We start from the raw sequence: 55,119 nt of genomic DNA, 5'->3' as shown, positions 1-55,119 counted from the left end.
GCGCCGCGCGGCTCGCATCGGGCAGCGGCGCCGCGCCGAGGCGGTCGCCAAGGAACGCGCGCAGCGCATCGAGCGCGTGCTCGCGCTGCGCGGCCCGCGCGACGTCGAGCGCGACGATGTTGCTCGTGCCCTCCCAGATCGAGCCGAGATGCGCGTCGCGCACGACGCGCGCGTCGCTCCATTCCTCGATGTAGCCGGTGCCGCCGCGCACTTCCATCGCATCGCCCGTCACGCGCCGTGCATCGCGGCACGCGCGGAACTTGATCAGCGGCGTCAGGATCCGCACGCACCGCGCGGCCTGCTCGTCGCCCGCATCGGCCTGCGGCAGCAGCAGCGCGATCTGCATGAACATCGCGCGCGCGGCCTCGGCCGGCAACAGCATCTTCAGCAACTGGCGCTGCATCAGCGGCATCTCGATCAGCTTGCGGCCGAAGGCCTCGCGGTGCGCGGCGACGTGCAGCGCTTCGTTCAGCGCGCGCCGCATCAGCCCCGCCGCGCGCACGCCGTTCGACAGCCGCGACATGTTGATCATGTCGGCCATCTGGTGAAAACCGCGGCCGATCTCGCCGATCAGGTACGCCTGCGCGCCTTCGAGCGCGATCTCGCCGCTCGCCATCGAACGGCTGCCGAGCTTGTCCTTCAGGCGCACGATCCGGTAGCGGTTGCGCGTGCCGTCCGGCAGCGTCTTCGGCAGCAGGAACAGCGCGAGGCCCTTGATGCCGTCCGGCGCGCCGTCGGGCCGCGCGAGCACCATCGCGAGATCGGCGTCCGCGTTCGAGCAGAACCACTTGTCGCCGGTCAGGCGCCAGACGGTCTCGCCGTGCGCGTCCGTCTCGCGCGTCGCTCGCGTCGCGATCCGGCCGACGTCGGAACCGGCCGCCTGCTCGGTCATGAACATCGCGCCCTGGTACAGCGTGTCGAAGTCGCGCGATGCAAGCATCGGCAGGTAGCGCGCGACGAGCGCCGGATCGCCGAAGCGGCGCAGCGTACGCGTCAGCGAATCGGTCATGCTGACCGGGCAGCACAGCCCGAATTCCGCCTGCACGAACAGGAACGTCAACGCGTACTTGACGAGCGGCGGAACCGATTCGGACCCGTGGCTCAGCGATGCGAGCCCGAGCTCGGAATACGCGACGCGTTCGAGCGCGACATACGCGGGATCCTTGTCGATCCGCTGCACGGCCTCGCCGCGCCGGTTGCGGTGCTCGAGCACGGGCGGGTGCTTGTCCGCGCGCGACGCCCATTCGTCGAGCTCGCCCGACACGCGTGCGCCGAGCGCGCGCAGCCGCGGCTCGAGTTCGGCATAGTGCGCATCGCCGAGATGCAGCTTCAGCAATGCGCCGAGGTCGGGATCGGCTGTGAAGAAATCGATGCCCCGGCTGTCGGGGATGTTGGATGCGCCGGCGTCCGGCGTGCGAGCGGTGTCGTTCATGCGTGCGTCTCCTGGGTTGCCTGCACGTCGGCTGGAGGGGGCGCCGCGGCGCCCGGCCAATCCCGTGCAAAGCCTTCCGCAGAGCGTAGGCGCGCGATCGATAAGCGTCCAATACAGGATTTATCCGGTACGATAGATATCGCTTATCGATACCGACGCCGCGAGGAGACACCATGGAACTGAGGCAGTTGCGCTACTTCGTGGCGGTCGCCGAGGAGCTGCATTTCGGGCGCGCGGCGAAGCGCCTGTTCATCTCGCAGCCGGCGCTGAGTTTCGACATCCGCAAGTTCGAGGACGCGCTCGGCGTCCAGCTGTTCTCGCGCACCAACAAGAGCGTCGCACTGACCAACGCGGGCGAGGTGCTGCTCGGTGAAGCGCGCCGGCTGCTGCTGCAGGCGGCCGAGGCCGAACGCCTGACGGTGCGCTCCGCGTCCGGTCTCGCGGGCAGGCTGCGGATCGGCTTCGTTCATTCGATGCTGTATCGCGGGCTGCCGGATGCCGTGCGGCGCTTCGAGGCCGACTATCCGGGCGTCGAGGTCGTGCTGAGCGAAATGAACACGCAGGCGCAGGTGCAGGCGATCCAGCGCGGCCAGATCGATCTCGGCTACGCGCACTGGGGCCACTTCCCGCCCGAGGTCGAATCGACGCCCGTTTATGCGGAACCGTTCGTGTGCTGCCTGCCGGCCGCGCATCCGCTCGCGAAGCGCAAGCAGGTCGCGCTCGCCGCGCTGGCCGCGGAACCGTTCATCCTGTTCCCGCGCGAAGCGGCGCCCCACTATCACGACCTGATCATCGCGCAGTGCGTGAATGCCGGTTTCAGCCCGCTGATCCGCCACGAGGCACGGCTGTGGCAGACCATCCTGTCGATGGTCGACTTCGGAATGGGTATCGCGCTCGTGCCGCGCGTGCTGCAGCAGGTGAAGAGTGACCGGCTCGCGTTCCGGCCGCTGAAGGATGCGTCGCTCGAATCGCGCACGCTCGCGCTGAAGCGCAGCGGCACCGCCGAACCGGTTGCGCTGCGCTTCGCCGATTACGTGCGCGCGTCGATCGACGCACTGCCCGCGCTCGCGGGCTGAGCGCACGGCCCCACCGCTACATCACGACTTCGCGTCGGGCTGGAGTACCGGCTGCGCGCGCCGATACCACACCGCGTACACGACCGACAGCGCAACCAGGAACGGAATGCCGAAGATCAGCGTCATGTGGAATTCGGCCGTGAAGTAAGTCGTCACCATCACCGCGAGCATCAGGCCCGCGCCGAGCAGCGTCAGCAGCGGAAAACCGCGCATCCGGAACGCGGGCGCCGGCAGGCCGAGCGCCGCCCGGCGACGCCGGAAACAGTAGTGCGTGACGAAAATCATCATCCACGTGAACAGCGCGCCGAACATCGACACCGCCATCATGATCGTGAACGACGCGTCCGGATACAGCACGCTCAGCACGGTCGCCAGCGCGATGCCGAGCGTCGACAGCATCAGCGCGCCGAACGGCACGCCGCGTGCGTTCACTTCCCCGAGCGCCTTCGGCGCATGGCCCGCACGCGACAGGCTGAACATCATCCGCGTCGTGATGTAGAGCTGGCTGTTCATCGCGGACAGCGCGGCGATCAGCACGACGAAGTTGATCAGCCCGGCCGCGCCCGGCAGGTGAATCGCCTCCATCACCTTCACGAACGGGCTTTCGTCGCGCCCCGCCGCCGTCCACGGCACGATCGCGAGCATCAGCGCGAGCGTGACGAGGTAGAACAGCACGAGCCGCACGATCGTCGAGCGGAACGCACGCGTGACCGCGCGCTCGGGATCCTCGGCTTCACCGGCCGCGACCGCGATCATCTCGATGCTCAGGTAGCTGAAGATCGATACGATCACCGCGACCCACGTGCCCCACGCCCCCTTCGGAAAGAAGCCGCCGTGATCCGTGTAATGGTGGAATCCCCCGCGTGCGGCACCGTCGCCGACCAGCCCCGGATTGCCGAACACGACATAGGCGCCGAGCACGATGAAGCCGACGATCGCCGCGATCTTCACGACCGAGAAGCCGTACTCGACCGCGCCGAACACGTCGACGCTGCGCGCGTTGACGAACACCAGCAGCGCGGAGAACCCGACGATCCACAGCCAGCCCGGCACGCCCGGAAACCAGTACTTCATGTACAGCGCGATCGCGGTGACCTCGGTGCCGACCGCGAGCACGATGCACGCCCAGTACGCGTAGCGCACGAGGAATCCGGCCCATGGGCTCACGTAATGTTCGGCATACGCGCCGAACGAACCGGAGGTCGGGTGCGCGACCGTCATCTCCGCGAGACAGCCCATCAGCAGCAGCGAGATGAACGCGCCGATCGCGTAGCTGACGAGCACGCTCGGGCCCGCGAAGCCGATCGCGAAGCCGCTGCCGAGAAAAAGACCGGTGCCGATGGCGCCGCCGATCGCGATCATCGCCATCTGCCGTGCGGAAAGCGTGCGGCGCAGGCCTTGCTCGCGCGCCGCGATATGCTGGAATTGTCCTTCTGGTTGCATCGAGTGACCTCGTTCGAAAGCGATTGTCCGGTCGAAACGTCGACGGCGCGCGGGCCGGCGCCGGACCTGCCGGCCGCCGCGCGCCGCGTGCTCAGAACAGGTGGCGCAGGCCGGCCGCGACGCCGGTCTGGTTGCCGCGTCCGGGCATTTCCGTGAACGCGCCGCCCGTCACGCGGTTGTAGTCGACCGTCGCGTAGACCTGCGTTGCCTTCGACAAAGCGTACTCGGCCTCGAGCACGCCCGTATAGCGCTTGCCGCCGTTGCCGGCGACGCCGTTGACGTTGCGGATGTCGTCGTAATACACGACGCCCGTCACCGACACGGCCGGCGTAACCTTGACGCTCGCGCCCGTATAGAAGATCGCATCGCGACGCGGGTTGTCCGCGAACGCACCGTAGGTCACGTCGCGGCCCGGCGCGTTCAGCAGCTGCTGGTCGAGCATGCCCGTGCGGTCGATGCCGCCGAGATAGCCCGCGTACAGCGTCGCCGCGCCGAACGCGTAGCGTGCGCCCGCGCCCCACGCCTGCTGCGCGCGGCTGTTCAGGTCGCGCACCTGCTGGTACGTCGCGCCGACCATCAGCCCGCCCTGCGTGTACGACACGTGCGTGCCCCAGTACGCATTCGCGCCGAGGCTGCCCGCGACACCGCCGAAGCCGTAGCTCGCGCCGACGTTCAGCCCGCCGAACGTGCCGTCGTAGCTGACGACGTTGCTCGCACGCCCTTGCGTGAGGAAATACGGCCACATGTTGGCCGTGTAGTTGCCGACCGTCAGCGGATCGAGATCGCCGAACAGGTTGAACGCCTCGGTCGCCTGGCGGCCGAGCTTCACGGTACCCCAGTCGCTCGCGAGGCCCACATACGCGTAGCGGCCGAACAGCGCGCCGTCGAGCTGCCCGTTCTGCGGCTCGAAGCCGCTCTCCAGCTGGAAGATCGCCTTCAGCCCGCCGCCGAGCGCCTCGCTGCCCTTCAGTCCCCAGCGGCTGTTCGTGATCGCGCCGTTGGTCATCTGCACGCTCGCATCGTTCGACGCGTCGGCATGCGTCGTATAGCGAATGCTCTGGTCGACGATCCCGTACAGCGTCACGCTGCTCTGCGCCATCGCGCCGCTCGCGGCAAGCGCACCCGCCATCATTGGCAGTACGAATCGATTGATTGTCCTCATGTTCTCCTCCAGTCCTGTTCTCGTTTGTCGATGATTGCGTGACTGCACACCGCGCAATGCGGTGTTCCTGCTAGGTGCGTGCCGCGGGCAACGCGACGTACGCGACGAGTTCGACGCGCATCGCCGGATGTGCGAAACCCTGCACACCGACGCACGTCCGGTTCGGATACGGTTCACGGAAGTGGCGTCGGTATTCGGTATCGAATTCGGGCATCGCCTTCACGTCGGACAGGTAGACGAGCACCTGCGCGACGTCGTCCATCGTCGCGCCGGCCGCCGCGACGGCCTTCGCGAGATTCGCTAGCGTGATGCGCGCCTGTTCGGCCATCGTGTCGCCGGCAATCGCCCCGGACGCGTCGACCGGCCCGTGCCCCGTAAACATCAACCCGCCCGCGCGGGTCGCCCACGAGAACGGTTGTGCGAGCTGCGGCAGGTCGACCGGGATCGTTTCAGCCATCGTGTCCTCCTTTGGATCAGGGTCGGGAATTCAGGCGGCCTGTCGCGACACGCCGCCGAGCACATCGGCGATCGCGTTCGCGACATGGTCGACGTTCGCATCGTTCAGGCCCGCGATGCACATGCGCCCCGAGCGCAGCAGATAGACGCCGTGCGATGCACGCAACCGGTCGACGTCGGTCGCGGCCATGCCCGTGTAGCTGAACATCCCGCGCTGCGTGACGAGTGCGTCGAACGCGCGATCCGGCAGCCGCGCATCGAGCCTGGCCTTCAGTTCGCCGCGCATCCGTTTGATGCGCGTGCGCACCTGCGCAACCTCGCCTTCCCAGCGCACGCGCAGCGCATCGTCGTTCAGCACGGTCGACACGAGTTGCGCGCCGAACAGCGGCGGGCTCGAATAGGTGCGGCGCACGCCGGCCTGCAACTGGCTCAGCACCGTCGCGGCCTCGCCCGCGTTCGCGCAGACGATCGACAGCCCGCCGACGCGTTCGCCGTACAGCGAGAAGTTCTTCGAAAACGAATTGCCGACGATCGCGGGCAGCCCGGCATCGACGATCGCGCGCACGGCCCACGCGTCGTCGGCGAGACCGTCGCCGAACCCCTGGTACGCCATGTCGAGGAACGGAATCAGTCCGCGCCGCGCGAGCACGTCGATCACCGCGCGCCACGCGTCGCGGCCGAGGTCGAGCCCCGTCGGGTTGTGGCAGCACGGCTGCAGCAGCACGACGCTGCGCGCCGGCAACGCATCGAGCGTGGCGAGCATCGCGTCGACGCGGATGTCGTTGCGCATTGCGTCGTAGTACGGATACGTGTGCACGTCGAGGCCGGCGGCCGAGAAGATCACGCGGTGGTTGTCCCATGTCGGGTCGCTGATCCAGATCGCGCTGTCGGGGAAATAGCGCTTCACGAATTCCGCGCCGAGCCGGATCGCGCCCGATCCGCCGAGCGTCTGCAGCGTCGCGATGCGCCCTTCCGCGAACGCCGCGCAGTCGTCACCGAACACGAGGCGCTGCACGCCCTGCCGGTACGCGGCGAGCCCTTCCATCGGCAGATACGTGTGGGGCGTACCGGCATCGCGTAGCCGCGCGGCCGCGATGCGTGTGCTGTCGAGGACCGGAATCCGGCCCGCGTCGTCGTAGTAGAGGCCGATGCTCAGGTTGACCTTGTGCGGATGCGCATCCTGCTGGAATGACTGGAACAGCGACAGGATCGGATCGCCCGGGTAGGCGGGAACGTGTTCGTACATGGCGGAATGACGGTAAAGGTTGAAGACGGCGGTACAACCGGCAGCACCACGTTGCGTCGGGATGAGCGGCCGGGACATGGGGCGCATGTTATCGAGGACGAAATAGAATGAGCTTCACTTTTCGATGACGAACCAGCCCGATTGCAGTAGAGTCTGCGCATCTCATCTCAAAATTCACCGGATTCTGCGAAATGACCCTGGATCGAACCGACATGCGGATCCTCCGGCACCTCGAACGGGACGGACGCATCAGCAATCAGGACCTCGCGAACGCGGTCGCACTGTCGCCGTCGGCATGCCTGCGGCGCGTGAAGCTGCTGGAGGAACGCGGCGCCATTGCCGGGTATCGCTGCGCGATCGAGCCGAAGAAGGTCGGCGTCGCGTTCGAGGCGCTCGTGCATGTGTCGATGCGGCCGGACGTACCCGAGTGGCACGACCGGTTCGTGGAGGCGATCCAGCAATGGCCGGAGGTCATCGCGGCGCAGATCGTCACGGGCGGGTCGAACTACGTGCTGACGGTTCGCGCGCGCGATCTCGATCACTATTCGGATTTCGTGATCAACCGGCTGCACCGCGCCGCGGGCGTGATGTCGATCAACTCGAGCATCGTGCTCGCGACGCTCAAGCGCGACGGGTCGATCCTCGATCTCGTCGAGCCGTCGACGGCCGGCTGACCGGTCGTTGCGTGGACTCGAACAATATTTGCAGAAAGTGCTTTACAGACCCCAAAACTCCTGACATAATCTTTTCTTCTTTGGGCGGTTAGCTCAGCGGTAGAGCACTGCCTTCACACGGCAGGGGTCACTGGTTCGATCCCAGTACCGCCCACCAAAGAATTCGCCGCTTGTGGCGACGCGTTAAACGCTGGATCGAGCAGTTTTCTCCGGCGCCAGCGCGAAGCCACTAGGCAAAGAGAAAGCCCTGCACTCGCAGGGCTTTTTTTTTGCCTCTTTACCGAGGAGCGCAAGGCAGACTGTCGACGTTCGGCTATGACAAGCCCGCCGTGAGTCACCGTCCTCCCGTAGTGATGCGCACTTCTACCGGCTTCTCCGCGAGAGCATGGCCGGGAAGTCTGGGTGCGATCGCGGCAGCGCTTTCGACAGACACACCAATTGCTATCAGCAAGCGCGTGACCAAAAGCGCCTCGATGAACTTCGCCTTCTTTTCAATATCGTCCGGATCCGGCTCCACCGCATTCGCGTGCGTCAAGTCGTTCCGCAAGCGGCAGATTCCTTGGATATCGCTCGCGTCGTAAATCCACCGCTTGCGCAAGCCTGACGGCAGAGTCTTTAAGAATTTTATGACGCACGCCTCAGTATTAAGCTTTGAGTTGTTCCAGTCGGGCATTCTTTCGATAACCCGCCCAACATTTTTCTCATCGTCAAAATATTTAACGAGCAGTGGCTTGACGCGCTCCAGAAGTAAACCAAGCTTTTCCCCCGGAAGAAATGATTCTTTCTGGGAACAGAGTTTCTCAAGCAACCGAAAAAATCCCAAGAATCGCTCTTCTGGGTTTTCCAGACGCCTGTACCTGATGTACTTTGAAAAACGCAATCTTTCGTCTCTAGGAAGGCAGAAGTAGATCGAGAACAAAGCTGTTGGGAGCGACGGCAAGCCCATTTGATCAGTTTTTAGATTTATCCCCAGCGGAAAAAACAGATATCTTTTCTCACCGCTCTTGTCCCGTGTGCGAGAAAAATATAACGATATCGGCAGCATACGACCATCTGACGCGATCAACGTCACCTTATTCAGGTCGAGACTCGCGCCGAACAAAAACGAGAACAACGTGTCAATTTCATTCACAATCTCGATAATCTTCGGCCCACTCATGGCCACGTCAAGCGCGAGCGATAGCACTGGCGCAAACCGTAAGCTCATCGAGAAGTCGCTGACCGAATACCGAGTGCTCGGGCAATAACGAACCGCAATGCTCCCCAGCCCCTCAATTGGTTGCGAAAATTCCGTGAACGAGTCTCCAGAATACGGAAATAACGTACCGCCATGATACTTTGACACGATCTCGTCCTGCATCCGTGTATATCCAACCCATTGGGCAACAGATGACGAGTGAAAATCAAATCCGACGAAAGTAGGATTACTATAGATATTCGCCCTACTGAAAATAACATGCGATACGCGATACCTGTTCTCAAAGTGAACAACGGACTTCGGATGCCGTTGCAACCAGCGATTGCCCCCGCCAGAGAACTTAAGGCCGTAGAGATGAAAAGTGCCGTCAAATCCGTCGCAAGTGATCTGATCGATATCTTCCCAACCAAAATTAGCAGAACGGCCTTCAGACAAATCTCCTCTAATTACTAACGAGCAGCCGCTGGGGCTCAACTGCAATTCACCGACAAAACGGTTCTCACCGTTCTCAACCGTCACACTGAATTGGTAGCTATCACTTAAATGGAGTTCTTCCGGCAGTCTTTCCATGTTTTATGTCGAATCCCTTTGAACATACTTGACGATCTCACAAGCAGCCCCAGCCAAGAAAACTGGCTACCTCGCGATCGCCCTGGCGGCATCTGTTCGCGCGCCCCTTCAGTCCGGCCACTGTTGCCGGGCATGCTTCACGTTCAGAATCTCCACCAAGTCTGCATCAACGCTGTACACGACAACGTAGTTGTGATGCACCACCATCTCCCTCGTTCCGGAAACGCGCCCCGCTCGATACAGCCTCGGGCGAATTCTCAGCCCCTCGACCTTTTCACGAATCATCTGCACCAGGGCTAATGCGGCATCCGGATCATCCTCCGCGATAAACTCCACGATACACAACAGGTCTTCCTCGGCCAACGGCCGCCACTTAAGTCTTAGCACGCTTCCCCTTTCGCATCGACTCGACGCGAGCCAGAGCTTTCTTCATTACGTCCTCATGCTCGATACTCGGGCGCGGGTCGTCGATCGATTCCTGCACCTGCTCGCGCAACCATTTGTCGTAGGCCGCTGCATTCGCGTGCGTCTGCTTCATCGCCGCCGCACGATCCGGACGGCTCGAACGCTCGATCTCGACCTCATCCGGTCGCCACGCTTCGAGCGAGAAACGCCCCGACTGCAACCCAAGCTCGCGGATCACCTCAAGCGCCTTGACGGGGTTCCGAAACGCACGCGGCCGGCGATTGTTTGACGTGACCAGCACAGCCGTTCCGGCCGTCCGCGTCTCCAGCTCGACGTAGAATGAACCGCCCTCAGCTTTGAGGACGGCGGACAGAACACCGCCGGCGTGCGCAGCAGCAGCAGCCTGAGACACATCTAACGTTTTCATGGCACAACCTTTAGAAGATAACGGCACGATCTATAATACATCGTGCCACAGTCAATAGCATTCCGCCCCCTTTATTTGACGTAAAACCTCATCTGACAGTCACCGCCCCGCGCCTAGGCATGCAGCGTCCGTACCGCCTCGCGCCCCATGTGCGGCGCCAGATGCGCGTACCGCTCCGTCACCGTGATCGACGAGTGCCCCAGCAAATCCTTCACCACGTACAGCGACACGCCCGCCATGACGAGCCATGAAGCGAAGGTATGGCGCAAGTCGTGCACCCTAAAATCATCGATCCCCGCGCGGAGACACGCGGCGCGAAAACCCTTCTGAATCGTCGTCATCCGATCCCCTGACGCCACCGCGAACACCCACGGCGAACGAGGCGCTGTCACCCGCACCCACTCGCGCTGATGTCTTAACGCCGCCATTGCCTCATCGTTCAGCGGCACAACGCGACGCTTACCGTTCTTTGTATCGCTCGGCTCCAGCGACAAAACCGCTCGATCAAAATCCACCCGCGACCATTCGAGTTTCAGCAGTTCGTTTTTCCGGCAACCGGTATGCAAAGCAAGACGAATGAAGTTTGGCAAATGCGGCCGACGTGCGAAGCGTGACGCACATATCACCAGTGCGTCGGCGTCCTGCCGACTGATCCACCGAACCCGAGCCGCCCCAGACGACATAGCCAGCCTAATAACCGGATTCGGCAAATCGGGCCGATCATATTCCAATCGCACAAAATTTATGGCCGCAGAAAAAACCCTCAATTCACGCTGTATTGTAGATTCCTGAACACCATCCGCTTGCCGAACTGCAATGTACCGTCTCACGTCGGCCCGCTTCAGCACGCACAAATCCCGGTCAGAAAAATACGGCCTGAGCCGCTTCAATGCGTACAGATCACGTTGCCTGCTTCGATTATTTTTCGACGCGAGGTATACGTCTATTACTTCTTCGAATGTCATTCACCAGCCCTCTCACGCCGTTGAATCCGAATAATATCGACGTTTAAACCCACAGCGCGAATCAATAATTAATTACCAATATTGATTCTAATTTTCTCGCGTCGATAACCAGAACACCCCTAACTCTTGCCGCCAAAATGCCTGACAACGGTCTAATGTCGCACCTGCACGCAATGCCGCCTTGAACGCTAGTTTCAACGCCTCAGCCGGATCGTTCGACGTGATGTGATCGATCGGCATGACTTCCGGGACGACGACGCCGCGGCTCGTCCAGTACCGCTTTTCGTTCAGCGCGTGCTCCGCGAAATCCTTGGTGATGTACTTCGCGAGATAGGCTGCGAGCTTGTGCCGCAGCCCCTTTTCCTTGAACGGATTCCGCACGTTGACCTGGCCGTTGCCGACGCCCACGATGCTTTGCCAGATAGAGCGCAGCACGCGGTAGTTCTGACGGCCCTTGACGGCGACGTGCAGGTGCCATGCGCCGCGCTTCTGACGTTCCGGCGTCGCCACATATTGGAAGCTAGAGAGCTTCGACAGGCGACGGCGCAGCGCGTCGAAATCACGCTTCAGGCGGGCTTTGTCCTGCATGTTCTCGCGGTACGTCAACGTGATCATTCGATCCGCTCCAATCGCTTTACAGCGGAGCCGCACCTGTTGCTTTGCGCGTTTCGCTGCGTCCATCAGGTTCGATTCGCTGTTCTCCGACTCGCCGCGCTTCGCCTTGGGCATCGCATTCAACGACAGCGCGCCCATGTAGCGATCGAACCGCGTCGCCGTCACTTCGACCTGACCGTCGCCAAAATTCCGGCCACGGATCACCCACTCTCTACGAAACGGCGAGAAGTCGCCTATACTTGCGTCGTGCATTGCAATCACCCTTGTAATGCGCTGTTTCACCAAGCCCTGACCGTTGCCGCGTTCAGGGCTTTTCTTTTTTATGAACTGCCTTTCTGTCCTTGCTCCGCCTCGCTCTATGCTGGCGTCCGTGTCCCGTATCCGTTAAGTGTCCCTGATACAAGTTTAGGGGCCGCGCTGCGCGCGGCCCGCCCGGCGCGCTCTGCTGCGCTGGGCGAGCCGCCCGCAGCCATACCCCCATCCATCTACCTGCAACCGCCTACGCCCTCGCCTGCCTCGCCGCAGCCCCATCGGCCGCAGCGGGCTTTCAGGAGGGAGGGGGTTTCCCGGCCGCGCCTTCGTTACCCGCCATCGCGAGTACCCGCTACTCGGTCCGGCTGGCCGCGCTGAGCCGCGCGACAACCGCCACAACTCCGCAACCAAGCCGCCGCCCTACGTCGCTGCGATCCCGGCCGGACACTCCCGACGCTGGACGCCGCCCGTCGCGCCGCACCGCCTTACAATCTCCCCCACAAAACTACCGAGAGGCCACAGATGGGCATGTACGACCGAGACTGGTATCGCGAGGAATACAAGGAGAAGGAGAAGCGTGCGCAGCAGGGCCATACGTCGCACAGCGCGCCCACGCCAACCGCACCACCAGCACCGCACCGCCCCAAAGCCGCAGTCGCCAACTACACACTTTCACCAATCAAAATCGCGACAGTCGCGCTAGCAGCCGGAACAATCGCGTACTTTCAAGTATCCGGGCTCCTCGACCTCATCGATCCGCCGACAACGATCAAATCCGTTGCACCTGCAGAACCAACAGAACCTCCGTCCGCTGCTTCGAGCTTGACCGACCATCAAGAAAGCTCGGCAGCCACGCGTAACCGCTTCGCGCCGTCGCATTCCGATCCTGAATCAGCCCGCCCAGCACCACGACCTCGCCGTCCGCCAGCCGTGTGACGGTCTGCAACTGGCGCGTATTCTTCGTCGGTGACGTATCGACGCCGGTTTTCGTCGTGACGAAATCGGAGATTTCCTCATGCACGCGCAGCTCGATCACGTCACGCATCACGGTTGGCTCGACATCGAAAATCAACCCGGCGTCCTGATACGTGATCGACTGAACCGGCGTGCCGCTCGACCCTTGGTAGCTCACACTGGATTGCGTCGGCACCTGCTGCCCGACGTTCAGGCGCACCCGCTCACCCGACGCGATCCGCACGTGCGGCGAACTGATGACCTTGAACCGCGAATCCGCATTGAGCGCCGATATCGCGGCATCGATGCCCGGCCCCGTGAAACGAACCGCGCTTGTGTCTGAAGACGTGTCACCGCTCGAGATGCGAAGCTGACCGCCCAAAGCTTTCGCCGCGATGCTCCAGGCGGTATTTGTCGAATCGGTGTTGGTCACCTCATAGGCCCAGCCGCGCACCACCACCTCACCGGGTGCCGTGTCCAGCTCGGGAACCACCTTGTGCAGCATGGCAACCTCATCACGCGAACCGACAATCACCAAATCGCCGCCGCGTGCCTGCACCCCGCCCGCAAGCTGATGCATGCCCTGCACACCGTTCGTCGCATCAACCGGCGCAGAACCCGGCACCTGTACCGAGCCAGCCGCCTGCACCGGCGTAGTGATAGCCGGGGCAACCGGCAACATCGAGCGCGCACCTATCAACGGTTCGATCATTTCGCGCAGATAGTCAGCCTTGCGATGACGCGGCTTGTATACAAAGACCTCCTGCTCCGCTTTCGGCAACGCAGCACCCGGCTTCTTCATCACGTAATCGACGCCGTTTTTCGTGGCGACTTGGAAACCGAGCGAATCGAGGAAATCCACCATCACGGCGCGCACGTCACGATTGTTGTCGTCCAAACGAAACGACACGATGCGATTGTCGGAAAGCACGTCCGGCCCGAGCACATACGGAGTATGCATCGCGTCCTGATAAATCAAATCGACCACCTGCGCGACCGTCACGAACCGCAGATCGAACGCAGCGCCCCGCACATGCCGCAACGGGATCGGCACTGGCGCCGCAGGAAGTGGAGCCGCAGGCGACGCGCTATTCATCATGCTCGCGTCGATCGGTACGGTCGGCAGCGGCGGCACCACGCCAGTAGCAGCCACACAAGCGCCCGACAGCATCAACGCCCCAATCACCACGCCGTACCGCGTCATTTCACACCCCCGGTTTGTTCTATCTTTCCGACCTGCACACCCGTCCAGCCCGCCACCGTCTTGCCGTCGGCCTCACCTGCCAAACTCACGCCCTGCCCACTGAACCCGTTGAGCGGTACGGCACGCAACCGGCTATCCGGCGCGACCAACACGACATAGCTCACCCCATCGACCGAGTAACGACCGGCAACCCGCCATTCCGACGACTTAGCCGCCTCAGCGGGACGCGCAGCTGTTGCAGCGTTGCCGGACGCGACAGGCTCAACACGTCTCACCGGCTCCACACCAAACCCGTCTTGCGCCTTGTGATAGACCTTCACGGCCAGCACGACGAACAGCACTGCCCCAATCGGAAGAAGGAACAGCGCCTTGGGAATGACCGCCTGCTTTTTCGTATGAACTTCGGCGCTTGTGTAGAGCTTGAACACGTCGCGCGGATACGGCCATTGTGTTTTGACCGCATCTTTCAAACTGCTCGGGTTGTGGCAGTGATCCCACTCGTAGAGCATCGCCCGCTTCAAGCCGAACAGGTTACGCACATGCACGTGACGCCCAACCAGATCGCGAACCGTCTTGCTAATCCGCTGCGGATGCTGCGTGATGATGATGAAGTCAACGCCCACATGCCGATGGACGTGCAGTTGCTCAACATCCGGCGTCGGCTTCTGACTCGCCGTCGTCGGCGGATAGATGCGTTGCGCCTCATCGATGACAATCAGGTCGTGCGCCTGCGCATTCACATGCCATTGCCGCAACCACGGCTCGTCAATCTCGACGTGCTCGATAGCCAGATCGCGAATGCCGTCTACAAGTACCCGGCGATCCTTGGCGATCTTCCTGAGCAGCCAAACCGCGTAGAGCGTCTTACCGCTACCCGGCACCCCCGTTATCAGTGTGATCATTTGCTGAACACCATTTTCGTCGTCGACGTGAGCAGGTAGAACGACACGCGAGCCGACAGACCACCGAGCACATACGCAATGCCTTCTCCCACACCACCGAGCGCAAGCACGTTCGCGATATCTGAGGGAATCCCACCCACGCTCGCGGTCATCCACTCAATAACCTGATTCATCGCCAAATCGATCCCCGTGACGGTCACAAAGCCGATGCCGAGCGCGAGCAACACTCGCGTGACGATCGGGCCAACCAGCGATACCAGCAGTCCCGCCCAACTCATGCCATCAACCCCGTAACAAAGATAAGGCCCGCCGCAAGCGCGCTGAGCAGAAGCACCAGCGGCCTGAGCTTCGACGCCAGCTCGCAGACCGGCGAGTAATCGAACTTGAGTGGTGCACCGAACACCTCGACCTCAAAAGGTTGCGGGCAGACACCGTTCGTCAGGCCGATAGAAATCGGCGACAACGAAATGCTTTTCGAATCGCGCTTCACATCCACATCGTTCGCACTCCCGAGCGGGGCGCAAGCGGATGCATCGGGATACAGTGCGCAGAACTTTTGGTCCGGCTTCGGATTGGGATTTGCGCCCGGGTCGGTTCCGGGATTCGTGCCGGGATTCGTGCCCGGATTCGTACCCGGATTGGTTCCGGGGTCCGTGCCCGGGTTCGTACCGGGATTCGTGCCCGGATTGGTTCCCGGGTTCGTGCCGGGATTCGTGCCCGGGTTGGTTCCGGGGTTTGTGCCTGGATTCGGATTCGTAGCCGGGTCGGGCTGAATGATGGGACTGATAACGACGTGCTCGCCCCGATGTGCGGGAGCGGTGAACAGTTCGCCCAACGTCGGCACCTGCTGCGGATTCTCTTTGACCCACGGTTCCACTAACCCGTCGTACACCCGCTCATATGGCAGCCCTTGATAGTCCGGGTCTGCCGCCGCACGCCTCCACGTCTCGTCCACAAGCTGAGCAATCGTTGACGTCGGCAACGGTAGCGACGCAACCTTAGACGGAAGCTTCGGCCAGAGCTTCGACATATCTTCGGCCACTAGCCCCGGCACCAGTTCGTTCCGGTATTGAAACAAGCTGTCTTGGTAGGTGTTGACGTAACCAATATAGGGCCCCCTCCTGCCCTGGCTGTCCACACGGCTCTTTGCCCCGGTCTCTGTGGTGTACATCCGGATCGGGTTGCCCGGTATGTTCGATACTGGCGCAAAGAACAGACGCACCGAACTGACGTTATCGTCATCACCAGAGCAGCCAGCAGCCAACCCACAATGTCCGTTGTAGTAGTGCACGTACCAAGTGAACTGGGCGGCCTGATCCAACGTGCTTGGAAGGATGTCGTGGTACCCGCGGGTGAGCCAAAAGTTAGCGGTAGTCATGCCAGCCCCCGGCGTAAACGGGTAAGCGTTGCACACTGGATCCTTCTCAGGGCAGTAGCCGTTGCGATAGGTCGGAATACCCGCTTGCGCCGCCCATAGCTCAGGCGCCAACAATTTCTTGTAAGTGGGGTCCACCCCAGCGGCGGGCGGCGGTATAGCCGCGTAGCTATCACCAACACTGGCTGGCGCCTCACTAACATCGATCGATATCGACGCTTCATTCCACTTCAAGTTGGCGAAGCCGACTTGCAAGGCCGCGCCGACCGCGATGATGCCCGCACCCGCCAAAATGGTTGCCCAAACTGGCGCGCCTGCGAATGCAAGGACAGCGCCCACCCCTGTGCCAACGACGTTAAGCGCCGTTGACGCCTTCCCCATACCCGCCAGCGTTGCTGCAATGCGCGGGTCGTTCGCCGCAAAACCGCGCTGAATCGCAATACGCGTGACAATCGCTGCCTCAGCGCGATTGATCACGAAACTCTCTACCGGCGCAAGCAGTGCCTGTGCATGCGCCTGCTGATTGCACATCATCGCGAACACGGCGAACAGCGCCAACCAGACTCCCCGGGTCTTATTTCGCATACTCACACCATCAGGATCACGGCAGCGCCGTAGATCGTCGCGACCGTGACGCCGAACACAATGCAGTACCAAAGCATGTCTAGCTCTCCGAAGCAGATTCAAGAAACCGACGCAGCGAGCGAAAGCCGAACGCGACGGCAAGAACGAGGAACACAGCGCCGCCAACCTCCAAGCCCGCCCCAACCCCACCCGAGATAGGCGCATCGCCGACCGCCCCGCTGTTGACCAGAGTTAAATGCGCGACCTGCTGCACACCGACCGAACCATCCGACAACGTGCAAGGCACCTGAGCATCCGTCGCCGCTGCACCGGACGCCGCGCCACACACCACCACGTCTATCCCTTGCGCTGCGTGAGCTCTCCACGCGACGCTAAGCAGCGCGAACCACAGCCAACGTTTCATCCGATCCATCCCATGAAAAAAGCCCCCGGTGCGTTGATGCATACCGGGGGCTCGTCGCGCTGCGTGCTTAGCGGCCGATGAAACCCTTGACCACACGGTAGCCATAGGTCACCGCCGCGAGCGCCAGCACCGCACCGCCGACGAGCACGATGTTCGGGCCAATGCCCTTGATCGACTCGACGACCTGCGACACGTCCATCGTCGGCATTCCCTCGCCTGCCGCAAATGCGCCCGCGCTCACGACCGCCGTAGCTGCTGCAAACAGTTTCTTCATGTTCTTTCTCTCTCAGGTTCTGGCCCGGGTGTATGGGGCCGTTCGCGCGGGCCAACTGCGAACAGCCGGGATTCCTTGACGGATTACGAAGCGGCGGAAGCAGCAGCCTTAGCCGTGGGTCGACCAAACGGCACCAGCGACACGATGCGCGGTTCGAGCTTGCCCTCCATCGACTGTTGCAGGGCGAATTCAGCGAGATACTCGCCAGTCGGAGAGTCTTTCAGTGCAGCGGGCAGATTGATCGTGCCTACGAGGATTTGCTTTCCGTCGCTGCTTTCCTGCTCCAGCACACATTGCGCCGTGTGGATTTCCCACGGCTGGCCGGTGCGCTTCGAAATGCCGCCGCGCTGGATCACTTGGAGAATGGTCAACTTTTGCTTGCTCATCACGGTACCTTTCATTTAGGACTGCTATTTACGATGAATAGAGCCGTTCAGGCTCCAACACAATGCGCGACGAACGCGCTAGAACTCGAAAAAGGTGGACGCTAGGCCAGCCGTCCACAAAACACCGCACCATCCGAGGGTGAATTGCGACGCGGTGGACTACAGGGGAAACGGGTTGCGAGGCTGGGAGACTTCCACCGGAACCAACGTGCAGAGGTCTGGCTTACGGCCTGCCCGACGCAGAGCGGCGCGGGCCTTTTCGCGAGCACCCTCAACACCTCGGGCGCTTACATCGATGACGGCAACGCGGTTGTGACCGCACTGCGTGTAGGCATGAACTTGGTATTTCGGCACCACCTACCCCCGTTTGGCTGTGATATGGCCCCGTCAACGCGGGGTTTACCTTTCTCGTCAGACTGATAGACTGCGCACATTACCTGATTGGTACATGTACCGTTTTGGGAATCCTACGTACCAATCTGGTACACGTCAAGAGATATCGTATGGATATTGCGGAACTGATCGAACGTGCCAAGAAAGCGACCGGGTCGCAGCTCGCGGTCGGCGAGAAGATCGGACGCCCGCATTCGCGCATAAGCGAGTGGAAGGCGGGCCGTCGCAAGCCCGATGCCGCCGACATCATGCTGCTCGCAGAAGTGGCAGGCCTGCCCCCACTTGAGACACTGGCAGAAATCGAATGCCAACTGGACGCAGACCGCGCTTCGGTCTGGCAACGAGCACTTAGCAGTCTGCGCGCAGCCAGCGTCACCGGGGCGCTCGCCCTCATGGTCTGGACGGGTTTGGGGATGGCACCTGACCACGCACAGGCATCCATACCCTATCCAGATAGCTCGCTGCCTTCACACGGCAGGGGTCACTGGTTCGATCCCAGTACCGCCCACCAAAGAATTCAAGGCCCTGCATCTCACGATGCAGGGCCTTTTCGTTTTGGCGTCGCGCCTGTTTCCCGGCGCGCACGCCAGGCTGCGCCAGCTTACTGCGCGCGCCCCACCCGCTGCGCCGTCGCATCGAACGCGCGCTTCGCCTTGTCGACGATCTCGTCGACCTCCACCTCGCGAATCACGAGCGGCGGTGACAGCAGCATCCGGTCGCCGGTCGCGCGCATGATCAGGTTGCCGTTGAAGCAGAAGTCACGGCAGATCGTGCCGATATCGACGTTCGCACCGAACCGCTCGCGCCGGTTCCGGTCGCGCGCAAGCTGAACGCCGGCGACCAGCCCCGCTCCCGCAATCTCCCCGACGATCGGATGGTCGCCCAGCGCATCGCGCAGCCGGCGCTGGAAGTACGGCCCGATGTCGTTCCTCACGCGCTCGACGATCCCTTCGTCGCGCAGCAGCTTCAGGTTCGCGACCGCGACGGACGCCGCCACCGGGTGGCCCGAGTACGTGAGACCGTGGTTGAATTCGCCGTTGTCGATGATCGGCCGCGCCACGCGTTCGTGAATGCCGACGGCACCCATCGGCACGTAGCCCGACGTGAGGCCCTTGGCCATCGTGATCAGGTCCGGTTCGAAGCCGAAATGCTGGTGTGCGAACCATTCGCCGGTACGGCCGAAGCCGCCGATCACTTCGTCGGCCACGAGCAGGATGTCGTACTTGCGACAGATGCGCTGGATTTCCGGCCAGTACGTCGACGGCGGGAAGATCACGCCGCCAGCGCCCTGGAACGGCTCGCCGATGAACGCCGCGACGTTCTCCGCGCCGAGTTCAAGGATCTTCGCCTCGAGCTGTTGTGCGCGAGCGAGACCAAACGCTTCCGGCGTTTCCCCGGCCGCCGCTTCGCCGAAAAAATACGGCTGGTCGATGTGCACGATGTGCTCGACCTTCGACGGCATCTGCTCGTGCATGTAGCCCATCCCGCCGAGCGTGCCGCCCGCGATCGTCGAGCCGTGATAGCCGTTCTTGCGCGAGATCACGTATTTCTTCTGCGGCTGCCCCTGCACGCGCCAGTACTGGTGTACGAGGCGCAGCACGGTGTCGTTGCCTTCCGAGCCGCTGTTGCAATAGAAGAAGTGGTTGAAGCCGGCCGGCGTGACTTCCGCGAGCATCGCGGAAAGCTCGATCACCGGCGGGTGCGTGGTCTTGAAGAACGTGTTGTAGAACGGCAGTTCCTGGATCTGGCGATACGCGGCGTCGGCGAGTTCCTTGCGGCCGTAGCCGACGTTCACGCACCACAGGCCGGCCATCCCGTCGATCACCTTGTTGCCGTCCGAGTCCCACAGGTAGACGCCGTCGGCCTTCACGATCACGCGGCTGCCCGCGCGGTTCAGCGCGCCCATGTCGGAGAACGGGTGGATGTGGTGCGCGGCGTCGAGCGCGCGATAATCCGCGGTCGAATGCGGTGACAAGGCTTCGTTTCGATCGGTCATGTTTCCTCCGGATAACGGTGCCGCACGCTCACACGTGCAGCAGCAGATGTCTGCGCTCCCACGAGCTGATCACGCGGAAGAACGCTTCGTATTCGGTGTCCTTCAGCGCCAGGTACGCTTTCACGAACTTGTCGCCGAGAATGCCGGCCAGCGGCGCGCTGGCCGCCATCAGCGAAATGCCTTCCTCGAGATTGCGCGGCAGCTGGTACGGCAGGTTGTAGCCGTCCGACGCGATCGGCTCGGTCGGTGCGAGCTGCTGGGTCAAGCCGAGATAGCCGGCCGCGAGCGTCGCGGCAAACGCGAGGTACGGATTGCAGTCGACGCCGGGAATACGGTTCTCGATGCGGCGTGCCGACGGGCCCGACTGCGGGATGCGGAAGCCGACCGTGCGGTTGTCGTAGCCCCATTGCACGTTGATCGGTGCAGCCATGAAGCGCGACAGGCGGCGATACGAGTTGATGTACGGCGCGAAGATGGGCATCAACGCGGGCGTGTACTTCTGCAGCCCCGCGAGATAGCTGTGGAACATCGGCGACACCGCACCGTCTTCGTTGGAGAACAGGTTGCGTCCCGTGCGCGCGTCGGCCAGGCTCTGGTGGATGTGCATCGCCGAGCCCGGCTCGTCCTGCATCGGCTTCGCCATGAAGGTCGCGTACATGTTGTGGCGCAGCGCCGCCTCGCGCACGGTGCGCTTGAACAGGAACACCTGGTCGGCAAGCGACAGCGCATCGCCGTGCACGAAGTTGATCTCCATCTGCGCGGCGCCGACCTCGTGAATCAGCGTCTCGATATCGAGCCCCTGCATCTCGCAGTATTCGTAGATGTCCTCGAACAGCGAATCGAACTCGTTCACCGCCTCGATCGAATACGACTGCCGGCCGGTCTCCGCGCGCCCGGTGCGGCCGACGGGTGGACGCAGCGGCAGGTCGGGATCGGCGTTCATGTCGACGAGATAGAACTCGAGTTCGGGCGCGACGACCGGCTGCCAGCCTTTCGCCTTGTACAGGTCGAGCACGCGGCGCAGCACGTAGCGCGGCGAGATCTCGACCGGTGAGCCGTCGAAGTGCACGCAGTCGTGGATCACCTGTGCGGTCGGGTCGACGGCCCACGGAATCAGGCAGATCGTCGACGGATCGGGCACGCACACCATGTCGGGGTCGGTCACGCCGGTCAGCGTACCGTCCTCCGGATAGTCGCCGGTGACGGTCTGCACCATCACGGCCTGCGGCAGGCGCATCGACTCGCCGGATTCGAACTTGTTGCGCGGAATGATCTTGCCGCGCGCGATGCCGGCCATGTCGGGAATGATCGCCTCGACCTCGGTGATGCGGTGCTGTCGCAGGAATTCGCTCAGTTCGGGTTGCATGATCGGCCTCTATCAGTCGACGTCGGATGCGGCCGGCGACGGCATCGCGCCACCGGCTGCATGAATGCGATGCGTCATGCGGGTGCGGCACGCCGCGCCGAATGCCGCGAAGATGTCGCGCGACAGCGGCTGTTCCGCGTAGCGCCATTCGGGATGCCACTGCACGCCGAGCGCGAACGCGCGCGCGCCGCGCACGCTGACGGCCTCGACCAGTCCGTCGGGCGCGCTGGCCTCGACGACGAGCCCCGCGCCGAGCTGGGCAATACCCTGGTCGTGCAGCGAATTGACCGTCGCCTCCTGCGCGCCGCGCGCGACCCGCTGCAGCAGGCCACCCGGCGCGAGCTGCACGACGTGCGCGGGGCCGTACTGCCGTTCGAGCGGATCGGCCGGCCGCTCGCGGTGATCGTCGAAGCCGGCCGTCGCGTGCAGCCGCTGATGCAGCGTGCCGCCGTAGGCGACGTTCAGCTCCTGCATACCGCGACAGATCGCGAGCACAGGCACGCCCGCTTCGATCGCCGCACGGATCAGCGGCAGCGCGGTCGCGTCGCGCGCGGGATCGTGCAGCGTGTCGGGCGCGCTCGCGGCACCGCCGTAATGATGCGGCTCGACGTTCGAATAACTACCGGTCAACAGCAACCCGTCGACCGCCGCGACGATCGCGTCGGCCGGCTGGCGCGCGCCGAGCGCGGGCAACACGAATGCAAGCACGCCGGCGCCGTCGACGAGCGCGGCCAGGTACTTCTCCCCCGCCGTGTGGTTCGGATGCGCACCGCGCAGGATGCGGTCGGCAGTGACGGCTACGATCGGGCGAACACGCATGGGTGTCTCTCCGGCAATCGCGCGCGACACGTTCGCACGCGTGACGATGAAGGGTCGCGCCGGCGCCGCACGCGCGCACCACGACGCGGCGCGTGCCCATGCGCGATCCTGCCGCGCGGACCATGCGGCAACAGGCGGTGCGACCCGGAACGGAAGCGGAAAACGACGCTAGGGCAACAACGATGCGCTGCCGTCGCACTGCACCGCGCTGAACACGCGCGCGGTCACGAGATTGAAGCGGCGCAGGCCGCGATGGAACATGGCGAAGAAACGAGGCTCGCGCAAAGGGGCGGCACGCGTGCCGCGATCAGCATGCCGGATCGGCCCGGCCTGAGGCGGCGCGCCCGCCGACGGACTTCGCGTCCGGCGTATCGAAGGGCTGGCGGCTTTCACGATGGTGCTCGACTGACTGATAAAAGCAGGACACGTGTCGCGATGATGCGCATGCGGCAATGCCGCGCGACGACACGTCGGCAAGGTGTCTCGCAGCGCATTCCGGTGCGGCGCGGCCACGATCGATGGCCCCGCCGCCGGTGCGCGCGTGACGACTTCCTAACATTCAGCTTATATCACCTAAAAATTGCGTCAAATTTTCAGGTGCCGATGACGACATCGATCAGACGAAAGCCGGACGAAAAAAAACGGCACCGATCTCGAGGATCGATGCCGTGTTGTGCATTGCATCGGTGCAGCACGCTGCGTGCCGCCGGACCGTGACACACCTGCTCCGCCGCGCTGCCGCATCCGTGCGGCCCGTGTTCAACGATGCGCGAGCGCGGTTTCGACGAGCGTCTGCAATAGCGGCACAATCCGCGCCGCACGCGCTTCGTCATACGCGTACGGCCGCGTCTCTTCCATGTAGGTGATCTGCGAGAGCTCGAGCTGCACGGCCTCGACGCCGGTATCGGGCACGCCATAGTGACGCGTGATGTAGCCGCCCTTGAAGCGCCCGTTCGCGACGGCCGTATAGCCGCCATGTTCGAGCACGCGCGCGGCCAGCGCCTCTGCCAGGCCCGGCGTGGCACTCGCGCCGCTCGACGTGCCGAAGTTGAAGTCAGGCAGGCGGCCGTCGAAGAAGCGCGGCACGTGCGAGCGGATCGAATGCGCTTCCCACACGAGCACGCGGCCGTGTTCGCGTTTCAGGCGCGCGACCTCGCCTTGCAGCGCCTCGTGATACGGCAGCCAGTAGCGGTCGCGGCGACGCATGATCTCGTCGTTGCCGGGCAACGCGTTCGCCGGATACAGCGGCGCCTTGTCGAACGTATCGACCGGCACGAGCCCCGTCGTGTCCTGCCCCGGGTACAGGTTCTCGTTGTCAGGCGGCCGGTTCAGGTCGACGACGTAACGCGCATGCGACGGTACGAGGATCGATGCGCCGAGGTCGGCCGCGAATCCGTACAGCCGTTCGAGATGCCAGTCGCAATCGTCGACGAAGCGCGCGTCGGCCGTCATCGTCGCGGCGATGTCGTCGGGGATGTGCGTGCCTGCGTGCGGAATCGAGATCAGCAGCGGCAGCGTGCCCTGCTTCAGCGTGAATACAGCCGGTTGTTCAGTCATGTCGCATCACCGTTGGAGGTCTGCCGGCGCACGCATGCGGCGTGCGCCGGTTGCGCGCGTCAGCGCAGCAGTTGCGCCAGCGCGGCGCGGTAGTCGGCATACGCGACGGCTTCGTCGCGATGACGGCGGCCGCTCACGACGCGCTCGCCGCCCGTGTAGACGTCGAGCACCGGCGTCTCGCCGTGCTCCGCGAACACGATACCCGACAACCACGACGTGCTGTCGTGTTCGGCGATCGCCGGATGATCGGGATCGAGCACGAGCCAGTCGGCGCGGCACCCTTCGCGCAGCGCACCGACACGCCGCCCGCTGGCCTGTGCGCCGCCCGCGAGCGATGCGTCGAACAGCCGATCGGCGACATGCGCCTGCGTATCGCTCGCCAGCACGTTGCGCGCGCGATGCACGAGCCGTTGCCCATATTCGAGCAGGCGCAATTCCGAGCGCCAGTCGACCGACGCGTGGCTGTCCGAGCCGACGCCGATCACGCCGCCCTGCGCGAGATAGTCGACGGCCGGGAACACACCGTCGCCGAGGTTCGCTTCGGTCGTCAGGCACAGGCCGGCGACCGCGCGACGCTTCGCGAGCGCGGCCGTTTCAGCCGCGTCGACGTGCGTCGCATGCACGAGACACCAGCGCGCATCGACGTCGAAGCGATCGAGCAGCCATTGCACGGGGCGCGCGCCGTACGCACGCACGCAGTCGTCGACTTCGGCCGTCTGCTCGGCGATATGGATATGCACGGGCGCATCGTCGGGCAGCCCTTCGAGCAGCACGCGCAACCCGTTCTCGGATACCGCCCGCAGCGAGTGCGGTGCGACGCCGTAGCGCAGCCCGCCGTGCTCCGGCGCCGCGCGACGCATCGCATCGAGCAGCTCGAGCAGGCCGTCGGGCGTATTGATGAAGCGGCGCTGGTCGTCGCGCGGCGGCTTGTTGCCGAAGCCGGCGAACTGGTACGACACGGGCAGCATCGTGATGCCGATGCCGGCCGCGCGTGCGGCGTCGACCACGCGCGCACCGAGTTCCGCGATCTGCGGATAGCGCGAGCCGTCCTGCGTGTGGTGCACGTAGTGGAATTCGCACACCGACGTGTAGCCGCACTTGAGCATCTCGACATACAGCCAGCGTGCGATCGCGGCAAGCGCGTCCGGCGTGATCTTCAGCGCGAAGCGGTACATCAGGTCGCGCCAGCTCCAGAAACTGTCGGCCGGATTCGCGCGGTATTCGGTGAGCCCCGCCATCGCGCGCTGGAACGCGTGCGAATGCAGGTTCGGCATGCCGGGCAGCACCGGCCCGGCCGCACGCGCGACACCTGCGGGTGCGTCGGTGTCGGGCGTCACGCCGGTCAGCGTGCCGGCCGCGTCCCAACGCAGCAGCACGTTACGGCGCCAGCCATCGGGCAGGTACGCATGGTCTGCAAACAACGTGGTGTCGGTCATGAGGCTATCCATTCATCCGGCGAAATACGGTCGTGCCGCCGCGTACGACCTGCTCGCACAGCGGCCGGCCGATCCAGTAGGCAAGCTCCGCCAGCGAGCCGACCGACCAGGCGGCGAAGTCGGCCTGGCGGCCGACCTCGAGCGCGCCGTGGCGATCCGCGCGGCCGAGCGCCGCGGCCGCATGGCGCGTCACGCCCTGCAGCACCTCGGGCACCGTCATGCGGAACAGCGTGCAGCCCATGTTCAACGTCAGCAGCAGCGATTCGAGCGGCGACGTGCCGGGGTTGTGATCGGTCGCGAGCGCGATCGGCACGCCGTGCTTGCGCAGCAGCTCGATCGGCGGCAGTTGCGTCTCGCGGATGAAGTAGTACGCGCCGGGCAGCAGCACGGCAACCGTACCGGCTGCCTTCATCGCCTCGATGCCGGCTTCGTCGAGAAATTCGAGGTGATCGGCGGACAGTGCGCGGTAGCGCGCGGCAAGCGCCGTGCCGCCCGCGTTCGACAGTTGCTCCGCATGCAGCTTCACGGGCAGCCCGCGCCGCGTCGCGGCCTCGAACACGCGCTCGGTCTGCGCGAGCGAAAAGCCGATGCGTTCGCAGAACACGTCGACCGCGTCGACGAGCCCCTCGTCGGCCAGCGCCGGCAGCATCCGGTCGCACACTTCGTCGATGTACGCATCCGCACGGCCCGCATATTCGGGCGGAAGCGCGTGCGCGCCGAGGAAGGTCGTGTAGACGGTGACCGGGAAGCGCTCGCCGAGCTGGCGTGCGACGCGCAGCATCTTGCGTTCGCTCGCGAGGTCGAGCCCGTAGCCCGACTTGATCTCGATCGCGGTCACGCCTTCGGCGAGCAGCGGCTGCAGGCGTGCCGCGGCCTGCACGAACAGCGTCGTCTCGTCGGCCGCGCGCGTCGCGCGCACCGTCGACACGATCCCGCCACCCTGCCGCGCGATTTCCTCGTAGCTGACGCCCGCGAGGCGCTGTGCGAATTCGTCGGCACGCGTGCCGCCGTACACGAGGTGCGTATGGCAGTCGACGAGGCCCGGCGTCACCCACGCGCCGTGCAGATCCTCGCGCTGCCAGTGGGCATAACCGTGCGGCAGCGCGGACATCGCGCCGAGCCAGACGATCGTGCCGGTTTCGTCGACGGCGATCGCCGCGTCGTCGATCGTCTCGTCGGGATGGCCGTGCGGACACAGCCTCAGGTGATGCCAGACAGTCGGTTTCATGCGTTCAGTCTCGTTCGCCGATGGCGAGCGACACGGCGAGCAACGCGCCGCTACCGCTCACGACGACGTCAAACGCACGCCGCGACCCGTCGAGCCGCAGCGTGTCCATTTCTTCCAGTGTGTAGCGTGTGCCGTCGATTTCAACGGCGGCCTCGCCGGTCGCGCAATACAGCAGCACGGTATCGGCACGCTCGATGCGGTGGGCGCCTGCGCGCCATACGTCGAGCGCGCCGCGTGCGGCCGAACGGCGCGTCATCAGGTTGAAGTCGCGCGTCGCGCCGTCGTGCAGCGTCGCGTCGATCGCCGCCTCGCCCGCAAAATCCGCGCGCGCCAGCGGTGCGTCGAGCACGTGGCGTGCGCCGCCTTCCTCGGCGAGCGTCATGCCCGCGCCGGACAGCAGCACGAGCGTACGGTCGATCCCGTCGAAACGCGAGAACGGCCCGGCCGTGCCGACGTCGGCAACGCTCACGCGCCACGCGAACGCGTCGAGCGCGGCGCCCGGCGGAAATGCGCCGATTTCGCGCGTCACGCCGCCGCCGTTCTTCCATGGCGACGCGACGAGATCCGCTGCGCGGATCATCGTCGCGATCACCGGCGCCTGGTGGAGCGCCGTCATGCTCAGCGGCCGAGCATCGGCAGCTTCAGGCCGGCTTCGCGGGCCGTCTGCTGCGCGAGTTCGTAGCCGGCATCCGCATGGCGCATCACGCCCGTCGCCGGGTCGTTCAGCAGCACGCGGCCAAGACGCTCGTGCGCTTCGGCGGTACCGTCGGCGACGATCACGACGCCCGAGTGCTGCGAGAAGCCCATGCCGACGCCGCCGCCATGGTGCAGCGACACCCACGATGCGCCGCCTGCGGTGTTCAGCAGTGCGTTCAGCAGCGGCCAGTCGCTCACGGCGTCCGAACCGTCCTTCATCGATTCCGTCTCGCGGTTCGGGCTGGCGACCGAACCCGTATCGAGGTGGTCGCGGCCGATCACGATCGGGGCCTTCAGTTCGCCGTTCTTGACCATCTCGTTGAACGCCTGGCCGAGGCGATAGCGATCCTTCACGCCGACCCAGCAGATCCGAGCCGGCAGGCCCTGGAACGCAATGCGTTCACGCGCCATGTCGAGCCAGTTGTGCAGGTGCGGATCGTCGGGGATCAGCTCCTTCACCTTCTGGTCGGTCTTGTAGATGTCTTCCGGATCGCCGGACAGCGCGACCCAGCGGAACGGGCCCTTGCCTTCGCAGAACAGCGGGCGGATATACGCCGGCACGAAGCCCGGGAAGTCGAAGGCGTTCTCGACGCCCATTTCCAGCGCCATCTGGCGGATGTTGTTGCCGTAGTCGAGCGTCGCCGCGCCGCGTTCCTGCAGCGCCAGCATCGCGCGCACCTGGACGGCCATCGACTGCTTCGCGACCTTCACGATGCTCTGCGGATCGACCTTCTGCGCTTCGCGCCATTGCGCGACGGTCCAGCCTTGCGGCAGGTAGCCGTTGATCGGGTCGTGCGCGCTCGTCTGGTCGGTCACGCAATCCGGCGTGATGCCGCGCGTGACGAGTTCCGCGAACACGTCGGCCGCGTTGCCGAGCAGGCCGATCGACACCGGCTTGCCGTCGCGCTTCGCTTCCTCGATCATGCCGAGCGCTTCGTCGAGCGTCGTCGCCTTCTTGTCGACGTAGCGCGTCTTCAGGCGGAAGTCGATACGGGTCTCGTCGCATTCGACCGCGATCATCGAGAAGCCGGCCATCGTCGCGGCCAGCGGCTGCGCGCCGCCCATGCCGCCGAGGCCGCCCGTCAGGATCCAGCGGCCCGACGGATCGCCGTTGAAGTGCTGGTTCGCGACCGAGAAGAACGTTTCATAGGTACCCTGAACGATGCCCTGGCTGCCGATGTAGATCCAGCTGCCGGCCGTCATCTGGCCGTACATCATCAGGCCCTTGCGGTCGAGCTCGTGGAAGTGATCCCAGTTCGCCCAGTGCGGCACGAGGTTCGAGTTCGCGAGCAGCACGCGCGGCGCATCCTTGTGCGTGCGGAACACACCGACCGGCTTGCCCGACTGGATCAGCAGCGTCTCGTTCTCTTCGAGATCCTTCAGCGACGCGAGGATCTGGTCGTAGCATTCCCAGTTGCGTGCCGCGCGGCCGATGCCGCCGTACACGACGAGCGCATGCGGATGCTCGGCGACTTCCGGGTCGAGGTTGTTCTGGAGCATCCGGTAGGCCGCTTCCGCCAGCCAGGTCTTGCAAACTTTCTCGCTGCCGCGCGGCGCGCGGATCGTGCGCGTCGGATCGAGACGGGGATCGATGTGTTTCGGATGGTTCATGACGACTGCTCCCGAAGGAAAATGAATATCAAATAGGAATCAGAAATGCCCGGTGAAGCGATAACGGCTGCCGGGATGCCACAGATTCGCCACCGAGGCGACGACGCCCTGCGACCAGGTGCGTCGATGTAAAACCAGACACGGCTCGACGTCGTCCATCCGCAGCTGCTCGCGCCGCTCCGGCGCCGGGGCCGCCGCTTCGATCCGGTACTCGACGCGCTGCAGTGGAGCCGCGCGCATCAGGTACAGGTTCGGCGTCGTGTTCGTGAAATCCTGCTCGGCGTAATCCGGCGCGACCGCCGGATTCACCCACCGTTCTTCGAGCTGCACGGGCTCGTCATTCTCGAAGTGCAGCACCTGCGAATGAAACAGCTTCGCGCGCACGGCCACCTGCATCTCGTCGGCAAGCGCCTCGTCGGCGCGGATCGTGTCGAGGCCGAGCACGCTGGCGTGATACGCATGCCCGCGTGCACCGACTTCCTCCGAGATGCTGCGGATGGCCACCAGCGTCGACTCGTACTTCGGCCGTGCGACGTAGGTGCCTGCGCCCTTCATGCGGGTGAGCACCTGCTCGGCCGTCAACTCGCGCAGCGCGCGGTTGACGGTCATGCGCGCCACCTTGAATTCGCGCGCCAGCTCGTTCTCGGACGGCACCTGATCGCCCTCCTCCCACTCGCCTGCGTGGATGCGGCCCAGGATGAAATCCTTGATCTCCTGGTAGACCGGCGCGCTCATGGGCTTACTGTTCCGACGCGAACGAGAACGGCGCAACCTTCGCGAACGCGCGCTCGCCGACCAGCTTCGCGATCACGGCGATGTCCGGTGCGAAGTAGTGGTCGAGCTCGTAGTGCGCGACCTTGCCGCGGATCGTTTCCATCACGGGCGCCAGCTTCGGGCTCGTGTGGTACGGCGCGCGCAGGTCGACGCCTTGCGCGGCGGCCAGCAGTTCGATCGCGAGGATGTGCTTCGTGTTGTCCGCGATGTCGGCGAGCTTGCGCGCGGCGAACGTCGCCATCGACACGTGGTCTTCCTGGTTCGCCGAGGTCGGCAGCGAGTCGACCGATGCCGGGTGCGCGAGCGTCTTGTTTTCCGATGCGAGTGCGGCAGCCGTCACGTGCGCGATCATGAAGCCCGAGTTCACGCCGCCGTCCCGCACGAGGAACGGGGGCAGGCCCGACAGCGTCGCGTCGATCAAGAGCGCGATGCGGCGTTCGGCCAGCGCGCCGATTTCCGCTGCGGCGAGCGCGAGGTTGTCGGCCGCGAACGCGACGGGCTCGGCGTGGAAGTTGCCGCCCGACAGCACTTCGCCGGTATCCGGGAAGATCAGCGGGTTGTCCGACACGGCGTTCGCCTCGACCAGCAGCACGTTGGCCGCATGGCGCATCTGGTCCAGGCACGCGCCCATCACCTGCGGCTGGCAGCGCAGGCTGTACGGATCCTGCACCTTGTCGCAGTCGCGGTGCGACTGGTTGATCGGCGAGCCTTCGAGCAGGTCGCGATACGACGCGGCTGCGTCGATCTGGCCTTGGTGGCCGCGCAGTTCATGAATGCGTGCGTCGAATGGCTTCACCGAACCGGCTGCCGCGTCGACCGACAGCGCGCCGGCGACGAGCGCGGTGCGGTACAGGTCTTCGATCGAGAACATGTTGTCGAGCGCCAGCGCGGTCGACGCCTGCGTGCCGTTCAGCAGCGCGAGGCCTTCCTTCGCCTGCAGCGTCAGCGGCGCGAGGCCAGCGACGCGCAGACCGTCGAGTGCGCTTGCACGCTCGCCGCGGATGAACACTTCGCCGACGCCCAGCAGCACGGCCGACATGTGTGCGAGCGGCGCGAGGTCGCCCGATGCGCCGACCGAGCCCTTCACCGGTATCAGCGGCAGCACGTCCGCGTTGAACAGCTTGATCAGCGCGTCCATCACTTCGCGACGGATGCCCGAGTGGCCGCGGCCGAGGCTCGACAGCTTCAGTGCCATCAGCAGGCGCACCGACGAGCGCGCCATCGGCTCGCCGACGCCGACCGCGTGCGACAGCACGAGGTTCTTCTGCAGCAGTTCGAGCTGGTCGTGCGGGATGTGCGTGCTGGCCAGGCGGCCGAAGCCCGTGTTGATGCCGTAGGCCGGCTCGCCCTTCGCGGCGATGTCGGCGACGGCCTTCGCGCCGGCGTCGATCTTCGCGAAGCTGGCGGGATCGAGCGTCAGTTGCACGGTTTCGCGTGCGATCTGGCGCAGTTGCGGGAGGGTCAGGTGGCCGGGGGTCAACGTAATCATGTGAGCAATCCTGTCTAGACAAGTTCGGAATGGATTGAAGTGTAGCTACGCCAACTTGTCTAGACAACCCGTATTTCACCGATTTCGACTTGGGAGTTTCCCTGATGCCCTGCGCGGCCCGCCGAATCGGCTCGTGTGATCCGACGCTTAACAGTTGTTGCAATTATTTTGTCTTTGGCAACATACGAATCACCATTCGCCACGGAGACCGCCATGCCCTTCCCGTCACGACTCGCCGCCCGGTTCGGCCGCCCCCTGCTGTTCGCCGCGTGCGCACTCGCATGCGGCGCGTCGCTCGCCGCGGAGCCGCTCTCGGGCACGCTCGAGAAGATCCGGCAGGGCAACCTGATCTCGATCGGCCACCGCGAAACGTCGGTGCCGTTCTCCTACGCCGACGCGAACGGCAAGGTCATCGGTTTCTCGCAGGACCTGTGCGACCGCGTGATCGCCGCCGTGAAGGCGCGCACCGGCAAGCCCGACCTGCAGGTGCGCTTTATCCCCGTCACGTCGCAGAACCGCATTCCGCTCGTGCAGAACGGCACGGTCGATCTCGAATGCGGCGTCACCACGAACCTCGCCGCGCGTCACGCGCAGGTCGCGTTCTCGACCACCTTCTTCGTCGCGACGACGCGCCTGCTCACGCGCACGAGCTCGGGCATCCGCGACTTCCCGGACCTCGCCGGCAAGACGGTCGTGACGAACCAGGGCACGACGTCCGAGCGCCTGCTGCGCAAGATGAACGAGGAAAAGAAGATGAACATGCAGATCATCAGCGCGAAGGACTACGGCGAAGGACGCCTCACGCTCGAATCGGGCCGCGCGGCCGCGTACATGATGGACGACGTGCTGCTCGCGGGCGTGCGCCAGCTCGCCGCGAAGCCGGCCGACTGGCAGATCGTCGGCACGCCGCAATCGTCGGAAGCCTACGGGTTCATGCTGCGCAAGGACGATCCGCAGTTCAAGGCGCTCGTCGACGGCGTGCTCGTGCAGTTGATGAAGCGCGGCGAGATCGACGCGCTGTACGACAGGTGGTTCATGAAGCCGGTGCCGCCGAAGGGGCTGTCGTTCGACTTCGCGATGAGCGACGTGATCAAGGCGCGCTATGCGGCGCCGAACGACGCGCCGCTCGAATGAGCGCCGCGCGCTGATCCCGGCTCACGCACGCGTCCACGCGACGCACGCCGCGTAGCCTGGCGCCGCATCGAGCCACACCGCATCGAACGCCGCGACGCCGGCGGCGGGCGCGGCCGGCTCGACGATCGTCGTCGCAGGGGTCGCGACATCGCGCGGCGGCACGACCGCGAATGCGCTCAGCCCGCCGACGATGCCCGTGCCGAGCGCCTTGAGCAGCGCCTCCTTCGCACTCCAGACGCGCATGAATTCGCCGGCGCGCGCGACAGCAGGCAGGCTGTCGAGATAGGCGGCCTCGGCGGGCGCGCAGACTTCGCGCGTCAGCGCACGCCAGTCGGTCGCGCGATTGCAGCACTCGATATCGACGCCGACGCGGCCCGCGGGGGCCCACGCAAGCAGCGCATGGTCGCCCGCATGCGACACGTTGAAGTCGAGCGATGCACGATGCGCGTCGTCCAGCGACGGTCGCCCCGACGCGTCGACGACGATCGCCACCGCCTGCGGCGCGATGCCGAGGGCCGTGCCGAGCACGTCGCGCAGCGCGGCACGCGTCGCGGCGCTGCGTACCGCATCCTCATGCCGCATGAAGCGTGCTGCCCGCGCGCGTTCGTCATCGCTGAGTGCCGCATACGCGGGCGACGCAAGCGGCACGCGCCAGTCGAAATCGACACGCGCGATCTGAACGCCGGCGCGGGACGCGGCAGGCGGCGCGGCGAGCCGCTGCATGCGCCACGCGCGGGGAATGTCGGACGGAGAAGCGGAATCGGGCTGGACGAGCATCAACGTGCGGCGGCCTGTGGAATGAAACGTCCGATGTTAATCGATCAGGCGGTGCGGCGAGCCGTTGCGGCCCGCCGGCGTCAACACCGGCACCGTGCGCGGCGCTGACGCTCGTCCTCTCGGCCTGCGCCAGCGTTACGCGGCCGCCCTGTCACCCGTTCGCGGCGACACCCGGCACGCCGCCGCCCGTCCCCCGCCCACGCGACGCCGGGTGCAGCGCATGCACGTTGCCAGGCGCGTCGGCCGGCAGCACGCCGTGTTGCAGCCAGTAGAGCGCCAGCGGCCACAGTGTTTCGGTGAAGCGGCTGTGGAAAAACGCGAAATGGCCGATCGCTTCGACGCCGATGTCGGCCGGCGCGATCCGCAGGTGCGTGACGTCGCTGCCCGTGTAGTAGCCGACCAGCCGCTCGATCGCCTCGACCGTGCCGAACCCGTCGTCTTCGAGGCCGATCGCGAGCATCGGCGCCGACAGCCCCGCGAAGCGGGCGGGCAACGCGGCGCGGCTCGCGGCGGGTTCGGCGAGCGGGCCGCTCGTATAGCCATCCTCGAAGCGCGCCTGCGAGCGCACCCACGACAACGCGACGCCGCGCGGCGTGTCCTCCATCCAGCCGAGCCGCTTCGCGGGCACATAGCCGAACACGGCCGCGAGCACCGGCATCGCGACGTGCCACTTCCACCACATGCGCCGCCGTTCGGCCGGCAGGTAATCGCGCCAGTACGCATACTGCGCGCCGACCGTCACCGCATGCCGCACCTGTACGTTCGATGCGGCGAGCCCGAGCACGAACCCGCCGATGCTGTGTGCGACGACGTCGATCGGCTGGCCCGGAAACGCGTCGCGCGTGTATTGCAGCGCGGCTTCGCAATCGAGCCGCCCCCAGTCGAGCCAGTTCGCGCGCAGCTTCGCGAGGTGCGCCGGGCGCGACCCGCCGATGCCGCGATAGTCGTAGACGAGCACGTCGCGCCCCTGTGCGAACAGCCAGGCCGCGAAACGAAAGTAGTAGTCGCAACGCACCGACGTCGCACAGTTGATGACCGTCACGGGCCGCGCGACACTGCCGCCGCGATGGCGCCATACATGGCCGCGCAATGCAAAGCCGTCGGCAGCGCGCAGCGTCACGGGTTCGGGCGGCAATGCGTCCGCCGCGCGGCTGCCCTGCGTCATTCCGTTGCCTTCGTTAGAAATCGTCATCGTGTCTCCGGTCCCATGCTTCGCGATCCGTCCGGGTTGTCGCGTCAGTGCCGACTCATGCCCGCGCTGCGCAGCCGGCCCGGGCGTCAACGCACGTGCGCCCGCTCCCGCCCCGTCCTTCGCCGCCCACGCCAGCCTCCATTGAACTTGACGCGCCCCGCGTTCTCAACCAATCTTGCTGCTCCGTTCGCATGAGTCACGCGCATGTCAACGCCGCTCGTTCGTCTCCCGTCGCTCGACCTCGTCCGCGGTTTCGTCGCCGTCGGCCGCCGCATGAGCATCACGCTCGCCGCGCAGGACCTGTGCGTCACGCAATCGGCGGTCAGCCGCCAGGTGCACGCGCTCGAAGCGCATCTCGGCGTCGCGCTGCTGCAGCGCGGCTACCGGAAGATCGCGTTCACGCCCGAAGGCGAGCGGCTGTTTCGCGTCGCGGATGCGGTACTGCACAGCCTGCAGGACACCGTCGCGTCGCTCGCCGCCACGCGCGAGCGCCAGCCCGTCACGATCACCGCGAGCATCGGCGTCACCGCGCTGTGGCTGCTGCCGCGGCTCGGGCGGCTGCAGGCGCGCCTGCCGGAGATCGACCTGCGCGTCGCCGCGAACGACAAGGTACTCGATTTGCGCGCCGAAGGCATCGACCTCGGCATCCGCTATTGTCCGCGCGACCGCGCGCCGGCCGGCGCGCTGCGCCTGTTCGACGAGATCGTCGTGCCGGTCGCCCATCCTGCGCTCGCCGGGCGGCCCGTCACGAACGCGGCCGCGATCGCCGACCACGTCCTGCTCGAATTCGACGGGCCGCCGCAGCCGCAACTGCAGTGGCGCGCGCACCTCCACGCGGCCGGGCTCGGCGACGCGCGCCCGAAAGGCGTGCTGCGCTTCAACCAGTACGACCAGGTGATCCAGGCCGCGATCGCGGGCCAGGGCGTCGCGCTCGGGCGCCTCGCGCTGGTCGCGCCGATGCTCGCGGACGGCCGGCTCGCGGTGCTCGGGCCGCACACGCAAGCGCTGTCGGATGCGTACGGCTACTGGCTGTTCCAGCACGATCCGGCCCCGCGCCGCGAAGTCGCCGAGGTCCGCGACTGGATGCTCGCCGAAGCGGCCGAATGCGATGCCGCGATGCGTGCGCACGACACGGCGTCGGCATAAGCCGGCGCGGCCGCTGCAAACAAGCCCGACCGTTGCCGGGCGCTCCCGCCCCACCCCGCGCGCCACGCGTCGCATTCCCCGCACGCATGCCAACCTGACCGAATGATCGCTTGAGCGACGACGGGCCCGATCGTCTAATCGGATCGAGCGCGGCCGTTTTGCCGCGCGCCATCCTCAGGAGACACGCATGACCCCGATCGAGCAGGAAGTCCGTCGCCGCTGGCTGCCCGTCCTGGCCGGCGGCCTGATCATGGGCGCCGCGCTCGGCATCCGCCACGTGCAGGGCCTGTTCCTCGCGCCGGTGTCGCTCGATCATGGCTGGTCGCGCGAAGCGTTCGGGCTCGCGCTGGCGCTGCAGAACCTGATCTGGGGCGTCGCGCAGCCGTTCACGGGCATGGTCGCCGATCGCTTCGGCTCGCTGCGCGTGATCGTCGCCGGGATGCTGCTGTACGCGGCCGGGCTCGTCACGATGGCGCATGCGGCGACGACGGGCATGTTCACGGTCGGCGCCGGGCTCGTGATCGGCGTCGCGCTGTCGGGTTCGGCATTCGCATCGATCTATGGCGCGCTGAGCCGCCTGTTTCCGCCCGACCGGCGCGGCTGGGCGCTCGGCGTCGCAGGCGCGATCGGCGGGCTCGGCCAGTTCTGCATGGTGCCCGTCGCGCAGGAGCTGATCGGCGGCATCGGCTGGCGGCATGCGTTCATCGCGCTGGCGCTCGTCGCGGCGCTGCTTGCACCGCTCGCCGTCCTGCTGCGCGACCGGCCCGCGCAGGCTGCCGGCGGCGCCGCCGGCCCCGACCAGTCGATCGGCGAAGCCGTGCGCGAGGCGTTCGCGCATCGCGGCTTCTGGCTGCTGAACGCGGGCTTCTTCGCGTGCGGCTTTCAGCTCGCGTTCATCGCGACGCATCTTCCCGCCTACCTGCTCGACCACGGGCTGCCGGCGCGCCACGCGAGCGTCGCGCTCGCGCTGATCGCGCTGACCAACGTAGCCGGCACCTATGCGTGCGGCCATCTCGGCGGGCTGCTGCGGCGCAAGTACGTGCTGTCGGTGCTGTACCTGGTGCGTGCGCTCACGATGGCCGTGTTCGTCGCCGCGCCGCTGTCGCCCGCGAGCGTCTATGTGTTCGCGGCCGTGATGGGGTTCACGTGGCTCGGCACCGTGCCGCTGACGAACGGCGTGATCTCGCAGGTGTTCGGCGTGCGCTACATCGCGACGCTGTTCGGCTTCGTGTTCTTCGGGCACCAGCTCGGCAGCTTCTTCGGCGTCTGGCTCGGCGCGATCGTGTACGACGCGACGCATTCGTACATGCCGCTGTGGATCGGCTCGATCGCGCTCGGCATCCTCGCGGCGTTGCTGCACCTGCCGATCAACGACGCGCGCGTCGCGCGTCCGGCATCGGGCAACGCGGCATGGGCATGATCCGCGCGGCGCTGGCCGCCGGCACGCTCGCTTTCGTCGCGTGGTGCGGCGCGGCCTACTTCGATTCGGGTGTCGCGTACGCGCTGCTCGAACACGTCGCGTTCTGCAATTGATGCGGCAAGCCGGCGCGTGCGGTCAGCGGCGCTTCGGCAATGCAGCCAGCGCATCGAGCGCGCGGGCACGCGCGGCCGCATGCTCGACGAGCGGCGCCGGATAGTCGACGCCGAGCCGCACGCCGGCCGCATCGAGCTCCAGCGGCGACGCTTCCCACGGCGCATGGATCGATGCGTTGTCGAGGCCGGCAAGCTCGGGCACCCAACGCCGCACGTACGCGCCGTCCGGGTCGAACTTCTGCCCCTGCGCGACCGGATTGAAGATGCGGAAATACGGCGCGGCGTCGGCGCCACAGCCGGCCACCCACTGCCAGCTCGCCGCGTTGTTGGCGGGATCGGCGTCGACCAGCGTGTCCCAGAACCACGCTTCGCCCGCGCGCCAGTCCACCAGCAAGTGCTTGATCAGGAACGACGCGACGACCATCCGCACGCGGTTGTGCATCCAGCCGGTCGTCCACAGTTCGCGCAGGCCCGCATCGACGAGCGGATAGCCGGTCAGCCCGCGCTGCCATGCGTGCAGCGCGGCGGGGTCGTCGCGCCACGGCATCGCGTCGAACTGCGCGCGGAAGTTGTCGGTCGCGAGTGCCGGGAAGTGATACAGCAGCGTGTAGCTGAACTCGCGCCAGCCGAGTTCGCTCAGGAATTTGTCGGCGTCCGCGGCAACCGCCGCGCCGCCCGCGCTTGCGGCGCCCTGCACCGCATGCCACACCTGTCGCGGCGATACGTTGCCGAAGCGCAGGAACGGCGACAGCCGGCTCGTCGCGGGACGGTCGGGAAGGTCGCGCGCATCCGCATAGCCGGCAAGCGACGTCGTCAGGAAGGCGTCGAGCCGGGCGTGTGCCCCGGCTTCGTCGGGCGCGGGCCATGCGTCGCGCAGGCCGCCGGCCCAATCCGGCACCGGAGGACGCAAGGCGAGCGCATCGAGCGCCAGCGCGCGGTCTTTCACGATTTTCGGCCACGGATGAAACGCGATCCGGTCGGGTTCCGGCAACGGCGCGGCGACCGTGCGATCGCGCCGCGCAGCACGCCAGTACGCGGTGAACACCTGGTACGGCCCGCCGCTGCCCGTCAGCACCTCCCACGGCTCGTTCAGCAGGCTGCCATTGCTGCTCTCGACCGTGACGCCGCGCGCCTTGAGCGCCGCCTTCAGCGCCGCGTCGGCGTCGCGCTGCGGTTGCGCATAGCGGCGGTTCCAGTACACGGCTTCCGCGCCCGTGTCGTGCACGACACGTTCGATCTCGCGCGGCGCGTCGCCGCTCAGCAGCAGCAGGCGCCCGCCATGACGCGCAAGCGCCGCGTCGAGCCCGGCCAGCGACCCGTGCAGCCACCAGCGCGCCGCGCCGCCGAGCGCTCGCCCGGCGCCGTCGCCCGTATCGTCGACGAATACGCAGACGAGCGGCCGGCCCGACGCGACCGCGCGCGTCAGCGCGGGCTGGTCGGTCACGCGCAGATCGTCGCGGAACCAGACGATCGCGGGAGCAACGGACGACTTGGCAGGCACGGGCACCTCGATGACGAAAGCGGGAAGAGACCCGTATTGTCGCGGCTGCGTCGCCTGGTGTCGACGCTCGACGCACCGGCGTGCCCATGCCGCCGCGGTCACGGCAATCGCCCACCCCTGCTGCCCCCGGTGAAACGCCTTAGTCCATTCCGACGATTCTTCACCTCAGGCGCCGGCCTACGCTCGATGTCGGGTGTGCCGCGCTGCGCGGGACGTGCCGGCCCCGAACGCCCCCGCACGTCCCGAGCCGCACCCGTCACGCGCGCCGACCGATACCGGCGCGAATCCTTCCGACCCCCGCGACGCTGCCCGCCACCCGGGTACGCGCGGCTTCATCCGATACGCCGCCATGACCAAACCCTCGAATCTCGTCACCTCGATCACCGTCGACATCGACGCGCCGGCCTCCGTCGTGTGGGAAGTGCTGACCGACTTCCCGCGCTACGGTGAATGGAACACGTTTTGCGTCGGCTTCGAAACAACCGGCAAGCTCGGCGATTTCGTGCACATGCAGGTGCGCATTCCCGGCACGGAGACCGTGATTCCGGTCAACGAGATCCTCGTCGCGTACGAACCCGAACGCCTGCTGTCGTGGGAGCAGCGCCCGACCGACGACAACAAGGACGCCGCGCGCCGCGACCAGTACATCGATGCGACCGGCGCGGAGCGCTGCCGCTACTTCACGACCGACCAGTTCCTCGGCGTCAACGCGGACACGATCATGCAGAACCACGGTGCGTGGGTGAAACAGGGCTTCGACCAGTGCGCACTCGACGTGAAGCAGCGCGCCGAAGCGGTCCATGCGGCACGCCGGCGCAACAGCGCGTGACCGGGAGCCGCCCATGCCCGATCTGCAAACGCTGTCCGACCATCACGACATCCGCGAGCTGGTCGTCGCGTATTCGACAGCGATCGACACGCGCGACTTCGACGCGCTCGACGCGGTGTTCACACCTGATGCCGCGATCGACTATCGCGCGATGGGCGGCATCGCCGGCCGCTATCCGGAGGTGAAGGCGTGGCTGCGCACTGTGCTGCCGCAGTTTCCGCGGTACCAGCACATGGTCGGCAACCTGTCGATCCGGCTCGACGGCGATACCGCGCGTGGCCGCACGATCTGCTTCAATCCGATGGAAGTCGCGCTGCCGGACGGCAGCACGCAGGTGATGTTTCTCGGGCTCTGGTACGTCGATCGATTCGTGCGCACCGCCCAGGGCTGGCGCATCGCCGAGCGTGTCGAGGAGCGCTGCTACGGTCACAACGTGCCGGCCGTGCTCGCGGGCGCGACCGGCTAATCGGGCCACGATGCGCACGCCGTGCGATGGCTGCACGGCGTGCGCGTCATCGCAGCCCGCTGCGTCAATCGAGCCTGAACGCCGCCTCGAATCGCTCGGCGAACGCGTCGAACTCGTCTTCCGGCAGATGGTTGATGCCGCCCGCGCGCTTGCGCCCGCCGCCGGTCGGAAAACCGCGACAGAACTCGTCGGCGCCGAGCGGCCGGCCGTCGGGCACGCGCACGCTGACGACGAGCCCGCCGTCCGCGCGCGGCGACAGCACCGCGAGCGCCGCATGCGGCGCGTCGCGCATCCGCTCGTTCGCGAGCATGCCCGTCGCGCGCCGCGCCCATGGATGATCAGGCATCCGGACCAGCGTCGCACCGGGCACCTCGCGCAGCGGCGCGAGTGCGCACGCACGCGCCATGTCGTCGCGGTAGCCGTCGCGCAGCGCGGCGAACACAGCCGTCTCGCGCACGAAATCGAGCGGATCGACGCAGGGCAGCATCGCGTCGGCGAGCGCCGCCGGGTCGAAATGCAGATCGCCGACACACTCGCCGTACGCGTTGTAGTTCAGGTAGAGCCCGAGTTCGGCGAGCGTGTCGCGTTCGGCGTCGTCGATCCCGTGCTCGCGCGCAAGCGTGCGGCCAAGCGCCGGCAGTTCGTCGCCGAACGCCGCGACGATCGCCCAGCGTACGTGCCGGCCGCCTAGATAACGGTTCACGATCGCGCTCGTGCAGACGTCGGCCGCCGTGTCGATATGCGCGTCGAAGCGCGGATCGTCGGGCAGCTCGCCCGCGAAGTGATGATCGAAATAGCGGACCGTCGCGCCATCGCGCAGCAGTCGCGCGCACGCATCGCGATTCTGGTCGTGCGACACGTCGAGCACGGTGACGATGTCGCCCGCACACGCGTCGATCCGCTCGAGCAGCTTGATGTCGCGCTTCACGCCGGTCACGAGCGCGCCGTGCACGCCCTCCGCGAGCCGCAGCTGCTGAAGCGCGCACAGCCCGTCCGCGTCGCCGTTGAACGCAAAGAAATGTTGTGCGTCGTGGTTGTCCTGCATGTTCCTTTGCTCCGTCGTCAGGGCATGAAATCGCCGCCGTTCGCGTCGAGCGTCGCGCCCGTCACCGCGTTCGCGTAATCCGACGCGAGGAACAGCGCCGCGCGTGCGCAGTCGTCGTCGGTCGGCAGCTTCGCGAGTGCGATGTTCGACGCGATCGGCGCGATGATCTGTTCTTCCGTCATCCCGTACTCGGCGGCCGCCTGCCGGAAATACGTCTGGGTCGGCACGCCCCACATCCACCCCATGTGGATGCTGTTCGCGCGAATGCCGTGCACGCCGAGTTCGCGCGCCAGGTATTTTGCCGCAACCGCAAGCGCGCCCTTCGATACAGCGTAGCCGCCTTCCCCTGCAAACGGCTTGCGGGTCGCCTGCGTGTTGATCATCACGATCGCGCCGCGCTTTTGCCGCTTCATGTGCGGCACGACTTCCTGCGTGAGCGCCATCGTGCCGAACACGTTGGTGTCGAACACCGCGCGCCAGCCATCGAGGTCGGCTTCCTCCACCGGTTCCGGAAACGTGCCGTGCACGAATGCGCTGTTCACGAGCGCGTCGATCCGGCCGAAGCGCTCGACGGCCTGCGTCGCGAGCTGCCGGCATTGTGCACGATCGGTGATGTCGGTCTTCACCTTCAGCACGTCGCAGTCGACGCCGAGTTCATGGATACGCGCTTCGGCGTCGTCGAGCTTTTCCATCGTGCGCGCCGCGACGACGACGCCGCGTGCGCCCTCGCGCGCCGCCTCGACGGCGAGCTTCACGCCGAGCCCTGGCCCGATCCCGGAAATCACGACGATCTTGTCCTTCAGCAACATGGGTTGTCTCCTGGTTGTCGTTGGTCTCGCGAGCCATGCCGTCAGCCGGCCGCCCGCAGGTGCCGCGCGCGATACGCGGCGAAGTCGCGCGCGAGCTGCGCATCGGTGAAGCCGAAGCGCGCGATCGAATAGTCGTGCGCGGCACGCTTGTCGCGGCCGTTGCGCGCCATCCAGTCCGTCATCGCCGTGCGCTGCCGCGCATCGAGCGGCATTCCGGCAAACGCGTATACGGCCTCCGCAACGCCGAGCGGATTCGACACCGTGTCCTCGAAACGCACGTCGAGGAACCGGTCGGCCGGCAGCGCCTCGCGTGCGGCCATCGCCGCGCCGATCGCGCGCGCCATCCCCGCGTTCCACTGCGCGCCGACGGCGAGCGGATCGGGATCGTCCGCATACATCTGCCACAGCGTGTGCGCCATGCTCGCCATCGACGGAATCGTCTGCGCCGGATCGCGGTGCGTCAGCACGACCTGCGCGCGTGGGAACACGCGGCACAGCACGTCGAGCGCATACAGGTGCTGCGGCGTCTTCAGCAGCCAGCGCGCGGCCGGCGCGACACCGCGCTGCGCCTTCTGCCACTGCAGGAACTGCAGCATCCGCTTCAGGTACGTATAGACCGGCGTGAGATCCTGCCGCGCGAGCCACGCCGTGTAGCGCGGCACGTTCGCATACGAATCCATCGCGCACACGAACGAATGCTCCATCAGCATGAACTCCTCGTCGGCGAGCATCGCATCGAGCGGATGGATCGTCAGGATCTGCGGAATGCAGTCGATCATCGTCGCGACCTCGGCCTGCGCACGTGCAATGCGCACCGTCGGCTCGGCAAGCGTCTCGCCCGCGAGCGGCGCCGGGTAGCGGGTTTCCCACCACGCGGCCGTGTGGAAGCGCGGGTCGACGGCCAGCAGCCGCTGCAGCAGCGTCGTGCCCGTGCGCGGCAAGCCGACGATCACGAGCGGATCGTCGATTTCGATCTCCGCGATCTCCGGATGGCGGCGAAAGTAATACTCGACGACGAGCCGGTTCACGAGCTGGCCGACGAGCTTCTCGCGCATCATCTCAGCACCGCGCGCGGACAGGTTCGCTTCGTCGACCAGCGATGCGCACATCACGTCGAGCGCCTCGCGATACGGCCCGTCGCCGAATGCGGTCAGTCCCCCCGTGCGCGACACGGCTTCGGCAATCAACCCGTCGGCTGCGAGCAGCGTGCGGGTCCGGTCACGCGGCGCGTTCATGCGGCCTCCTTCAACGTCGCAAGCTTCACCACCCGCGTGCGCGGATGCACCGGCTGCGCGGCGCCCACCCAGCGCCAGCAGATCGTGCCGGTGCGATGCCCGGCCGTATCGAGCCAGTTCGCGTCGCCCGGCCGCGCGGCCGCGACGACCACCGTCACGCCGCCGTCCGCATTCAGCCGCGCACTGTGCTTGTTCACGCAGATATCGAAGTGCCGGTAATCGAGCGACTCCATCCAGTAGTTGTTGAGCTGCACGTTCCAGAAATCGCAGTCGGGCACCGTGTCGACGTCGATCACGAGCGCTTCGTCGTCGGCCAGCGACCAGCACGAGTGGTAGTAGTAGATGTTCGGATCGCCGCCGACCGACTGGCACAGCGCCTGGTCGGCGGGCGGCAGCGCATTCACGTGCGAACGGTAGCTCGCGGCCCAGTCCGCGAACAGCTTCGACGTCTGCTCGACGAACTGCGCGGCGCGCGTGAGGCCGCCCTGCAGCACGAGCGGGTCGAGCGGCGCCGGGCGATCGTCGGCACCGATGCGCTCGATCTTCAGTTGCGCCGGCGTTTCCGCGCGCCGGTCGAGGAAAGTCTGGCGCACGAGCAGCGCGTTGGTGCCGGGCTCCATGCGTACCCAGTTGCCCGCGCGCGGCGTCTCGCTCAGCACGATCTCGAAGCTGCCGTCCGGTGCGATCTCGAGCTGCTTCGCATCGAGAAAGCCCGTCTGCAGCATCTTGCCGTCGGTCTCGTAGCCGCCCTTCTGCGTGCCGAAGCTCAGGTACGCCACCGTGCCGCGCCGCCCCGTCACGCGGTATTCGCAGCGGCCGTCGAGACGCGCGTACTGGTACAGGTTGTCGGGATTGTCGGCGCCGATCTTCGCGGTCTCGTGCGACGGCGAGAAAAAGCCGGGCCATGCGCCGTCCGCGAACTCGACGTGCATTTCGAGCGCGATGCGCATCAGCCGGCTCAGGTAGCGGAATCCTTCCGCGCGCGTCAGCGGATCGTCCGGCGCCTCGGCGCGCAGGATCTGTTGTCCGCTGCGTTTCAGGGTGTCGCAGAAATCGGCCCAGGTCTGGCCCGAAAGCAATTGCGTGGCACGTGTGTCGTCCGTCATGTGTCGTCTCCGCCGATGGTCGAGCGCTCACCTTAAGCGCCGCCGCCGCGCGCCACTTCGTCCGGGTGGACTAAGGAAAGATCCGCTCCACCGCCGCACCGCGGTTTAGTCCACCCGGACGAAGAGCGGCATGCCGCTCGCTCGATACCGTCGGTGTCATGCACGAAACGCCGCACATGTCGCGCGGCACCGGCATGAAACAAGGAGACGAACGATGTTGACCCACTTGGAGCGGCTGGAGGCCGAAAGCATCCACATCATGCGCGAGGTGGTCGCCGAGAGCGAGAACCCGGTGATGCTGTACTCGATCGGCAAGGACAGCTCGGTCATGCTGCATCTCGCGATGAAGGCGTTCTACCCGGCAAAGCCGCCCTTTCCGCTGCTGCACGTCGATACGACCTGGAAGTTCCGCGAGATGATCGCGTTTCGCGACGAGACGGCCGCGCGCCTCGGCCTCGACCTGCGCGTGCACATCAACCCCGACGGCGTCGCGAACGGCATCAATCCGTTCACGCACGGCTCGGCCGTACACACCGACGTGTGGAAGACGCAGGGGCTCAAGCAGGCGCTCGATCACTACGGCTTCGACGCCGCGTTCGGCGGCGCTCGCCGCGACGAGGAGAAGTCGCGCGCGAAGGAGCGCATCGTGTCGCTGCGCTCGGAACAGCACCGCTGGGACCCGAAGCGCCAGCGCCCCGAACTCTGGTCGCTGTACAACGCGCGCAAGCGCAAGGGCGAAAGCCTGCGCGTGTTCCCGATCTCGAACTGGACCGAGCTCGACATCTGGCAGTACATCCAGCTTCACGACATCCCGATCGTGCCGCTCTACTTCGCGAAGGAACGGCCCGTGGTCGAACGCGACGGCGCGCTGATCATGGTCGACGACGAACGCCTGCCGCTGCGCGAAGGCGAAGTGCCGCGGATGCGCAAGGTGCGCTTTCGCACGCTCGGCTGCTATCCGCTGACGGGCGCAATCGACAGCGACGCGACGTCGCTCGACGACATCCTGCAGGAGATGCGCGAGACGCGCACGTCCGAACGGCAAGGACGACTGATCGACAGCGATTCGGCCGGTTCGATGGAAAAGAAGAAACAGGAGGGATATTTCTGATGGCACACGTACTCACCGCGCCCGACACGCTCGCGCGCCACGCACCCGATACCCGCGCTGCCGACGAAGCGCACACGCCAACCCAGGACCTGCTGCGCTTCATCACGTGCGGCAGCGTCGACGACGGCAAGAGCACGCTGATCGGCCGCCTGCTCTACGAATCGAACATGCTGTTCGACGATCAGCTCACGCAGCTCGAAGCCGATTCGAAGAAAGTCGGCACGCAGGGCGGCGAACTCGATTTCGCGCTGCTCGTCGACGGCCTGTCGGCCGAGCGCGAGCAAGGGATCACGATCGACGTCGCCTACCGCTTCTTCGCGACCGCACGCCGCAAGTTCATCGTCGCCGACACGCCCGGCCACGAGCAGTACACGCGCAACATGATCACCGGCGCGTCGACCGCCGATCTCGCCGTGATCCTGATCGACGCGCGCAAGGGCGTGCTCACGCAGACGCGCCGCCACAGCCATCTCGTCGCGCTGATCGGCATCAAGCGCGTGGTGCTCGCGATCAACAAGATGGACCTGGTCGACTACGACCGCGCCGTGTTCGAGCGCATCGACGCCGACTATCGCGCGTTCGCGGCCGAGCTCGGGCTGGCGGAGATCGTCAGCATTCCGATGTCGGCGCTGCGCGGCGACAACGTGATCGCGCCGAGCGCGCGGATGCCGTGGTACGCAGGCCCGACGCTGATGCAGCATCTCGACACGCTGCCGCTCGCCGCGCGCGTGACGCGCGACGAACCGTTCCGGCTGCCGGTGCAGTGGGTCAACCGCCCGCACCTGAATTTCCGCGGCTACGCAGGCAGCATCGCATCGGGTGAGATCCGTGTCGGCGAGCGCGTGCGCGTGCTGCCGTCCGGCAAGGAAAGCCGCGTCACGTCGGTGATCACGCAAGGCGGTGAAAGCGACATCGCGCGCGCCGGCGATGCGGTGACGCTCACGCTCGCCGACGAGATCGACATCAGCCGCGGCGACATGATCGCGCGCGCGGATGCGCCGCCCGAGGTGGCCGACCAGTTCGAGGCGACGCTCGTGTGGATGCACGACGAACCGCTGCTGCCCGGCCGCCCGTATCTCGTGAAGCTCGGCACGCAGACGGTCGGCGCGACCTGCGCGACGCCGAAGTACAAGATCGACGTGAACACGCGCGAGCATCTCGCGGCGCGCACGCTCGCGCTCAACGAAATAGGCGTGTGCAACCTGAGCTTCGACCGGCCCGTCGCATTCGATCCGTACGACCGCAACCGCCACACGGGCGGCTTCATCGTGATCGACCGCTTCACCAACGACACGGTCGGCGCCGGGATGCTGCACTTCGCGCTGCGCCGCGCGCACAACGTGCACTGGCAGGCCGTCGACGTCGATCGCGCCGCGCGTGCCGCGCAGAAGGCGCAGACGCCGCGCATCGTGTGGCTGACTGGCTTGTCGGGTGCCGGCAAGTCGACGATCGCGAACCTCGTCGAGAAGCGGCTGCACGCGCTCGGCAAGCACACGTACCTGCTCGACGGCGACAACGTGCGGCACGGGCTCAATCGCGATCTCGGCTTCACCGAGGCCGATCGCGTGGAGAATATCCGGCGCGTCGCCGAAGTCGCGCGGCTGATGCTCGACGCGGGGCTCATCACGCTCGTGTCGTTCATCTCGCCGTTCCGCGCGGAACGCGACATGGCGCGCGCGCTGGCCGGCCCCGACGAGTTCGTCGAGGTATTCGTCGACACGCCGCTCGCGGTCGCCGAGGGGCGCGACCCGAAGGGCCTGTACAAGAAGGCGCGGCGCGGCGAGCTGAAGCACTTCACGGGCATCGATTCGCCGTACGAGCCGCCCACGCAGCCCGAACTGCGTGTCGACACGGTGGCCGAGTCGCCGGAAGAAGCGGCCGACCGCATCGTCGCGTACCTGCTGCGCGAGCGCGCGGCGTAAGCGCCGCAGGCGGGCAACCCGGCGGTTGCCCGCCTGCCCGCGTCGCCTACTCCGTTCGGATGACGCGGGCCGCCGGCCGGCCGGTATGCTGGTCCGGGAATCCTTCATCCCGACCAGGAGAACACGAGCATGCCCATCGCGCTGGCGCCCGGCGATCCGGCCGCACATGACGGTTTCGACGACGCGGCGTGGACGGCGCGCGAACTCAGCGCGTGGCTCGGGCTCGTCTATCAGGGCCCGTCGGAAGCGACCCCGTGGGCCGGCTTTCTCGAAGCCGTCCGCGTGCGGCTCGACGCGAGCTTCACGACCCTGGTGCTGCGCAATCCGGGCGGCGCACGGCACGGGCTCATCATCAACGCGTCCGCGCACGGCCCGCTGCTGCCCGGCGAGCCGTCGTACAGCGAGCAGTTCTACGCGCTCTGCCCGTTTCTCGATCAACCGCCCGGCCAGGTTTTCACGGCCGACCGGCTGTTCGGCGAAACTGCGTGGCGCGCGCACGACTTCTATCGGCAGTACCTGCAGCCGCTCGACCTGCGCTACATCCTCGGCGTGAACCTGCGCGGCGAACGCGGCGTCGAATGCGCGTTCTTCGTGAGCCGTGCGCACGGCGGCCGCGATTTCGACGCGGCCGAGCGCGCGCAGGTCGCGACGCTGCTGCCGCACCTGCAGCGGGCGGTCGAACTGCACGCGGCATTCGACGTGCTCGATGCCGAACGCGCACTGTACGCGGGCACCGTCGACCGGCTCGATGTCGGCACCGCGATCGTCGACGAGGACGGCCGCGTGATCAAGCGCAACCGCATCGCCGAACGGCTGATCGAGCAGCAGGACGGGCTGTGCGTGCGCCAGGAGCGGCTCCACGCGTCGTGCCCGCTCGACGAGCGCCGGCTGCAGAAGGCGCTGCAGGCCGCGCTCGAGCATTTCCGCGCGGGCGCGCTCGCGCGCATCGAAGCCACCACGCTGTCGCGCCCCGGCGGCGCGATGCCGTTGAGCGTGCTGCTGCGCCCGCTCGCGCCCTACCGCGGCGCGGAGGACCGCCAGCACCGGCCCGCCGTCGCGGTATTCGTCCGCGATCCGGCGTCGTCGCCGCAGACGTCGCGCGACATGCTGCACCGGCTGTTCCGGCTCACGCCGATGGAAACCGAAATCGCGCTGCTGCTCGTCGACGGGCTCACGCTCGACGAGGCCGCCGCCGCGACCGGCATCACGAAGAACACGGCGCGCGCGCACCTGCGCGGCATCTTCGCGAAAACGGGCGCGACGCGGCAGGCCGTGCTCGTGAAGACGCTGCTCAACAGCGTCGTGTCGATGGCATAGCGGCCGCGACTGCAAGCGCAGGCGGGCTTGCCCGGTCGATGCCCGCGCACACGCGGGTCGCAACCTGGTGTCCAGTGGTTAGCGCATACTCATTTCATGTCATACGTCATCAGACATGAATGAACAATCGACGAATCTCATGAAATTCCCCAATATCTGGGCAATTTCCGGGTAAACCCGCGACGTCTTCATCGGCACTCAGGCGTACCATGTCATACGACGACATACTACACAGACCGCCATCCAGACGCTGACGCGAGCACCCGCTCCGTCCGCCGCCGCCCGACCGGAGACACCCTTGAACCCGCCCTCGCCCGCCCTGCCCGGACGCGACCCGCTCGCGTCCGCCGTCTCGAAAGTGAAGTGGCATGTGCTGCCGCTCGTGCTGATCATGTTCATCACGAACTACATCGACCGCGTAAACGTCGGCTTCGTCGATCGTCACCTCGAAGCGTCGATCGGCATCGGCGCGGCCGCGTACGGCCTCGGCGCCGGGCTGTTCTTTGTCGGCTACGCGCTGTTCGAAGTGCCGTCGAACCTGCTGATGCAGCGCTACGGCGCACGTGTGTGGCTCGCCCGGATCATGGCGACGTGGGGCATCGTCGCGGCCGCGATGGCGTTCGTGTGGAACGACACGTCGTTCTACACACTGCGCTTCCTGCTCGGCGTGGCCGAGGCCGGCTTCTTCCCCGGCGTCGTGCTGTACCTGTCGCAATGGCTGCCGCCGCAGGAGCGCGGCAAGGCGATGGCGATCTTCCTCGGCGGCTCCGCATTCGCGTCGGTGCTGTCCGGGCCCGTCACCGGTGCGCTGCTGTCGATTCGCGGCTTCGGCCTCGAAGGCTGGCAATGGATGTTCCTGATCGAAGGGCTGTTCTCGGTCGCGCTGTGCGGCGCGAGCTGGCTGCTGCTGAAATCGCATATCCGCGACGCGACGTGGCTCACGGCCGAGGAACGCACGGCGCTGCAGAACGCGCTCGACGAGGAGCGCGCGACGCGCGACGTCCGCTCGAACGTGCCGGTGCGCGCCACCGCGCTGCTGCGCGATCCGCAGATCATGCTGTTCTGCTTCCTGTATTTCTCGATCCAGCTGACGATCTATGCGGCCACGTTCTGGCTGCCGACGATCATCCGCAAGATGGGCGGCCTCACCGATTTCCAGGTCGGCCTGTACAACACGATTCCGTGGATGATCGCGATCGGCGCGATGTACGGCTTCGCGGTGCTGTCGTCGAAGTGGAAGCATCCGCAGCGCTGGCTCGCGGTCGCGCTCGTGCTCGCCGCGTGCGGGCTGTTCGCGTCGACGTCGCACGATCCGGTATGGTCGTTCGCGTCGATCTGCTTCGCCGCGCTCGGCTTCAAGGCCGCGTCGTCGCTGTTCTGGCCGATCCCGCAGGGCTATCTCGACACGCGCGTGGCCGCAGCCGTGATCGCGCTGATCAACTCGGTCGGCAACCTCGGCGGCTTCGTCGCGCCGACGGCTTTCGGCTATCTGAAGCAACATACGGGTTCGATCACGGGCGGGCTGTATGCGCTCGCGATCGCTTCGCTCGTCGCCGCGGTCGCCGCGCTGTTCGCGCGCACGCACCGGCGCAGCGATCCGCCGCGCGGCCTGCCGGCCGACGAATCCTTCACGAATGCTTCGATGCTCCGCCATGCCGAACACTGACCGCCTGACCGTCGTCGTCTCGAATGCCGCCGACGGCGACCTTGCCACGTTCTCCCTCGCGGCCGACGGCGCGCTCGCGCCGCTCGCCCGCTACCCGGCCGCCGACGTCGCGATGCCGATCGCCGTGCAGGCCGACCGCGCGCGGCTCTACGTCGCGACGCGCGGCGAACAGCCGACGATCGTCGCGTTCCGCGTCGTGTCGGCCACCGGCGCGCTCGTGCGCATCGGCACGACCGCGATCGACGCCAGCCATGCGTACCTGTCGCTCGACCGCAGCGGCCGCTGGCTGCTCGGCGCGTCGTACGGCGGAAATTCGCTGAGCCTCTACGATGCCGCGCGCGTGCGCGACGGCGACGGCACACCGCTGCAGGTCGCGGGCGGCATCGCGAACGCGCACTCGGTGATCGTGTCGCCGGACAACCGTTTCGCGTACGTCAGTTCGCTCGGCTCGGATCGCGTGTTCAGCTTCGCGCTCGTCGAGGACGCGGCCGGCCTGCGTGTGCTCGAACACGGCGAAACGCGCGTGCCGGCCGGGTTCGGCCCGCGTCACCTGCAATTCGCGGATGACGGCCGTGCGCTCGTCGTCGTCAGTGAATTCCAGGCCACGCTCGCCACGTTCGCGCGCGATCCCGACACCGGCCGGCTCGGCGATGCGCACGTGAGCGCACGCCATCCGGCCATCGCCGAACTCGCGCAAGGTCATGCACGGCCGCCCGCGCCCGTCGAGCCGTCCGTCTGGGCCGCCGACCTGCACCTGACGCCCGACGAGCGTTTCGCGTATGTCAGCGAACGCACGTCGAGCCGCCTGCTCTGCTATCGCCGCACCGAAGACGGCACGTTCGAACCCGCGCACGCGACCGCCACCGAGACGCAGCCGCGCGGGTTCGCGATCGACCCGTCGGGGCGCTGGCTCGTCGCCTGCGGCGAACAGTCGGAATACGTGTCGGTGTATGCGATCGCGCCGGACGACGGCGCGCTGTCGCCGCGCGCGCGCGCGCCGGGCGGGCGCGGTGCGAACTGGGTTGCGATCGTCTGAAGAAGGGACACGTGCGGCATGACTCGGCAGGCCCGCCATGCGGGCCGGTGCATGCCCGCGTTCAGCGCCGCTCGCTCGGCGCGACGCCCGTCCAGCGCTTGAACGCACGCGTGAAATTGGCGCGATCCGTATAGCCGACGCGCGCGGCAATCTCGTCGACCGGCAGCCGCGTACCTTCGAGCAGCCGCAATGCGTCGCGCAGCCGGATCTCGTCGAGCAGCGCCGAATAGGTCGCGCCGTACTCGGCGAGCTTGCGCTTGAGCGTGCGCGCCGACACATGCAGCTCGCGCGCGACGTCGTCGACCGACGGATAGCCGCCCTCGCCGCAGATCAGCAGGTTGCGCACACGCTCGACGATGCTTTCCGCATAGCCGAGCCGCGCGAGTTCGGCCTCGCACTGCTGCACGATCATCTGCGCGGTATGCGCATTCGCGGTGCCGATCGGTTCGTCCAGCAGCGCGGCATCGCAGCGGATGCGGTTCGCGCTCGCGTCGAAATGGCAGCGCGGCAGCCGCGCACGATAACCGTCGAACCACGGCGGCTCGGGCCATTCGAAATGGAGTTCGGCACGCGACTGCAGCGTGCGCCCCGGCACCGGATACAGCAGCGAATTGAACAGCATCGCCGTCTCGACCAGGAAGTTCTCGACCGCGAACTGACGCAGCCGGCCGAGCGGAAACGCTTCGAGCACGTCGATGTCGACGATCCCGTCGAGCTGCGCGAGCCGCACCGAGAAGAACGGCACGCGGGTCGGCAGGTAGCGGATGCCGAGCGAAATCGCCTCGCCGAGCGTCGCGCAGCTCATCAGCCCGAAGCCGATCAGTCCCGCTTTCGTCAGGCTGCTGCGCAGGCCGATCTCGATGGCGATCGACGGGTCGTCCGTCGCGTCGAGCAGGTTGAACACGATCGCCGCCTGCTGCAGCGGCGTGATGCGCGCATCGGGCTGCGCGAGCCGGTCGCGCTCGACGCCCGAGCCGGCAAGCACGCGGCCGCCGTCGATGCCGCGCTCCTCCGCCAGCATCAGCATGAACAGCGCATACGCGGACGACACCGTCGCCTTGTTCAGCTGGCGCGCGGCATCCGGGACGGACAGGACCATGCGGCGGACTCCGGAGCGGTTTCGGCGGATTGTAGCGTCGCTGGCCCCCAATGACACCGGGGTGAGACTCTAGCCGCGCCGGCAGGCCATCGTGGCCCGAAATGACACCACCATTGGCACCCGCGGCCCTCGCGTGCGGCCCGGTGCACGCCTATGCTTGTCCCATCGGCATTGCGCCCCACCCTTTCCGCAGGAATCCCGGTCGATGAGCCAACCCGCACGAACCGCCTTTCGCAACGACGCGGACAAGGTCGCGTATGTCCGCCGCGAGGTCAACGCCGCGAGTGACGCGATCCGCGCGCGCTTTCCGCTGCTCGACAACCAGAACCTCGTCGGCGCGACCGTGATGGCCGTCTCGGTCAGCGCGATGCTCGCGATCGCCTGGCTGTATGCGCGCGGCGCGATCGCGTGGTACGTCGCGCTGCCGCTCGCCGCGTTCGTCACGTCGCTGATCCACGAGCTCGAGCACGACCTGATCCACCTGATGTACTTCAAGAAGACGCCGTGGGCCTATCACCTGATGATGGCGCTGTGCTGGCTCACGCGGCCCGGCACGATCAACCCGTGGACGCGGCGGCGCATGCACCTGCACCACCACAAGGTGTCGGGCGGCGAATCGGATCTCGAGGAATTCGGCATCACCAACGGCGAGCGCTGGGGCGTGAAGCGCCTGCTGATGATCGCGGACGGCATGCTCGCGGTCGTGCTGCGGCCGGCCGCGATGCGCCGCAAGGTGAAGCAGTACGTGGCGGCGCAGCCGGTGCAGGATCCGTCGGAGCGCCTGCAGTTGCGCGTCGAGCAGGTGTCGTCGTACATGCCGGTCGGTCACGTGTATTACGTGCTGTGGCATGCGTTCATCGTCTATCACGCCGGCCTGTTCGCACTGCATGCGTTCGGCTACCCGGTGACGGTGCCGGCCCTCGTCGAGCGCGTGATGAGCGTCGTCGATTTCCTGGCCGTGGTGTGGCTCGGGCCGAACTTCGTGCGCAGCTTCTGCATCAACTTCGTCAGCTCGAACATGCATTATTTCGGCGACATCGATTCACGCAACGTGATCCAGCAGACGCAAGTGCTCAACCCGTGGTGGATGCTGCCGTTCCAGCTGTTCTGCTTCAATTTCGGCAGCACGCACGCGATCCATCACTTCGTGGTGCGCGACCCGTTCTACATCCGCCAGCTGACCGCGCGCACCGCGCATGCGGCGCTGCGTGAAGTCGGCGTGCGCTTCAACGACGTCGGCACGTTTGCGCGGGCGAATCGCTGGGGCGGTTATCGCGCGTCGCGTGGTACGCGCCAGGCTCAGGCGGACGCGTAACGCACCGCATCACTCGCCGATCGGCGGCATCGGCCCTTGCCCGCGGATCCACGACCAGTTCGCGAGCTCGGCCATTTCCTTGTCGCCGCGGCTGTCGCCGTACGCGAACAACTGCTTCGGCGGCCGGTTGCCCCACCACCCGCGCAGCCGCACGACCTTCTGCGGCCCCCAGCAGTTTTCGCCATCGAGCCGCCCGGCGAAGGTGCCGCGCTCGAACGCCAGCCGCGTCGCGAGCACCGCATCGAAGCCGGCCGTCTTCGCCCACTTCTCCAGATACAGCGACGGCGACGCACTCACCAGCACGACCTCGTGCCCGCGTGCCCGATGCTCGCGGATGCGTTCGAGCATTTCCGGACGCACGAGGCCCGGCAGATAGGTGTCGACGAACGTGCGCGCCTGCGCATCGAGCGCGTCCTCGCGCACCGGCCCGAACGCGAACGACGCGAACTTCGCCTTCGCGTCGCCGCGCGACAGCAGCCCGGCCTTCATCGCGACGATCCACGGCAGCGCACACAATCCGGCCCACGCGAAGCGCGGCGTGCCGACCGCGTAGCGGACGAAATGGCGAAAGCTGTCGGTCGTCGTGATGGTGCCGTCGAAATCGAATGCGGCAACGATGCGGTCGGTCATGGAGAATCGGCGGGAAAGCAATGAGATGCCCGGGAAGATAGCAGACTCGCGCCGGTGCACGCGAATTGGCGTGACGCGGCGTGGCCTGCGCAGCGAACACGCGCGCCGCCGCGCGCGCATTCGTGCCGTTCGTTCCGTTCGTGCCGTGCGCTCAGCGCTGCGGCCGCGCCGCCAATGCCGCCGGCAGCACGACGTTCATCAGGTGATCGGCGCGCGACAGCAGATCGGTCACGCGCTCGTCGAGCCCGCGCAATCGCGCGGGTTGCATGCGAATCTGCTGCACCGCCTGCCCGACGATGTTGCGGCGGTCGAACAGCGTGCGCTCGACACCCGCATCGTCCGGGGCGCGCACGACGTCCGACACCGCGCTCAGCGCCGCGAGCACGACCACGAGGTTTTCTTCCGCATGGCGAACCTTCGCGGCGAGTTCCTCGGTACGGCGTGGAAAGAAGCCGAGCGACTGCTTGAGCGCCCCGATCGCCGCACGGTAGTCGACCTGGCCCGACGCCGCGCCGAACCAGCGTTCGAACATGCCGGCCTTGCGCGTCGCCTGCGCGAGCATGCCGGCCATCATGTCGGCCGCGCCGAGTTCGTTGAACTCGCGCGTCGTCGCCGCGACGGCTTCGACGAGGTTGCCTGCCGTCTCCAGCGCACCGTCGCCGATCGTCGCGACCGTCGCGAGCTTCAGCGGCACCAGTTGCCGGATGTGCCGCTCGATGCGCGGCGCGTAGTCGGGGTAAAGATTCGGGAAACTGGCCTGCGCGGCGCGGAAGCATGCTTCGAGCTGCGGATGGTTCGATCCGCCGAACACCGCGCGGCCGACCGCCTCGGCCGGCGCCGTGCGCACGGCCTTGCCGGACGCAGGCGCCGGCCCGAAGTCA

52 protein-coding genes, 1 tRNA gene and 1 pseudogene are annotated in these 55,119 nt (G+C 66.3%); 16 read left to right on the top strand and 38 right to left on the bottom strand.

The window, feature by feature from the left end:
* Nucleotides 1-1,432 (bottom strand): acyl-CoA dehydrogenase family protein (locus G3O06_RS22025; protein ID WP_205817501.1); only part of this gene is annotated, 1,432 nt, incomplete at its 3' end.
* Nucleotides 1,433-1,605: 173 nt separating this feature from the next.
* Here G3O06_RS22025 and G3O06_RS22020 point away from each other — a divergent pair.
* The gene (locus G3O06_RS22020; protein ID WP_174967288.1) at nt 1,606-2,508 is read left to right on the top strand and encodes a LysR family transcriptional regulator; all 903 of its coding nucleotides are present in this window, start codon (nt 1,606-1,608) and stop codon (nt 2,506-2,508) included.
* A gap of 21 nt (nt 2,509-2,529) precedes the next feature.
* Here G3O06_RS22020 and G3O06_RS22015 read toward each other — a convergent pair whose 3' ends face one another.
* The 4 genes from G3O06_RS22015 to G3O06_RS22000 all read right to left on the bottom strand — a co-directional run bounded on the left by G3O06_RS22015 (nt 2,530) and on the right by G3O06_RS22000 (nt 6,815).
* Nucleotides 2,530-3,951, bottom strand: a complete 1,422-nt coding sequence (locus G3O06_RS22015) for an amino acid permease (protein ID WP_205817500.1) — start codon at nt 3,949-3,951, stop codon at nt 2,530-2,532.
* A 91-nt stretch (nt 3,952-4,042) separates the two neighbouring features.
* Nucleotides 4,043-5,080: a porin gene (locus G3O06_RS22010; protein ID WP_205817506.1), complete on the bottom strand. Its 1,038-nt coding sequence runs from the start codon at nt 5,078-5,080 to the stop codon at nt 4,043-4,045.
* Between the two features lie 103 nt (nt 5,081-5,183).
* Nucleotides 5,184-5,570 carry a RidA family protein gene (locus tag G3O06_RS22005; RefSeq protein ID WP_174917732.1) on the bottom strand — a complete coding sequence of 129 codons (387 nt, stop codon included), beginning with the start codon at nt 5,568-5,570 and terminating at the stop codon, nt 5,184-5,186.
* Nucleotides 5,571-5,600: 30 nt separating this feature from the next.
* Nucleotides 5,601-6,815, bottom strand: coding sequence for an amino acid aminotransferase (locus tag G3O06_RS22000; protein WP_205817499.1), 1,215 nt, complete (start codon nt 6,813-6,815; stop codon nt 5,601-5,603).
* Nucleotides 6,816-7,006: 191 nt separating this feature from the next.
* Between G3O06_RS22000 and G3O06_RS21995 the strand changes: the two genes are divergently transcribed.
* Both G3O06_RS21995 and G3O06_RS21990 read left to right on the top strand, forming a co-directional pair.
* Nucleotides 7,007-7,489 (top strand): Lrp/AsnC family transcriptional regulator, encoded by a 483-nt coding sequence (locus tag G3O06_RS21995; protein ID WP_174917730.1) that lies wholly within the window; start codon nt 7,007-7,009, stop codon nt 7,487-7,489.
* An 82-nt stretch (nt 7,490-7,571) separates the two neighbouring features.
* Nucleotides 7,572-7,646: transfer RNA gene (locus G3O06_RS21990), tRNA-Val, on the top strand.
* 177 nt (nt 7,647-7,823) lie between these two features.
* Here G3O06_RS21990 and G3O06_RS21985 read toward each other — a convergent pair.
* The 12 genes from G3O06_RS21985 to G3O06_RS21930 all read right to left on the bottom strand — a co-directional run bounded on the left by G3O06_RS21985 (nt 7,824) and on the right by G3O06_RS21930 (nt 18,004).
* Nucleotides 7,824-9,257 carry a hypothetical protein gene (locus G3O06_RS21985; protein WP_205817498.1) on the bottom strand — a complete coding sequence of 478 codons (1,434 nt, stop codon included), beginning with the start codon at nt 9,255-9,257 and terminating at the stop codon, nt 7,824-7,826.
* A gap of 108 nt (nt 9,258-9,365) precedes the next feature.
* A complete protein-coding gene (locus G3O06_RS21980) occupies nt 9,366-9,620 on the bottom strand; it encodes a type II toxin-antitoxin system RelE/ParE family toxin (protein ID WP_205817497.1) in 255 nt (84 codons plus the stop codon).
* Between the two features lie 10 nt (nt 9,621-9,630).
* Complete coding sequence (locus tag G3O06_RS21975) at nt 9,631-10,089, bottom strand: hypothetical protein (protein ID WP_119566586.1); 459 nt, start codon at nt 10,087-10,089, stop codon at nt 9,631-9,633.
* Nucleotides 10,090-10,202: 113 nt separating this feature from the next.
* On the bottom strand, nt 10,203-11,054 hold the full coding sequence (locus G3O06_RS21970; protein ID WP_205817496.1) for a site-specific integrase: 852 nt from the start codon (nt 11,052-11,054) through the stop codon (nt 10,203-10,205).
* An 87-nt stretch (nt 11,055-11,141) separates the two neighbouring features.
* Entirely contained in the window at nt 11,142-11,921 is a 780-nt protein-coding gene (locus G3O06_RS21965; RefSeq protein ID WP_205817505.1) for a hypothetical protein, read from the bottom strand.
* A gap of 769 nt (nt 11,922-12,690) precedes the next feature.
* Nucleotides 12,691-14,079, bottom strand: coding sequence for a type II secretory pathway protein (locus tag G3O06_RS21960; protein WP_205817495.1), 1,389 nt, complete (start codon nt 14,077-14,079; stop codon nt 12,691-12,693).
* A complete protein-coding gene (locus tag G3O06_RS21955) occupies nt 14,076-14,981 on the bottom strand; it encodes a zonular occludens toxin domain-containing protein (RefSeq protein WP_205817494.1) in 906 nt (301 codons plus the stop codon). The genes G3O06_RS21960 and G3O06_RS21955 overlap by 4 nt, the downstream gene beginning before the upstream one ends.
* Nucleotides 14,978-15,259, bottom strand: a complete 282-nt coding sequence (locus G3O06_RS21950) for a DUF2523 domain-containing protein (protein ID WP_205817493.1) — start codon at nt 15,257-15,259, stop codon at nt 14,978-14,980. Before G3O06_RS21950 ends, G3O06_RS21955 begins: the two co-directional genes overlap by 4 nt.
* Nucleotides 15,256-16,941 (bottom strand): IgG-binding virulence factor TspB family protein, encoded by a 1,686-nt coding sequence (locus tag G3O06_RS21945; protein ID WP_205817492.1) that lies wholly within the window; start codon nt 16,939-16,941, stop codon nt 15,256-15,258. Before G3O06_RS21945 ends, G3O06_RS21950 begins: the two co-directional genes overlap by 4 nt.
* 79 nt (nt 16,942-17,020) lie before the next feature.
* Nucleotides 17,021-17,344 (bottom strand): major capsid protein, encoded by a 324-nt coding sequence (locus tag G3O06_RS21940; RefSeq protein ID WP_205817504.1) that lies wholly within the window; start codon nt 17,342-17,344, stop codon nt 17,021-17,023.
* A gap of 67 nt (nt 17,345-17,411) precedes the next feature.
* Nucleotides 17,412-17,618: a major capsid protein gene (locus G3O06_RS21935; RefSeq protein WP_205817491.1), complete on the bottom strand. Its 207-nt coding sequence runs from the start codon at nt 17,616-17,618 to the stop codon at nt 17,412-17,414.
* A gap of 83 nt (nt 17,619-17,701) precedes the next feature.
* Entirely contained in the window at nt 17,702-18,004 is a 303-nt protein-coding gene (locus G3O06_RS21930; protein ID WP_124596560.1) for a cellulose synthase, read from the bottom strand.
* 503 nt (nt 18,005-18,507) lie between these two features.
* Between G3O06_RS21930 and G3O06_RS49130 the strand changes: the two are divergent.
* Nucleotides 18,508-18,771, top strand: a pseudogene (locus G3O06_RS49130) (helix-turn-helix transcriptional regulator); the annotation flags it as partial.
* A 227-nt stretch (nt 18,772-18,998) separates the two neighbouring features.
* Here the strand turns inward: G3O06_RS49130 and G3O06_RS21925 are convergent.
* The 11 genes from G3O06_RS21925 to hutH form a co-directional block, all read right to left on the bottom strand.
* The gene (locus G3O06_RS21925; RefSeq protein ID WP_205817490.1) at nt 18,999-20,393 is read right to left on the bottom strand and encodes an aspartate aminotransferase family protein; all 1,395 of its coding nucleotides are present in this window, start codon (nt 20,391-20,393) and stop codon (nt 18,999-19,001) included.
* 28 nt (nt 20,394-20,421) lie between these two features.
* The gene (locus G3O06_RS21920) at nt 20,422-21,759 is read right to left on the bottom strand and encodes a glutamine synthetase family protein (protein WP_205817489.1); all 1,338 of its coding nucleotides are present in this window, start codon (nt 21,757-21,759) and stop codon (nt 20,422-20,424) included.
* A gap of 12 nt (nt 21,760-21,771) precedes the next feature.
* Nucleotides 21,772-22,578, bottom strand: a complete 807-nt coding sequence (locus G3O06_RS21915; protein WP_205817488.1) for a gamma-glutamyl-gamma-aminobutyrate hydrolase family protein — start codon at nt 22,576-22,578, stop codon at nt 21,772-21,774.
* 168 nt (nt 22,579-22,746) lie between these two features.
* Nucleotides 22,747-22,971, bottom strand: coding sequence for a hypothetical protein (locus G3O06_RS21910; protein WP_174917715.1), 225 nt, complete (start codon nt 22,969-22,971; stop codon nt 22,747-22,749).
* A gap of 366 nt (nt 22,972-23,337) precedes the next feature.
* Nucleotides 23,338-24,135 (bottom strand): N-formylglutamate deformylase, encoded by a 798-nt coding sequence (gene hutG / locus G3O06_RS21905; protein ID WP_174967281.1) that lies wholly within the window; start codon nt 24,133-24,135, stop codon nt 23,338-23,340.
* A 59-nt stretch (nt 24,136-24,194) separates the two neighbouring features.
* Nucleotides 24,195-25,571, bottom strand: a complete 1,377-nt coding sequence (locus G3O06_RS21900; RefSeq protein ID WP_205817487.1) for a formimidoylglutamate deiminase — start codon at nt 25,569-25,571, stop codon at nt 24,195-24,197.
* Between the two features lie 4 nt (nt 25,572-25,575).
* Nucleotides 25,576-26,799 (bottom strand): imidazolonepropionase, encoded by a 1,224-nt coding sequence (gene hutI / locus G3O06_RS21895; RefSeq protein WP_011352606.1) that lies wholly within the window; start codon nt 26,797-26,799, stop codon nt 25,576-25,578.
* A 4-nt stretch (nt 26,800-26,803) separates the two neighbouring features.
* Entirely contained in the window at nt 26,804-27,415 is a 612-nt protein-coding gene (locus G3O06_RS21890) for a HutD family protein (RefSeq protein ID WP_205817486.1), read from the bottom strand.
* 2 nt (nt 27,416-27,417) lie between these two features.
* Nucleotides 27,418-29,106, bottom strand: coding sequence for a urocanate hydratase (hutU, locus tag G3O06_RS21885; RefSeq protein WP_174917710.1), 1,689 nt, complete (start codon nt 29,104-29,106; stop codon nt 27,418-27,420).
* A 39-nt stretch (nt 29,107-29,145) separates the two neighbouring features.
* On the bottom strand, nt 29,146-29,841 hold the full coding sequence (gene hutC / locus G3O06_RS21880; protein WP_047898531.1) for a histidine utilization repressor: 696 nt from the start codon (nt 29,839-29,841) through the stop codon (nt 29,146-29,148).
* A gap of 4 nt (nt 29,842-29,845) precedes the next feature.
* Nucleotides 29,846-31,369: a histidine ammonia-lyase gene (gene hutH / locus G3O06_RS21875; protein ID WP_174917709.1), complete on the bottom strand. Its 1,524-nt coding sequence runs from the start codon at nt 31,367-31,369 to the stop codon at nt 29,846-29,848.
* Nucleotides 31,370-31,582: 213 nt separating this feature from the next.
* Here hutH and G3O06_RS21870 point away from each other — a divergent pair, with 213 nt between their 5' ends.
* Nucleotides 31,583-32,503 (top strand): glutamate/aspartate ABC transporter substrate-binding protein, encoded by a 921-nt coding sequence (locus G3O06_RS21870; RefSeq protein WP_174987286.1) that lies wholly within the window; start codon nt 31,583-31,585, stop codon nt 32,501-32,503.
* A 21-nt stretch (nt 32,504-32,524) separates the two neighbouring features.
* On the opposite strand, the gene G3O06_RS21865 is transcribed toward G3O06_RS21870, so the two are convergent.
* Nucleotides 32,525-33,280, bottom strand: a complete 756-nt coding sequence (locus G3O06_RS21865; RefSeq protein ID WP_205817503.1) for a 4'-phosphopantetheinyl transferase superfamily protein — start codon at nt 33,278-33,280, stop codon at nt 32,525-32,527.
* A 151-nt stretch (nt 33,281-33,431) separates the two neighbouring features.
* The gene (locus G3O06_RS21860; RefSeq protein ID WP_205817485.1) at nt 33,432-34,472 is read right to left on the bottom strand and encodes an alpha/beta fold hydrolase; all 1,041 of its coding nucleotides are present in this window, start codon (nt 34,470-34,472) and stop codon (nt 33,432-33,434) included.
* Between the two features lie 204 nt (nt 34,473-34,676).
* Here G3O06_RS21860 and G3O06_RS21855 point away from each other — a divergent pair, with 204 nt between their 5' ends.
* The 3 genes from G3O06_RS21855 (at nt 34,677) to G3O06_RS49775 (ending at nt 37,151) form a co-directional block, all read left to right on the top strand.
* Nucleotides 34,677-35,618, top strand: a complete 942-nt coding sequence (locus G3O06_RS21855; protein ID WP_205817484.1) for a LysR substrate-binding domain-containing protein — start codon at nt 34,677-34,679, stop codon at nt 35,616-35,618.
* A 187-nt stretch (nt 35,619-35,805) separates the two neighbouring features.
* Nucleotides 35,806-37,038 (top strand): MFS transporter, encoded by a 1,233-nt coding sequence (locus tag G3O06_RS21850; RefSeq protein WP_241020182.1) that lies wholly within the window; start codon nt 35,806-35,808, stop codon nt 37,036-37,038.
* Nucleotides 37,029-37,151 (top strand): hypothetical protein, encoded by a 123-nt coding sequence (locus tag G3O06_RS49775; protein ID WP_006478335.1) that lies wholly within the window; start codon nt 37,029-37,031, stop codon nt 37,149-37,151. The genes G3O06_RS21850 and G3O06_RS49775 overlap by 10 nt, the downstream gene beginning before the upstream one ends.
* 22 nt (nt 37,152-37,173) lie before the next feature.
* On the opposite strand, the gene G3O06_RS21845 is transcribed toward G3O06_RS49775, so the two are convergent.
* Nucleotides 37,174-38,652 (bottom strand): deoxyribodipyrimidine photo-lyase, encoded by a 1,479-nt coding sequence (locus G3O06_RS21845; protein ID WP_205817483.1) that lies wholly within the window; start codon nt 38,650-38,652, stop codon nt 37,174-37,176.
* Nucleotides 38,653-39,001: 349 nt separating this feature from the next.
* Here G3O06_RS21845 and G3O06_RS21840 point away from each other — a divergent pair, with 349 nt between their 5' ends.
* Both G3O06_RS21840 and G3O06_RS21835 read left to right on the top strand, forming a co-directional pair.
* Entirely contained in the window at nt 39,002-39,481 is a 480-nt protein-coding gene (locus G3O06_RS21840) for an SRPBCC domain-containing protein (RefSeq protein ID WP_205817482.1), read from the top strand.
* 13 nt (nt 39,482-39,494) lie between these two features.
* Nucleotides 39,495-39,947: a nuclear transport factor 2 family protein gene (locus G3O06_RS21835; protein ID WP_205817481.1), complete on the top strand. Its 453-nt coding sequence runs from the start codon at nt 39,495-39,497 to the stop codon at nt 39,945-39,947.
* Nucleotides 39,948-40,011: 64 nt separating this feature from the next.
* Here G3O06_RS21835 and G3O06_RS21830 read toward each other — a convergent pair whose 3' ends face one another.
* The 4 genes from G3O06_RS21830 to G3O06_RS21815 are packed head-to-tail and all read right to left on the bottom strand — an operon-like array spanning nt 40,012 to nt 44,142.
* A complete protein-coding gene (locus G3O06_RS21830) occupies nt 40,012-40,992 on the bottom strand; it encodes an acetyltransferase (RefSeq protein WP_205817480.1) in 981 nt (326 codons plus the stop codon).
* 17 nt (nt 40,993-41,009) lie between these two features.
* On the bottom strand, nt 41,010-41,801 hold the full coding sequence (locus tag G3O06_RS21825; RefSeq protein ID WP_205817479.1) for an SDR family oxidoreductase: 792 nt from the start codon (nt 41,799-41,801) through the stop codon (nt 41,010-41,012).
* Nucleotides 41,802-41,842: 41 nt separating this feature from the next.
* The gene (locus tag G3O06_RS21820; RefSeq protein WP_205817478.1) at nt 41,843-43,036 is read right to left on the bottom strand and encodes a sulfotransferase; all 1,194 of its coding nucleotides are present in this window, start codon (nt 43,034-43,036) and stop codon (nt 41,843-41,845) included.
* Nucleotides 43,033-44,142 (bottom strand): DUF1214 domain-containing protein, encoded by a 1,110-nt coding sequence (locus G3O06_RS21815; protein ID WP_205817477.1) that lies wholly within the window; start codon nt 44,140-44,142, stop codon nt 43,033-43,035. Before G3O06_RS21815 ends, G3O06_RS21820 begins: the two co-directional genes overlap by 4 nt.
* 130 nt (nt 44,143-44,272) lie before the next feature.
* Here G3O06_RS21815 and cysD point away from each other — a divergent pair, with 130 nt between their 5' ends.
* From cysD to G3O06_RS21790, 5 genes are all read left to right on the top strand, one after another.
* Nucleotides 44,273-45,253 (top strand): sulfate adenylyltransferase subunit CysD, encoded by a 981-nt coding sequence (gene cysD / locus G3O06_RS21810; RefSeq protein ID WP_174967264.1) that lies wholly within the window; start codon nt 44,273-44,275, stop codon nt 45,251-45,253.
* Nucleotides 45,253-47,175, top strand: a complete 1,923-nt coding sequence (gene cysN, locus G3O06_RS21805; protein ID WP_205817475.1) for a sulfate adenylyltransferase subunit CysN — start codon at nt 45,253-45,255, stop codon at nt 47,173-47,175. The genes cysD and cysN overlap by 1 nt, the downstream gene beginning before the upstream one ends.
* A 129-nt stretch (nt 47,176-47,304) precedes the next feature.
* Complete coding sequence (locus G3O06_RS21800) at nt 47,305-48,492, top strand: helix-turn-helix transcriptional regulator (protein WP_205817474.1); 1,188 nt, start codon at nt 47,305-47,307, stop codon at nt 48,490-48,492.
* Between the two features lie 298 nt (nt 48,493-48,790).
* Nucleotides 48,791-50,158 carry an MFS transporter gene (locus G3O06_RS21795; protein ID WP_205817473.1) on the top strand — a complete coding sequence of 456 codons (1,368 nt, stop codon included), beginning with the start codon at nt 48,791-48,793 and terminating at the stop codon, nt 50,156-50,158.
* The gene (locus G3O06_RS21790) at nt 50,145-51,194 is read left to right on the top strand and encodes a beta-propeller fold lactonase family protein (RefSeq protein ID WP_205817472.1); all 1,050 of its coding nucleotides are present in this window, start codon (nt 50,145-50,147) and stop codon (nt 51,192-51,194) included. The genes G3O06_RS21795 and G3O06_RS21790 overlap by 14 nt, the downstream gene beginning before the upstream one ends.
* A 61-nt stretch (nt 51,195-51,255) precedes the next feature.
* Here G3O06_RS21790 and G3O06_RS21785 read toward each other — a convergent pair whose 3' ends face one another.
* Nucleotides 51,256-52,293 carry an AraC family transcriptional regulator gene (locus tag G3O06_RS21785; protein WP_205817471.1) on the bottom strand — a complete coding sequence of 346 codons (1,038 nt, stop codon included), beginning with the start codon at nt 52,291-52,293 and terminating at the stop codon, nt 51,256-51,258.
* A gap of 205 nt (nt 52,294-52,498) precedes the next feature.
* On the opposite strand from G3O06_RS21785, the gene G3O06_RS21780 reads away from it, so the two are divergent.
* Complete coding sequence (locus G3O06_RS21780; RefSeq protein ID WP_174999535.1) at nt 52,499-53,608, top strand: fatty acid desaturase; 1,110 nt, start codon at nt 52,499-52,501, stop codon at nt 53,606-53,608.
* Nucleotides 53,609-53,617: 9 nt separating this feature from the next.
* On the opposite strand, the gene G3O06_RS21775 is transcribed toward G3O06_RS21780, so the two are convergent.
* The gene (locus G3O06_RS21775; protein WP_205817470.1) at nt 53,618-54,238 is read right to left on the bottom strand and encodes an HAD family hydrolase; all 621 of its coding nucleotides are present in this window, start codon (nt 54,236-54,238) and stop codon (nt 53,618-53,620) included.
* A gap of 151 nt (nt 54,239-54,389) precedes the next feature.
* Nucleotides 54,390-55,119 (bottom strand): hypothetical protein (locus tag G3O06_RS21770; RefSeq protein ID WP_205817469.1); only part of this gene is annotated, 730 nt, incomplete at its 5' end.

Origin of the sequence: Burkholderia sp. Ac-20345 (genome assembly GCF_017104825.1) — a bacterium.
Lineage (GTDB): Bacteria > Pseudomonadota > Gammaproteobacteria > Burkholderiales > Burkholderiaceae > Burkholderia > Burkholderia lata_B.
The sequence above is the reverse complement of the archived record's forward strand: the minus strand, read 5'-3'. Positions and strand labels throughout refer to the sequence as shown.

Excerpts from the sequence above, each read along its gene's own strand:
- G3O06_RS22020 (WP_174967288.1), top strand. The coding sequence starts at position 1,606 with ATGGAACTGAGGCAGTTGCGCTACTTCGTGGCGGTCGCCGAGGAGCTG.
- G3O06_RS22015 (WP_205817500.1), bottom strand. The coding sequence starts at position 3,951 with ATGCAACCAGAAGGACAATTCCAGCATATCGCGGCGCGCGAGCAAGGC.
- G3O06_RS22010 (WP_205817506.1), bottom strand. The coding sequence starts at position 5,080 with ATGGCGGGTGCGCTTGCCGCGAGCGGCGCGATGGCGCAGAGCAGCGTG.
- G3O06_RS22005 (WP_174917732.1), bottom strand. The coding sequence starts at position 5,570 with ATGGCTGAAACGATCCCGGTCGACCTGCCGCAGCTCGCACAACCGTTC.
- G3O06_RS22000 (WP_205817499.1), bottom strand. The coding sequence starts at position 6,815 with ATGTACGAACACGTTCCCGCCTACCCGGGCGATCCGATCCTGTCGCTG.
- G3O06_RS21995 (WP_174917730.1), top strand. The coding sequence starts at position 7,007 with ATGACCCTGGATCGAACCGACATGCGGATCCTCCGGCACCTCGAACGG.
- G3O06_RS21985 (WP_205817498.1), bottom strand. The coding sequence starts at position 9,257 with ATGGAAAGACTGCCGGAAGAACTCCATTTAAGTGATAGCTACCAATTC.
- G3O06_RS21975 (WP_119566586.1), bottom strand. The coding sequence starts at position 10,089 with ATGAAAACGTTAGATGTGTCTCAGGCTGCTGCTGCTGCGCACGCCGGC.
- G3O06_RS21970 (WP_205817496.1), bottom strand. The coding sequence starts at position 11,054 with ATGACATTCGAAGAAGTAATAGACGTATACCTCGCGTCGAAAAATAAT.
- G3O06_RS21965 (WP_205817505.1), bottom strand. The coding sequence starts at position 11,921 with ATGCACGACGCAAGTATAGGCGACTTCTCGCCGTTTCGTAGAGAGTGG.
- G3O06_RS21960 (WP_205817495.1), bottom strand. The coding sequence starts at position 14,079 with ATGACGCGGTACGGCGTGGTGATTGGGGCGTTGATGCTGTCGGGCGCT.
- G3O06_RS21955 (WP_205817494.1), bottom strand. The coding sequence starts at position 14,981 with ATGATCACACTGATAACGGGGGTGCCGGGTAGCGGTAAGACGCTCTAC.
- G3O06_RS21950 (WP_205817493.1), bottom strand. The coding sequence starts at position 15,259 with ATGAGTTGGGCGGGACTGCTGGTATCGCTGGTTGGCCCGATCGTCACG.
- G3O06_RS21945 (WP_205817492.1), bottom strand. The coding sequence starts at position 16,941 with ATGCGAAATAAGACCCGGGGAGTCTGGTTGGCGCTGTTCGCCGTGTTC.
- G3O06_RS21940 (WP_205817504.1), bottom strand. The coding sequence starts at position 17,344 with ATGAAACGTTGGCTGTGGTTCGCGCTGCTTAGCGTCGCGTGGAGAGCT.
- G3O06_RS21935 (WP_205817491.1), bottom strand. The coding sequence starts at position 17,618 with ATGAAGAAACTGTTTGCAGCAGCTACGGCGGTCGTGAGCGCGGGCGCA.
- G3O06_RS21930 (WP_124596560.1), bottom strand. The coding sequence starts at position 18,004 with ATGAGCAAGCAAAAGTTGACCATTCTCCAAGTGATCCAGCGCGGCGGC.
- G3O06_RS21925 (WP_205817490.1), bottom strand. The coding sequence starts at position 20,393 with ATGACCGATCGAAACGAAGCCTTGTCACCGCATTCGACCGCGGATTAT.
- G3O06_RS21920 (WP_205817489.1), bottom strand. The coding sequence starts at position 21,759 with ATGCAACCCGAACTGAGCGAATTCCTGCGACAGCACCGCATCACCGAG.
- G3O06_RS21915 (WP_205817488.1), bottom strand. The coding sequence starts at position 22,578 with ATGCGTGTTCGCCCGATCGTAGCCGTCACTGCCGACCGCATCCTGCGC.
- hutG (WP_174967281.1), bottom strand. The coding sequence starts at position 24,135 with ATGACTGAACAACCGGCTGTATTCACGCTGAAGCAGGGCACGCTGCCG.
- G3O06_RS21900 (WP_205817487.1), bottom strand. The coding sequence starts at position 25,571 with ATGACCGACACCACGTTGTTTGCAGACCATGCGTACCTGCCCGATGGC.
- hutI (WP_011352606.1), bottom strand. The coding sequence starts at position 26,799 with ATGAAACCGACTGTCTGGCATCACCTGAGGCTGTGTCCGCACGGCCAT.
- G3O06_RS21890 (WP_205817486.1), bottom strand. The coding sequence starts at position 27,415 with ATGACGGCGCTCCACCAGGCGCCGGTGATCGCGACGATGATCCGCGCA.
- hutU (WP_174917710.1), bottom strand. The coding sequence starts at position 29,106 with ATGAACCATCCGAAACACATCGATCCCCGTCTCGATCCGACGCGCACG.
- hutC (WP_047898531.1), bottom strand. The coding sequence starts at position 29,841 with ATGAGCGCGCCGGTCTACCAGGAGATCAAGGATTTCATCCTGGGCCGC.
- hutH (WP_174917709.1), bottom strand. The coding sequence starts at position 31,369 with ATGATTACGTTGACCCCCGGCCACCTGACCCTCCCGCAACTGCGCCAG.
- G3O06_RS21870 (WP_174987286.1), top strand. The coding sequence starts at position 31,583 with ATGCCCTTCCCGTCACGACTCGCCGCCCGGTTCGGCCGCCCCCTGCTG.
- G3O06_RS21865 (WP_205817503.1), bottom strand. The coding sequence starts at position 33,280 with ATGCTCGTCCAGCCCGATTCCGCTTCTCCGTCCGACATTCCCCGCGCG.
- G3O06_RS21860 (WP_205817485.1), bottom strand. The coding sequence starts at position 34,472 with ATGACGATTTCTAACGAAGGCAACGGAATGACGCAGGGCAGCCGCGCG.
- G3O06_RS21855 (WP_205817484.1), top strand. The coding sequence starts at position 34,677 with ATGTCAACGCCGCTCGTTCGTCTCCCGTCGCTCGACCTCGTCCGCGGT.
- G3O06_RS21850 (WP_241020182.1), top strand. The coding sequence starts at position 35,806 with ATGACCCCGATCGAGCAGGAAGTCCGTCGCCGCTGGCTGCCCGTCCTG.
- G3O06_RS49775 (WP_006478335.1), top strand. The coding sequence starts at position 37,029 with ATGGGCATGATCCGCGCGGCGCTGGCCGCCGGCACGCTCGCTTTCGTC.
- G3O06_RS21840 (WP_205817482.1), top strand. The coding sequence starts at position 39,002 with ATGACCAAACCCTCGAATCTCGTCACCTCGATCACCGTCGACATCGAC.
- G3O06_RS21835 (WP_205817481.1), top strand. The coding sequence starts at position 39,495 with ATGCCCGATCTGCAAACGCTGTCCGACCATCACGACATCCGCGAGCTG.
- G3O06_RS21830 (WP_205817480.1), bottom strand. The coding sequence starts at position 40,992 with ATGCAGGACAACCACGACGCACAACATTTCTTTGCGTTCAACGGCGAC.
- G3O06_RS21825 (WP_205817479.1), bottom strand. The coding sequence starts at position 41,801 with ATGTTGCTGAAGGACAAGATCGTCGTGATTTCCGGGATCGGGCCAGGG.
- G3O06_RS21820 (WP_205817478.1), bottom strand. The coding sequence starts at position 43,036 with ATGAACGCGCCGCGTGACCGGACCCGCACGCTGCTCGCAGCCGACGGG.
- G3O06_RS21815 (WP_205817477.1), bottom strand. The coding sequence starts at position 44,142 with ATGACGGACGACACACGTGCCACGCAATTGCTTTCGGGCCAGACCTGG.
- cysD (WP_174967264.1), top strand. The coding sequence starts at position 44,273 with ATGCCGCTCGCTCGATACCGTCGGTGTCATGCACGAAACGCCGCACAT.
- cysN (WP_205817475.1), top strand. The coding sequence starts at position 45,253 with ATGGCACACGTACTCACCGCGCCCGACACGCTCGCGCGCCACGCACCC.
- G3O06_RS21800 (WP_205817474.1), top strand. The coding sequence starts at position 47,305 with ATGCCCATCGCGCTGGCGCCCGGCGATCCGGCCGCACATGACGGTTTC.
- G3O06_RS21790 (WP_205817472.1), top strand. The coding sequence starts at position 50,145 with ATGCCGAACACTGACCGCCTGACCGTCGTCGTCTCGAATGCCGCCGAC.
- G3O06_RS21785 (WP_205817471.1), bottom strand. The coding sequence starts at position 52,293 with ATGGTCCTGTCCGTCCCGGATGCCGCGCGCCAGCTGAACAAGGCGACG.
- G3O06_RS21780 (WP_174999535.1), top strand. The coding sequence starts at position 52,499 with ATGAGCCAACCCGCACGAACCGCCTTTCGCAACGACGCGGACAAGGTC.
- G3O06_RS21775 (WP_205817470.1), bottom strand. The coding sequence starts at position 54,238 with ATGACCGACCGCATCGTTGCCGCATTCGATTTCGACGGCACCATCACG.